General features: G+C 59.8%; 51 protein-coding genes (1 of these 51 running past the window's edge). 20 read left to right on the plus strand and 31 right to left on the minus strand.

The window, feature by feature from the left end:
- On the plus strand, positions 1-232 hold a 232-nt coding region (locus H9646_RS18345; protein WP_225213962.1), incomplete at its 5' end, for a hypothetical protein.
- 43 nt (positions 233-275) lie between these two features.
- Here the strand turns inward: H9646_RS18345 and gshB are convergent.
- The 6 genes from gshB to H9646_RS02700 form a co-directional block, all read right to left on the minus strand.
- Positions 276-1226: a glutathione synthase gene (gene gshB, locus H9646_RS02675; RefSeq protein WP_191721805.1), complete on the minus strand. Its 951-nt coding sequence runs from the start codon at positions 1224-1226 to the stop codon at positions 276-278.
- Between the two features lie 47 nt (positions 1227-1273).
- Positions 1274-2455, minus strand: a complete 1182-nt coding sequence (locus H9646_RS02680) for a benzoate/H(+) symporter BenE family transporter (protein ID WP_191721806.1) — start codon at positions 2453-2455, stop codon at positions 1274-1276.
- A gap of 222 nt (positions 2456-2677) precedes the next feature.
- Positions 2678-3979, minus strand: a complete 1302-nt coding sequence (gshA, locus tag H9646_RS02685) for a glutamate--cysteine ligase (protein ID WP_191721807.1) — start codon at positions 3977-3979, stop codon at positions 2678-2680.
- Between the two features lie 95 nt (positions 3980-4074).
- Positions 4075-5541, minus strand: a complete 1467-nt coding sequence (locus tag H9646_RS02690; protein WP_191721808.1) for a TrkH family potassium uptake protein — start codon at positions 5539-5541, stop codon at positions 4075-4077.
- Between the two features lie 15 nt (positions 5542-5556).
- Positions 5557-7014, minus strand: a complete 1458-nt coding sequence (gene trkA, locus H9646_RS02695) for a Trk system potassium transporter TrkA (protein ID WP_191721809.1) — start codon at positions 7012-7014, stop codon at positions 5557-5559.
- A 69-nt stretch (positions 7015-7083) separates the two neighbouring features.
- Complete coding sequence (locus H9646_RS02700) at positions 7084-8364, minus strand: glutamate-5-semialdehyde dehydrogenase (RefSeq protein WP_191721810.1); 1281 nt, start codon at positions 8362-8364, stop codon at positions 7084-7086.
- Positions 8365-8461: 97 nt separating this feature from the next.
- Here H9646_RS02700 and H9646_RS02705 point away from each other — a divergent pair, with 97 nt between their 5' ends.
- On the plus strand, positions 8462-8749 hold the full coding sequence (locus H9646_RS02705) for a hypothetical protein (protein ID WP_191721811.1): 288 nt from the start codon (positions 8462-8464) through the stop codon (positions 8747-8749).
- A gap of 104 nt (positions 8750-8853) precedes the next feature.
- Here the strand turns inward: H9646_RS02705 and mnmA are convergent, their stop codons facing one another.
- Both mnmA and H9646_RS02715 read right to left on the minus strand, forming a co-directional pair.
- Entirely contained in the window at positions 8854-9975 is a 1122-nt protein-coding gene (gene mnmA, locus H9646_RS02710) for a tRNA 2-thiouridine(34) synthase MnmA (RefSeq protein ID WP_191721812.1), read from the minus strand.
- 59 nt (positions 9976-10034) lie between these two features.
- Entirely contained in the window at positions 10035-11273 is a 1239-nt protein-coding gene (locus H9646_RS02715; RefSeq protein WP_191722273.1) for a mechanosensitive ion channel family protein, read from the minus strand.
- 249 nt (positions 11274-11522) lie between these two features.
- Between H9646_RS02715 and leuS the strand changes: the two genes are divergently transcribed.
- From leuS to holA, 3 genes are read left to right on the plus strand one after another with little or no spacing between them, the layout of a single operon-like run.
- A complete protein-coding gene (leuS, locus tag H9646_RS02720) occupies positions 11523-14228 on the plus strand; it encodes a leucine--tRNA ligase (RefSeq protein ID WP_191721813.1) in 2706 nt (901 codons plus the stop codon).
- Positions 14229-14250: 22 nt separating this feature from the next.
- Complete coding sequence (locus H9646_RS02725) at positions 14251-14763, plus strand: LPS-assembly lipoprotein LptE (RefSeq protein ID WP_191721814.1); 513 nt, start codon at positions 14251-14253, stop codon at positions 14761-14763.
- A 7-nt stretch (positions 14764-14770) separates the two neighbouring features.
- On the plus strand, positions 14771-15835 hold the full coding sequence (holA, locus tag H9646_RS02730) for a DNA polymerase III subunit delta (RefSeq protein ID WP_191721815.1): 1065 nt from the start codon (positions 14771-14773) through the stop codon (positions 15833-15835).
- A gap of 154 nt (positions 15836-15989) precedes the next feature.
- Here holA and H9646_RS02735 read toward each other — a convergent pair whose 3' ends face one another.
- The gene (locus tag H9646_RS02735) at positions 15990-16910 is read right to left on the minus strand and encodes a phosphoribosylaminoimidazolesuccinocarboxamide synthase (protein WP_191721816.1); all 921 of its coding nucleotides are present in this window, start codon (positions 16908-16910) and stop codon (positions 15990-15992) included.
- 69 nt (positions 16911-16979) lie between these two features.
- On the opposite strand from H9646_RS02735, the gene H9646_RS02740 reads away from it, so the two are divergent.
- The 4 genes from H9646_RS02740 to hprK all read left to right on the plus strand — a co-directional run bounded on the left by H9646_RS02740 (position 16980) and on the right by hprK (position 19257).
- Positions 16980-17297 carry a hypothetical protein gene (locus H9646_RS02740; RefSeq protein WP_191721817.1) on the plus strand — a complete coding sequence of 106 codons (318 nt, stop codon included), beginning with the start codon at positions 16980-16982 and terminating at the stop codon, positions 17295-17297.
- Complete coding sequence (hpf, locus tag H9646_RS02745; RefSeq protein ID WP_191721818.1) at positions 17294-17641, plus strand: ribosome hibernation-promoting factor, HPF/YfiA family; 348 nt, start codon at positions 17294-17296, stop codon at positions 17639-17641. Before H9646_RS02740 ends, hpf begins: the two co-directional genes overlap by 4 nt.
- A 129-nt stretch (positions 17642-17770) precedes the next feature.
- On the plus strand, positions 17771-18238 hold the full coding sequence (gene ptsN / locus H9646_RS02750) for a PTS IIA-like nitrogen regulatory protein PtsN (protein ID WP_191721819.1): 468 nt from the start codon (positions 17771-17773) through the stop codon (positions 18236-18238).
- Positions 18239-18288: 50 nt separating this feature from the next.
- Entirely contained in the window at positions 18289-19257 is a 969-nt protein-coding gene (gene hprK / locus H9646_RS02755; RefSeq protein ID WP_191721820.1) for an HPr(Ser) kinase/phosphatase, read from the plus strand.
- 63 nt (positions 19258-19320) lie between these two features.
- Here hprK and fur read toward each other — a convergent pair whose 3' ends face one another.
- Positions 19321-19752 (minus strand): ferric iron uptake transcriptional regulator, encoded by a 432-nt coding sequence (fur, locus tag H9646_RS02760; protein ID WP_191721821.1) that lies wholly within the window; start codon positions 19750-19752, stop codon positions 19321-19323.
- Positions 19753-19904: 152 nt separating this feature from the next.
- Between fur and H9646_RS02765 the strand changes: the two genes are divergently transcribed.
- Entirely contained in the window at positions 19905-20450 is a 546-nt protein-coding gene (locus tag H9646_RS02765; protein WP_191721822.1) for an outer membrane protein assembly factor BamE, read from the plus strand.
- Between the two features lie 89 nt (positions 20451-20539).
- The gene (dapB, locus tag H9646_RS02770; RefSeq protein ID WP_191721823.1) at positions 20540-21367 is read left to right on the plus strand and encodes a 4-hydroxy-tetrahydrodipicolinate reductase; all 828 of its coding nucleotides are present in this window, start codon (positions 20540-20542) and stop codon (positions 21365-21367) included.
- A 76-nt stretch (positions 21368-21443) separates the two neighbouring features.
- On the opposite strand, the gene H9646_RS02775 is transcribed toward dapB, so the two are convergent.
- From H9646_RS02775 to H9646_RS02785, 3 genes are all read right to left on the minus strand, one after another.
- Positions 21444-22790: a diguanylate cyclase gene (locus H9646_RS02775; RefSeq protein ID WP_191721824.1), complete on the minus strand. Its 1347-nt coding sequence runs from the start codon at positions 22788-22790 to the stop codon at positions 21444-21446.
- Between the two features lie 179 nt (positions 22791-22969).
- A complete protein-coding gene (gene ssb, locus H9646_RS02780) occupies positions 22970-23551 on the minus strand; it encodes a single-stranded DNA-binding protein (RefSeq protein ID WP_191721825.1) in 582 nt (193 codons plus the stop codon).
- Positions 23552-23818: 267 nt separating this feature from the next.
- Entirely contained in the window at positions 23819-25000 is a 1182-nt protein-coding gene (locus H9646_RS02785; protein WP_191722274.1) for an MFS transporter, read from the minus strand.
- A gap of 234 nt (positions 25001-25234) precedes the next feature.
- Here H9646_RS02785 and uvrA point away from each other — a divergent pair, with 234 nt between their 5' ends.
- Positions 25235-28234, plus strand: coding sequence for an excinuclease ABC subunit UvrA (gene uvrA, locus H9646_RS02790; RefSeq protein ID WP_191721826.1), 3000 nt, complete (start codon positions 25235-25237; stop codon positions 28232-28234).
- A 175-nt stretch (positions 28235-28409) separates the two neighbouring features.
- On the plus strand, positions 28410-29552 hold the full coding sequence (locus tag H9646_RS02795) for an NAD(P)/FAD-dependent oxidoreductase (protein ID WP_318244900.1): 1143 nt from the start codon (positions 28410-28412) through the stop codon (positions 29550-29552).
- Between the two features lie 155 nt (positions 29553-29707).
- On the opposite strand, the gene H9646_RS02800 is transcribed toward H9646_RS02795, so the two are convergent.
- Both H9646_RS02800 and fba read right to left on the minus strand, forming a co-directional pair.
- Complete coding sequence (locus H9646_RS02800; protein WP_191721828.1) at positions 29708-30688, minus strand: Bug family tripartite tricarboxylate transporter substrate binding protein; 981 nt, start codon at positions 30686-30688, stop codon at positions 29708-29710.
- 226 nt (positions 30689-30914) lie between these two features.
- A complete protein-coding gene (fba, locus tag H9646_RS02805; protein WP_191721829.1) occupies positions 30915-31979 on the minus strand; it encodes a class II fructose-bisphosphate aldolase in 1065 nt (354 codons plus the stop codon).
- 257 nt (positions 31980-32236) lie between these two features.
- Here fba and H9646_RS02810 point away from each other — a divergent pair, with 257 nt between their 5' ends.
- From H9646_RS02810 to H9646_RS02825, 4 genes are all read left to right on the plus strand, one after another.
- Complete coding sequence (locus H9646_RS02810) at positions 32237-33214, plus strand: Bug family tripartite tricarboxylate transporter substrate binding protein (protein ID WP_191721830.1); 978 nt, start codon at positions 32237-32239, stop codon at positions 33212-33214.
- Positions 33215-33225: 11 nt separating this feature from the next.
- Entirely contained in the window at positions 33226-33675 is a 450-nt protein-coding gene (locus tag H9646_RS02815; RefSeq protein WP_191722275.1) for a tripartite tricarboxylate transporter TctB family protein, read from the plus strand.
- Positions 33676-33724: 49 nt separating this feature from the next.
- A complete protein-coding gene (locus H9646_RS02820) occupies positions 33725-35233 on the plus strand; it encodes a tripartite tricarboxylate transporter permease (RefSeq protein WP_191721831.1) in 1509 nt (502 codons plus the stop codon).
- Positions 35234-35309: 76 nt separating this feature from the next.
- A complete protein-coding gene (locus H9646_RS02825; RefSeq protein ID WP_191721832.1) occupies positions 35310-36932 on the plus strand; it encodes a rhodanese-like domain-containing protein in 1623 nt (540 codons plus the stop codon).
- A 77-nt stretch (positions 36933-37009) separates the two neighbouring features.
- Here the strand turns inward: H9646_RS02825 and pyk are convergent, their stop codons facing one another.
- From pyk to H9646_RS02845, 4 genes are all read right to left on the minus strand, one after another.
- Complete coding sequence (gene pyk / locus H9646_RS02830) at positions 37010-38446, minus strand: pyruvate kinase (protein ID WP_191722276.1); 1437 nt, start codon at positions 38444-38446, stop codon at positions 37010-37012.
- 37 nt (positions 38447-38483) lie between these two features.
- Complete coding sequence (locus H9646_RS02835; protein ID WP_191722277.1) at positions 38484-39866, minus strand: aminopeptidase P N-terminal domain-containing protein; 1383 nt, start codon at positions 39864-39866, stop codon at positions 38484-38486.
- 217 nt (positions 39867-40083) lie between these two features.
- Positions 40084-40830 (minus strand): sulfite exporter TauE/SafE family protein, encoded by a 747-nt coding sequence (locus H9646_RS02840; RefSeq protein WP_191721833.1) that lies wholly within the window; start codon positions 40828-40830, stop codon positions 40084-40086.
- A 142-nt stretch (positions 40831-40972) separates the two neighbouring features.
- The gene (locus H9646_RS02845; RefSeq protein WP_191721834.1) at positions 40973-41725 is read right to left on the minus strand and encodes a nucleotidyltransferase family protein; all 753 of its coding nucleotides are present in this window, start codon (positions 41723-41725) and stop codon (positions 40973-40975) included.
- 174 nt (positions 41726-41899) lie between these two features.
- Between H9646_RS02845 and tkt the strand changes: the two genes are divergently transcribed.
- Positions 41900-43945 (plus strand): transketolase, encoded by a 2046-nt coding sequence (gene tkt / locus H9646_RS02850; RefSeq protein ID WP_191721835.1) that lies wholly within the window; start codon positions 41900-41902, stop codon positions 43943-43945.
- Positions 43946-44047: 102 nt separating this feature from the next.
- Positions 44048-45046 (plus strand): type I glyceraldehyde-3-phosphate dehydrogenase, encoded by a 999-nt coding sequence (gene gap / locus H9646_RS02855; RefSeq protein ID WP_191721836.1) that lies wholly within the window; start codon positions 44048-44050, stop codon positions 45044-45046.
- Between the two features lie 99 nt (positions 45047-45145).
- On the opposite strand, the gene H9646_RS18550 is transcribed toward gap, so the two are convergent.
- The 4 genes from H9646_RS18550 to H9646_RS02870 all read right to left on the minus strand — a co-directional run bounded on the left by H9646_RS18550 (position 45146) and on the right by H9646_RS02870 (position 47666).
- On the minus strand, positions 45146-45271 hold the full coding sequence (locus H9646_RS18550; protein ID WP_263598940.1) for a hypothetical protein: 126 nt from the start codon (positions 45269-45271) through the stop codon (positions 45146-45148).
- 72 nt (positions 45272-45343) lie between these two features.
- Complete coding sequence (locus H9646_RS02860) at positions 45344-46309, minus strand: tripartite tricarboxylate transporter substrate-binding protein (protein ID WP_191721837.1); 966 nt, start codon at positions 46307-46309, stop codon at positions 45344-45346.
- Between the two features lie 467 nt (positions 46310-46776).
- Positions 46777-47034 (minus strand): hypothetical protein, encoded by a 258-nt coding sequence (locus H9646_RS02865; RefSeq protein WP_191721838.1) that lies wholly within the window; start codon positions 47032-47034, stop codon positions 46777-46779.
- Positions 47035-47294: 260 nt separating this feature from the next.
- Positions 47295-47666 (minus strand): HPF/RaiA family ribosome-associated protein, encoded by a 372-nt coding sequence (locus H9646_RS02870; RefSeq protein ID WP_191721839.1) that lies wholly within the window; start codon positions 47664-47666, stop codon positions 47295-47297.
- A 391-nt stretch (positions 47667-48057) separates the two neighbouring features.
- Between H9646_RS02870 and H9646_RS02875 the strand changes: the two genes are divergently transcribed.
- Positions 48058-48936: a gamma-glutamyl-gamma-aminobutyrate hydrolase family protein gene (locus tag H9646_RS02875; protein WP_191721840.1), complete on the plus strand. Its 879-nt coding sequence runs from the start codon at positions 48058-48060 to the stop codon at positions 48934-48936.
- Between the two features lie 106 nt (positions 48937-49042).
- Here the strand turns inward: H9646_RS02875 and H9646_RS02880 are convergent, their stop codons facing one another.
- The 8 genes from H9646_RS02880 to H9646_RS02915 all read right to left on the minus strand — a co-directional run.
- On the minus strand, positions 49043-50284 hold the full coding sequence (locus tag H9646_RS02880; RefSeq protein WP_191721841.1) for a PepSY-associated TM helix domain-containing protein: 1242 nt from the start codon (positions 50282-50284) through the stop codon (positions 49043-49045).
- Between the two features lie 8 nt (positions 50285-50292).
- On the minus strand, positions 50293-52491 hold the full coding sequence (locus tag H9646_RS02885; RefSeq protein ID WP_191721842.1) for a TonB-dependent receptor: 2199 nt from the start codon (positions 52489-52491) through the stop codon (positions 50293-50295).
- Between the two features lie 484 nt (positions 52492-52975).
- Positions 52976-53461 carry an FKBP-type peptidyl-prolyl cis-trans isomerase gene (locus H9646_RS02890; RefSeq protein WP_191722278.1) on the minus strand — a complete coding sequence of 162 codons (486 nt, stop codon included), beginning with the start codon at positions 53459-53461 and terminating at the stop codon, positions 52976-52978.
- Positions 53462-53560: 99 nt separating this feature from the next.
- The gene (locus H9646_RS02895) at positions 53561-54601 is read right to left on the minus strand and encodes a pirin family protein (protein WP_191721843.1); all 1041 of its coding nucleotides are present in this window, start codon (positions 54599-54601) and stop codon (positions 53561-53563) included.
- Positions 54602-54756: 155 nt separating this feature from the next.
- On the minus strand, positions 54757-55464 hold the full coding sequence (locus H9646_RS02900; protein ID WP_191721844.1) for a glutathione S-transferase N-terminal domain-containing protein: 708 nt from the start codon (positions 55462-55464) through the stop codon (positions 54757-54759).
- 97 nt (positions 55465-55561) lie between these two features.
- Positions 55562-56125: a DUF1439 domain-containing protein gene (locus tag H9646_RS02905; RefSeq protein WP_191721845.1), complete on the minus strand. Its 564-nt coding sequence runs from the start codon at positions 56123-56125 to the stop codon at positions 55562-55564.
- A 184-nt stretch (positions 56126-56309) separates the two neighbouring features.
- Positions 56310-57071 (minus strand): tyrosine-protein phosphatase, encoded by a 762-nt coding sequence (locus tag H9646_RS02910; protein ID WP_191721846.1) that lies wholly within the window; start codon positions 57069-57071, stop codon positions 56310-56312.
- A 128-nt stretch (positions 57072-57199) separates the two neighbouring features.
- A protein-coding gene (locus H9646_RS02915; protein WP_191721847.1) for a DNA topoisomerase III crosses the window boundary here: on the minus strand, positions 57200-57671 show its final stretch. It continues 2450 nt past the right edge of the window; the window shows 472 of its 2922 coding nt (coding positions 2451-2922); its start codon lies off the right edge, out of view; the stop codon is at positions 57200-57202.

Consider the following 57671-nt stretch of genomic DNA (forward strand, 5'->3'; position numbering starts at 1 on the left):
TCGCCTTCAAACGCCCACGCTTATCGGCTGTATCTTTTTAAAGAAACATCCCAAAAATCTCTTCTTGGAACTTAACCTCGCTGCGATCAGCGAAGCCTTGTATTGTAGCACCGTTTTCACAGCGCCTGCAAAAGAATTTTTAAAACTTCTTTTGCTTCACCGTAACGTCGTCGTTAGCAGCGAAGACCGCAATTCTAACCTGACTTTTGACGCCCGTCAGGGAATTCCCTAGAAATTCCTGCACCCGCCTTCCGGCGGGTGCTTTGAAGGCGTAATCAGGCAGCCAGAACAGCCTGCTCCAAGGCATCGACGAACAGCGCCGGGACATCACAACCCGTCTGCTGCTGGATCTCCTGGAAACACGTAGGGCTGGTGACGTTGATTTCCGTGACCTTGTCACCAATCACATCCAGACCTACCAGCAACAAACCACGCTGGGCCAAGATGGGACCCAGTTTTTCAGCGATGGCTTTGTCACTGTCGCTCAAGGGTTGCGCCACACCTTTACCACCCGCTGCCAAGTTACCGCGCACTTCACTGCCTTGAGGGATGCGGGCCAGGCAATACGGCACGGGCTTGCCGCCGATGATGAGGATGCGCTTGTCACCCTGCGCAATCGCAGGCAGGAACTTTTGCACCATGACGCTGGTGGCGCCTTGCTGGTTGAGTGTCTCGATGATGGAGCCCAGGTTCATGCCATCAGCGCCTACCCGAAAGATGCCCATCCCGCCCATGCCATCCAGAGGCTTCAGGATGATGTCCTGGTGCTGGGCGTGGAAGGCGCGAATGTCTTGAGGGTTGCGAGTGATGAGCGTAGGGCCCAGCACCTCGGGAAATTCCATGACCGCCATTTTCTCAGGGTGGTCACGCAGCGCAGCGGGCTTATTGAAGACCTTGGCACCTTCTCGCTCAGCCTGTCCAAGCATATGGGTGGTGTAGAAGAACTCGCTGTCAAAGGGGGGATCTTTGCGCATCAGCACGCCGTCAAAGCTGGCCAAGGGCTGCTGCTCTACAGACACTTCTTCGTACCAGTCTTGAAGGCTGCCCGTCAACCGTAGCTGGCGCACCTGCGCCATGACCTTGCCACCAACTTGCCAGCTGATGTCTTTAGGCTCTGTTGCAAAGACGGTGTGGCCCCGCTTTTGCGCCTCGCGCATCATGGCAAAGGTGCTGTCCTTTTTGGTGTTGAAGGTATCCAGCGGATCGGCAACGAAAAGAAATTGCATGGTTTGCAGGGTATCAACCCGTTCAGTGAAAAACAGAAAACGCAGCGTTACTTTGTACGCCAAGGGTTGTACTGTTGCACAAACAAGGCCAAACCACCTGCAACCACACCCCAGAATGCAGAGCCAACCCCGGCAATCACGATGCCGCTGAGCGTGACCAAAAAGGTGATGAGTGCGGGCTCGCGGCTGCTTTCTTGCTGCAACGCAACGACCAAGCCGCCACCGATGCTGCCCAGCAAAGCCAACCCCGCAATCGCCATGACCAGCTCTTTGGGGAAAGCGGCCAGCAAACCCGCCACGACGGCACCAAAGATGCCTATCACTACATAGAACAGCCCGCACCACACTGCGGCGGTATAACGCTTGGCTTTGTCGTTATGCGCCTCTGGCCCCATGCACATGGCGGCGGTAATGGCCGCCAAGTTGATGCCAAAGGCGCCAAAAGGCGCGAGCAGCAAGGTGGCAATTCCCGTCATGCCCACCAATTTAGAGATGGGCAGGTCATAGCCGGCAGAGCGAATGACCGCGACACCCGGCAAGTTCTGCGATGCCATGGTCACCACAAACAAAGGCAATGCCAAGCTGACGCAGGCCTGCCAAGAAAATACGGGTGCCGTCCACACAGGCATGGCCAATGACCACTGCACTTGCTCCCACTGCATCAGCCCACGGCTTGCGGCATAAGCAACACCTGCGAGCAACGTAGTCATGACGGCGTAGCGTGGCAGCACGCGACGCGAGAGCAAATACACCACCAGCATGAGCAGCACCAAAGGCAACGCGGTTTGCGCAGATTCAAACACCTGCAAGCCAAACCGGGCCAGCACACCGGCCAGCAAGGCGGCGGCAATGGATGCTGGAATGCGATCCATGAGCTTTTCAAACCAGCCGCTCAGACCAAACAGCGCAATCAGGGCCGCACTGACCATGAAGGCACCGACGGCCTCGGCCATCGAGAAGCCGCCCGTCACGCCTGCTGCCGCCAAAACGGCAGCCCCAGGTGTAGACCAAGCCACCATGACTGGTTTGCGCAAAATGAGTGACGGCACCGCACAGCACAAGCCGATACCCCAACCCAGCGCCCACATCCATGAACTGATTTGTGCAGGAGTAGCCCCAAAGGCCTGCGCCGCCTGAAAGATCAGAGCCACCGAACTGGTAACCCCCACCAGCACCGCCACAAAGCCAGCGCTCAGCGCGGACAGGCTGAAGTCTTTAAAAAATTGCATAGCTGCACATTGTGCGCAGACCGGCGGCTGTGCGCCATACCTGCAGGCACGCTACAGCGCACAGGTCATAAAAAAAGCGCGGGGCTTGCACCACGCGCTTTAGAAAATAAGAGCTACCAATGCTTTCTATATATAGATTTCAAATAGTTTTATATTTAAGACCTAAGCCACATGCGCGTTAATAGCTATTGTTTTTTCAGAACCCCGCAATACACCCCAGCGTCAGTCGTACACCTCGGCATCCGGGTTGGTCGCTTCCAGCTCATAGCTGGCAGACAGCATGGCCAGACGTGCAATCACGCCATACATGTAAAAACGGTTGGGAGCGCTGGCTCCGGGGTGCATGCCGGGCTGGGGCATGTGGGTGCTGTGCGCAAACGCCAAAGGCACATAGCTGGAGCCGGGCGCGTTCAGGTTCTCATCGACACCACGCTCAGGGTGCATGCGATAAAAGCCACCCACCACATAGCGATCCAGCGTGTAGACCACGGGCTCGGCCACGGCATCGTGCATGCGCTCAGAGGTTTGAACCCCCTCCTGGATGATGACGTCCTGCACCATCTGGCCGTCTTTGATGATGCCCATCTTGTTGCGCGCCTTCTTGGTCAGCTCATCGAGCTCCTTGGCGTCGCGCACTGTCATCACACCCATACCGTAGGTGCCGTTGTCCGCTTTGACGATGGCAAACGGCTTTTCCTTGATACCGTATTCCTTGTACTTGCGGCGCACCTTCGTCAGCAGCGCATCCACTTGCGCGGCCAGATTGTCCATGCCGGTGTTCGCACCTTCGGTGAAGTCCAGGCCTTCGGCTTTGGCAAACAGGGGGTTGATCAACCAATGGTCAATACCCAGCAGCTTGCCAAAACGCTTGGCCACCTCTTCGTAGCTCTGGAAATGACGGCTCTTGCGGCGCACGCTCCAGCCTGCATGCAACGGGGGCAGCAGGTACTGCTCGTACAGCTCTTCCAGAATGCCCGGCGCACCGGCCGACAGGTCGTTGTTGAGCAAAATGGTACAAGGATCAAAATGCTTGAGCCCAATGCGGCGCTTGGTGCGAATCACCGGCTCCAGCAGCACGGTTTCACCATTGGGCAGCTTGAGCTCTGTGGGCTTTTTGATGTCCGGACTGATCGAACCCAAGCGCGCATTCAACCCAGCCATCTTGAAGATGCGCTGCAGCTGTGCCAAGTTGCTCAGGTACGAAGGGTTGCGGTTGTAGTTCTCCGGAATGATCAGGAGGTTGCGCGCCTCGGGGCAGATCTTTTCGATCGCCGCCATGGTGGCCTGCACTGCCAAAGGCAGCATCTGGTCGGTCAGATTGTTCCAGTTGCCGGGGAACAGGTTGGTATCCACAGGTGCCAGCTTGAACCCCGAGTTACGGATATCCACCGAGCTGTAGAAGGGCGGCGTGTGCTCCATCCACTCCAAACGAAACCAGCGCTCAATCGCGGGCATGGAATCGATGATGCGCTGTTCTAGCTCGTTAATCGGGCCGGTCAAAGCAGTAATGAGATGTGGAACCATTTATGTCCTCAAACGACGGTGGTTGTGTAATTGTAGGGAGTCACAACAAAATTAAGTACTAACCCTTATTCCCCGAATCATACGCATGTGCTCACTCACCTTCTCCAGAATGCTGGAGTTAGCAGTGCCAGAAAGCTCAAAATCTCCAGTCTTCCTAACAACATACCTAAGGTGCAAACCCAAATTTGCAAGTCTGTCAGCGCCGCATAAGAGGATGTTGGCCCCACAGCCCCCAGCCCCGGCCCCACACAGTTCACACTCGCCACAACAGCTGAAAATGCGGTGAGAGGATCCAGATCCGTCAGCATGAGCACCATGCTGAGCAGCACAATCGTGCCGCCATAGACGAGCATAAAGGCCATAACCGCAAAAATCATGCGGTTATCCACAACGCGCCCGCCCATTACAACGGGTTGTACTGCGCGCGGGTGCACAAGTCTTGTCAGTTCACGCCGCGCCTGACTGAACAAAATCAGCATGCGCATCATCTTGATGCCGCCGCCCGTCGAGCCTGCGCTGGTCGCCATGCCCGACAAGATCAGCATGAACACCGGCGCAAACACTGGCCAGGTCAAATAATCTGCTGTCACAAAGCCGGTGGTCGTCGCCACTGACACGGTGTTGAACATCCCGTAGCGCAATGCATCCAGCGGGCTATAAATCCCTTTGACCCACAGCAGCAGCGCAACAAACAGTCCACCTGCCAGCAGCACCCCAACGGTGGCTCGCATTTCAGGGTCACGCCAGAACCCCCGCCAGTTGCCTTTGCGCATGGCCACAAAATACAGCGCAAAGTTGCAACTGGCCGCCACCATGAAGACAAAGGTAATGACTTCCAGCAGCGGTGATTTGAAATACGCCAAGCTGGCATCATGCGGCGACAAGCCACCCAGGCTCACCGTGGTGAACATATGCATCACAGCGTCCAGCGGTGTCATGCCTCCCAACCAAAATGCCACAAAGCAGCTGACTGAGAACACGGCATACACACCCCACAGCCCCTTGGCTGTGCCGGTGATACGTGGTGTGAGTTTGGTGTCTTTGACCGGCCCTGCAGCCTCTGCACGAAACAGCTGACTGCCCCCCACTCCCAGCAGCGGCAAGATAGCCACCGCCAAGATCAAAATACCCATGCCACCAATCCATTGAAGGAAAGTGCGCCAGATATTGAGTGAAACCGGCAGCGCATCCAGATTGGACAGCACCGATGAGCCCGCTGTAGTCAGCCCCGATACCGCTTCGAAATAAGCGTAGGTAAAAGACAGATCCAGTCCGAGCTGATTGTAAATCAGCATCATGGGCAAAGCGGCGCTCAAAGGCAGGCACACCCAGACCAAAGTTACCAAGATCACGCCATGCCGCGGCTGCAGCTCTTGCTTGTGGTGGCGCATGCAAAACCACATCAATAGCCCCAGCACCGCCGTGACTGCCATGGCACTGGGCCACGCTTGCCACATGCCATCTTCTAAAAACCACGAAGCCGCCATCGGCACATTCATGCTGAGGGCAAAAAACACCAGCAGCACGCCCAAGACGCGCAGAACTGGAAAGAGGTCTCGCATGGCGGGCTCCAGCGCTTAAAAGAAAGTGGCGCTCACGCGAAACAGGCGCTCCACCTCCTGCACCAAACGCTTGTTGGGCAGGAAGAACACCACATGGTCATTGCTTTCAATCACCGAATGGCTGCGCGGAATGATGACTTCGGGCTCCACCCCATCGGCCTGTGCACGAATGTCCTCTGTATCCGGAAGACCGCGAATGATCAGCCCAATGTGCACCTCCGGCGGCAACTTCAAATCACCCACCTTGCGTCCCACCACCTTGGAGTTTTTGCGATCTCCACGCGCCACAATTTCCAGCGCTTCGGCCACACCCCGTCGCAGGCTGTGCACGGCCTGCACATCACCTTTGCGCACGTGGGCTAAAAACTCACCCAGCATGGCCTGCGCAGGTGACAGCGCAATATCAATCTGCGTGCCGTGCATCAAATCGGCATAGCTGCGCCGGTTAATCAGTGCCAGCACGCGGCTGGCCCCCATGCGCTTGGCCAGCAGGCTGGCCATGATGTTGTTTTCGTCGTCTTCCGTCAGGGCCAGAAAGAGATCGGTCTCTTCAACGTTTTCTTCAAAGAACAAATCCTCATCCGTGTGGCTGCCCTGCAGTACCAGCACCTCGCTGGGCAACGCCGCCGCCAGCTGCTCGCAGCGCCGGGGGTCATCTTCAATGATCTTGATGATGAACTGGTCAGACTCGGCCGCCAGCTCCTGCGCCAATTGCAGGCTGACTTGTCCGCCACCCGCTATCAAAATGCGGCGGACAGCCCGCGCAGGCTGGTCGCTGGGGCGGTGAAAAGCATTCAACACTTCTTGCAAATGCTCGCGGGCTGCCAACACAAAGACTTCATCGCCAGGCTCAATGCGCGTAGCACCATCGCAGCGTACAAAACGGTCAGGCTCATCGGCAAAACGGCGGTAGATGGCCACAACGCGCAGCCCCAGATCTGGGTTGTGCATGCGCAAATCCCCAATGCGCATGCCTACTGCAGGTGCCCGTGCACGGGCACGCACCGAAGACAGGCACGCTCGCCCACCGGCAAACTCACGCACCTGCAGGGAGTCGGGGTACTCAATCAGTTTGCGGATGTAGCGGGTCAGAGAAGCCTCAGGGCAAATGATGGCGTCTACGGCAAAGCCATCGGTCCCCATCAAGGGCTGGTTCACATCAAAGCCGGATGAACGCACGCGTGCCACTCGCGTCGGAATACCAAAGACCATGTGCGCGATCTTGCAGCACACAAGGTTGGTTTCATCCTGGGCCGCGCAGGCAATCAGCAAGTCGGTATCTGCCGCACCGGCCTCCGCCAGCACCTGTTGATCAATGCCGTTGCCCACCACACCGCGCAGGTCAAAACGGTCTTGCAGCTCGGCCAGCCGCCCTGCATCGGTATCAATCACTGTGATGTCATTGCGCTCGGAGACCAGACTCTCTGCCACGCTGTAACCCACACGCCCCGCCCCCAAGATGATGATCTTCATGCCATTTTTCCGTCTTGCGCCGATGGCCAAAGAAAAAGGCAGCCGAAGCAGCCTTTTGGTTTGGAGCCTTTAACTGCGAACGTCGCCTTCGCCCAGTACCACGTATTTAAGGGATGTCAGCCCCTCAATGCCCACCGGACCGCGCGCATGGAATTTGTCAGTGCTGATGCCGATCTCTGCACCCAGGCCGTACTCAAAGCCATCGGCAAAGCGTGTGCTGGCGTTGACCATGACGCTGGCCGAATCCACCTCGCGCAAAAATCGCTGGGCATGCACATGGTCGCGAGTCAGGATGGCCTCGGTGTGACCGCTGGAGTACCGGTTGATGTGGGCAATGGCGGCATCCACACCAGCCACCACCTTCACGCTGATGATGGGTGCCAGGTATTCCTCACTCCAGTCCGCTTCGGTCGCGGCCACCAGCTTCAGGCCCTGCACCGCCTGCAAGATTGCCAGCGACTCGGGGCAGCCTCGCATCTCAACCCCTTTGGCAGCAAAGATGGCGCCAATTCTGGGCAGGAAAGTCTGCGCCACCGCACGTGCCACCAGCAAGCTTTCAGTGGCATTGCAGGGGCTGTACTTGTTAGTTTTGGCGTTGTCGGTCACCTTCACCGCCAGATCGATGTCACAAGGGTCGTCCACATAGGTGTGGCAATTGCCATCCAGATGCTTGATGACCGGCACCTTGGCTTCGCGGCTGATGCGTTCAATCAGACTCTTGCCACCCCGGGGAATGATCACATCTACATAGGCGGGCATGGCAATCAGCTGGCCGACCGCTTCGCGATCGGTGGTGGCGACCAGTTGCACGCCGTGCGCGGGCAAACCGGCCTCCTGCATGGCCTGCGCCACCAGTTTGGCCAAGGCCTTGTTCGACTCAATCGCCTCGGAGCCACCGCGCAATATGCAGGCGTTGCCGCTCTTGATACTCAGGCTGGCCGCTTCAATGGTCACATTGGGGCGGCTTTCAAAAATCATGCCGAACACACCGATAGGTACACGCATCTGGCCCACGCGGATACCGCTGGGCTGCTGCTTCATGCCCGTGATTTCGCCAATCACATCGGGCATCAGCGCCAGCTGCTCGCAGCCCTGGGCGCAGGTTTCCAGCACCTTGGGTGTCAGCCGCAAGCGATCCACCATGGGTGCAGCCAAACCGTTGGCCATGGCGCGTTCCAGGTCTTTGGCGTTATCGATCTGCAAAGCTTCTACGCTCTCGCGCAGCAAGCGGGCCAAGGCCAGCAGGGCTTTGCTTTTGGTAGCAGCATTGGCGCGCGCCATTTGGGCTGCAGCCACTTTTGCTTGCAAACCCAAGGTTTGCATGTATTCGGCAATGTTCAGCGCATTCATGCCACCATTCTCGCTGAGAAGTGCGTGGTGTTGCTGGAACAAGGCTGCGTCACTGGTTCTACACTGCAGCTACACCACCATTGCGCAGGAAACACCCATGACCGCCGAGACCCACGCCCTCGTTCAGCTGCAAGCATTGCAAGATGCCTTGCTGCGCTTTGAAGATGGCAGCATCAGTGCCTCTGCCCTCAACGAGCAAGCGCGCGCCTCACAGGCACTGCTTGCAGCGCTGCCCGAGCGCTATGCACCCGTGCTGCTGCAACTGCTGGACCGGCTGGAGTCCAGCGCCTTGTTTACCGAAGAAAGCTGCTCTTTCAGTCAAGCTGATTTACACGAGCATTTGCGCGGCTGGCTGGACAAAGCACGGGCGCAGTTGGGCATGTAAACCATCGCTGCCAGCGCTTGCTGCGTATGCGCCTGCAGTCGATTTGATCAAGACTTGATCAAAAAAAGGCAGCCTCAGCTGCCTTGAATGTACGAAGGGTTCGATCAATCCTTGGGGTCAACCGCAGCGATGATGCCGCCGCCCAGGCACACCTCGCCGTCATACAGCACGGCCGACTGGCCAGGCGTGACGGCCCACTGTGCTTCGGGGAAATCCAGACGAAAGTGGCTGCTGGTTGCCGCGCTCGTGATGACAGCGGGTGAGTCCGGCTGGCGGTAACGGGTTTTAGAGCCGTAAGTGCCCGCAGCCGGCGGATGCCCGGCCACCCAGCTGGCGCTGTCTGCGTCCAGCCGGTGCGACAGCAGCATAGGGTGGTCGTGCCCTTGCACCACGCGCAGTACGTTCTTTTCCATCTCTTTGGCCGCCACAAACCACGGTGCGTGGTCACCCTCGCCGCGGGCAGCCCCCTTTTCCTTGACACCGCCAATGCCCAGACCCGAACGCTGACCCAAGGTGTAAAAGCTCAGCCCCACGTGTTTTCCCAGGCGGCGGTTACGGTCATCCAGCATCCAGCCCGGCTCTTTGCTGATGTAACGATTCAAGAACTCACGGAAAGGGCGCTCGCCAATGAAGCAGATGCCGGTGGAGTCTTTCTTCTTGGCATTGGGCAGGCCGATTTCTTCGGCAATCCGGCGCACTTCGATCTTGCACAGCTCGCCCACGGGGAACATGGCCTTGGACAACTGCGCCTGACTGAGGCGATGCAAAAAGTAGCTCTGGTCCTTGCTGTTGTCCACGCCCTTGAGCAACTCGAACAGGCCGGTGTCCGCATTCTGGCGCACACGGGCGTAATGACCGGTGGCTATTTTGTCGGCACCCAAGCGCATGGCATGGTCCAAAAATGCCTTGAACTTGATCTCGGCATTGCACAGCACATCAGGGTTCGGGGTGCGCCCGGCTTGGTATTCGCGCAAAAACTCGGCAAATACGCGGTCTTTGTAGTCAGCGGCGAAGTTGACATGCTCAATCTCAATGCCCAGCACATCGGCCACGCTGGCCGCATCCAAGAAGTCTTGCCGGCTGGAGCAAAACTCGCTGTCATCGTCATCTTCCCAGTTCTTCATGAAGATGCCGACCACGTCGTGCCCTTGCTGCTTGAGCAAATGGGCCGTCACTGCTGAATCTACGCCGCCGGACAGGCCAACGACTACACGGTGCTTAGTCATAGCTTGAAATTATCTCTGGGCACCCGCTTGTGCGTGCGGGTGCGGGTTTAGAGCCACTCTCAGGGGTGCTCGGGTTCGTCATGGCTCAGCGCATGCACGATCTGGCGGTTGCTGTAGTCCGATGAGCGCTGGTACAGCGACAGGCCAAACAGCGGCAGCACCCCGATCAGGTGGTCAAAGATCTCGCCCTGAATGCCTTCGTACTCCACCCACACCGTGGTGCTGGTGTAACAAAACAGCTGCAAGGGAATGCCTGTGGGCGATGGCTCCAGCGTGCGTGCCAGCAAAAACATGCCCGGACCCTTGGCAATGCGCGGATGCGCCAGCAAATACGCATAGGCATAGGCTTTGAAGGCAGCCAGATTGGTCACCATCTCTGGTGCAATCGCCTGCAAAGGCATGGCGTGCTCTGCCGATTCCGGCTGAGCAAGCAACCCATCGCGTTCATTCCAGTAGCTTTTGAGCAAGTCAATGCCCGTCAACGCCCTGCGCTCTTCGGCGGTCAGCAAATGCACGGTGGCGGCATCAATATGCAGCGCACGCAAAATGCGGCGGCCCCCGGCATCAAACATGCCGCGCCAGTTCTTAAAACTCTCGCTCATCAACTTCCACGTGGGAATGGTGGTGATGGTCTTGTCCCAGTTCTGCACCTTGACGGTGTTCAGCGCAATGTCCACCACAAAGCCGTCTGCCCCCACCTGGGGCATTTCAATCCAGTCGCCCACGCGCATCATGTCGTTGGAAGACAGTTGCACCCCGGCCACAAATGACATGATGGTGTCCTTGAAGACCAGCATCAAGACGGCCGACATGGCACCCAGTCCCGAGAGCAGCAGCAGCGGCGAGCGATTCAAAACACTGGCCACAATCAGCAGCCCACCCAGCCCATAGGCCAGCAGCTTGCCCAATTGCACATAACTTTTGATAGAGCGCGACTGGGTGGCCTTGGGGCCATCATGGCGGTCATGGGCCTCGTTGATCTCGCTGAGCAAGGCCGTGAAGGCGCGCACGATGTGATAGATGGTGAAAGCCGCAGCCGCATTGCCGATAGCTGTTGTTGCCGTAGCAGGCAATTGCTGCACCCAGCCGATACCCAGCTGCACCACCACCGAAGGCACAATCTTGGCAATGCGCACCAGCACATGGTCGTGCAGCAAAATTTGCGCCCAGCCCAGCGGCATGGTGTTGCGCCACATGCGCACAAAATGAAACAGCACGCCTTGCGCAATAAAACGCGAGACGATCGCCAGCAGGGCCAGCAGCATCAAACCGCTGGTCGCTTGGGCCCAAGGCTCCATATCGGCATACAGCGCAAAAATAGACGAAGACACACTCACCGAAGCTCACCTCTTCACCGCAACGCCTTGGCACTGCGGAGTTACAAAACATAAAAACAGGCACGAAAAGCGGCCATGAAAAAACGGCCATTCGGCCGCAGAGGCGCAGAGGGCTGCGGGGGTGTCAGCCCATGACAGCGGTAAGCTGCGCCCAAGCGCCTAAAATCTACGCGAAGCAGTATTGTGACTGCAGCACCACCAACCAGTTCCATGCAAGACAAATACAACCACATTGAGGTCGAGCGCGCCGCACACGACCACTGGACCGCCACCGATGCCTATCGCGTCGTAGAAGACAGCAACAAGAAGAAGTTCTACGCCTGCTCCATGCTGCCCTACCCCAGCGGCAAGCTGCACATGGGCCACGTGCGCAACTACACCATCAATGACATGCTCACGCGCCAGCTGCGCATGAAGGGCTACAACGTCTTGATGCCCATGGGCTGGGATGCGTTTGGTCTGCCTGCAGAAAACGCAGCGCTCAAGAACAAAGTGCCACCAGCCAAGTGGACGTACGACAACATCGCGTACATGAAGAACCAGATGCAGGCGATGGGTCTGGCCATCGACTGGAGCCGCGAAATCACCACCTGCGACCCCGAGTACTACAAGTGGAACCAGTGGCTGTTCCTGAAAATGCTGGAAAAAGGCATTGCCTACCGCAAGACCCAGGTGGTCAACTGGGACCCGGTGGACCAGACCGTACTGGCCAACGAGCAGGTGATTGACGGGCGCGGCTGGCGCACTGGCGCGCCGGTTGAAAAGCGCGAGATTCCGGGCTACTACCTGGCCATCACCAACTACGCCCAGGAGCTGCTGGAGCACGTACAAGTGGGCAACGACAAGGCCACCCTGACTGGCTGGCCCGACAAGGTGCGCCTGATGCAGGAGAACTGGATTGGCAAAAGCGCCGGCGTGCGCTTTGCGTTCACCCACGACATCAAGGACGCTGCTGGCAAGCTGATTGACGACGGCAAGATGTACGTCTTCACCACGCGTGCCGACACCATCATGGGCGTCACGTTCTGCGCCGTGGCCGCTGAGCACCCCTTGGCACAGCACGCTGCAGCCAGCGCCCCAAAGCTGGCCGCCTTCATTGAAGAGTGCAAAAAGGGCGGAACGACTGAGGCAGAGCTGGCCGTCAAGGAAAAAGAGGGCATGCCCACGGGCCTGTTCGTAACTCACCCCATCACTGGCAAGCAGGTGCAAGTCTGGGTGGGCAACTATGTGCTGATGAGCTATGGCGACGGTGCCGTCATGGGCGTGCCTGCCCACGACGAACGCGACTTTGCCTTTGCCAAGAAGTACAGTCTGCCCATCGAGCAAGTGGTAACGGTAGAGGGCCAGACCTTCAACACCGACGCCTGGCAAGAGTGGTATGGCGACAAGCAAAAGTGTGTCTGTATCAACTCTGGTGCGCTCAACGGCCTCAACCAGGTGCAAGCTGTGGACAAGGTGGCCGAACTGCTGGCCACCAAAAATCTGGGCGAAAAGAAGACCACCTGGCGTCTGCGCGACTGGGGTGTGAGCCGCCAGCGCTACTGGGGAACACCCATCCCGATCATCCATTGCGAAGATTGTGGCGCCCAGCCTGTGCCTGAAAAAGACCTGCCCGTGGTGCTGCCGCAAGACCTTGTGCCCGATGGCTCAGGCAACCCGCTGGTCAAGTCAGAGTCCTTCCACGCTGGCGTGGTCTGCCCCTGCTGCGGCAAGAGCGCCCGCCGCGAAACCGACACGATGGACACCTTCGTGGACAGCTCGTGGTACTTCATGCGCTATTGCGACGCACAGAACAGCGAGAAAATGGTGGCCGAGGGTGCCGACTACTGGATGCCCATGGACCAGTACATCGGCGGCATTGAACACGCCATCTTGCACCTGCTGTACGCACGCTTCTGGACCAAGGTGATGCGCGATCTGGGTCTGGTGAAGGTCGATGAGCCCTTCACCCAGTTGCTGACGCAAGGCATGGTGCTCAACCACATCTACAGCCGCCGCACCGCAAAGGGCGCCAAGGAATACTTCTGGCCCAAGGACGTGGAACACGTGCTGGACGAAGGCGGCAAGATCACTGGTGCCAAGCTCAAGGTGGCAGTGGACAGCGCCGACGGCATGCTGCCCGTGGGCACAGCCATTGACTACGAGGGCGTGGGCACCATGTCCAAGTCCAAGAACAACGGTATCGATCCGCAAGAGCTGATTGAAAAGTACGGCGCTGACACCGCACGTCTGTACACCATGTTCACCGCGCCGCCCGAGCTGACGCTGGAGTGGAACGACGCTGGCGTAGAGGGCAGCTACCGCTTCCTGCGCCGTGTGTACAACTTTGGCCACAAGCTGCTGGGCGTGAACTACACCCCCGCCATCATGCTGGCGCTGGGCCTGGACAGCCTGGATGATGTGCAGTTTGACAAGGATGCCAAGGCCCTGCGACTGGAGATTCACACCGTGCTCAAGCAGGTGGACTATGACTACCAGCGCATGCAGTACAACACCGTAGTGTCGGGTGCGATGAAGATGATCAACGCGCTGGAAGGCTTCAAGGCGACGCACACCGCCGACGGCCAGATCGCCATGATCGAAAGCTTCGGCATCTTGCTGCGCGTACTCTACCCCGCCACCCCTCACCTGACCCACATGCTGTGGAAGGCGCTGGGCTACGCCAACAAGCAAGGCGACATTCTGGATGCATCCTGGCCCGAGGTAGACCCCAAGGCGCTGGTGCAAGATGAGCTGGAGCTGGTGCTGCAGGTCAACGGCAAGCTGCGTGGCTCCATCCGCGTGCCTGCCTCGGCCGACAAGGCGCAGATCGAAGCCGTGGCTTTGTCCAACGAAGACGCGCTGAAGTTCACCAACGGCGCAGCACCCAAGAAGGTGATCGTGGTGCCTGGCCGCCTGGTCAACATCGTCGTCTAACGCAACCCCAAGGATGCACGCCATGCGCAAACGTACGCTGCTTTCTCTGATGGCCCTGGCCCCTGTGGTCAGCGCCTGCGGCTTTCGCCTGCGTGGCGCGCCGTCCTTCCCGTTCTCGACTCTGTTCGTCCGAGCGCCCGAGGGCTCTCCCTTTACGCGCGAAGTACTGCGCAACCTGGCCACCGCGGGCGGCAACCTCACAGTGATCTTGCCACCCGCCAAAGCCGATACCGCAGAGGTCACCTTGTTTTTGCTGGGCGAGCGCCGTCAGCGCGTAATTTTGGCCAAAACCGCCTCAGGCCAGGTGCGTGAAGTGGAGCTGCGCCTGTTTGCCCGCTTCAAGCTAGTTGACAGAGAAGGCCGCGTCTGGATTGAAGACACAGAAATGCAGCAAAAGCGCGAGATGAGCTTCAACGAATCTCTGGCCCTGGCCAAGGACGAAGAAGAAGCCGCGCTCTACCGCAACATGTACTCCGATCTGGCACAACAGCTGCTGCGCCGTCTGGCAGCCGCTCACGCGCCTGCGGCTGATTAACTTTCGCATGCAACTGGCTCTGAACCAACTGGCCGCACACCTGCAAAAAGGTTTGCGGCCTTTGTACACCCTGCACGGCGATGAGCCACTGCAAGCGCAGGAGGCGGCGGATGCGATCCGCGCCGCTGCACGTGCTGCTGGCCACACCGAGCGCAGCGTGCATACCGTGCAAGGCGCGCATTTTGACTGGAGCAGCGTGCTCGCCGCTGGTGGCTCGCTCAGCCTGTTTGCCGACAAGCAGCTGGTCGAAATTCGCATTCCTTCCGGCAAACCCGGCAAAGACGGCAGCTCCGCCATACAGCAGCTGGCCAGTTCGGCTGCACACGATGAAAACACGCTGACCATCATCACTCTGCCCCGCATGGATGCGGCCACCAAAAAAGGTGCATGGTTTGGCGCACTGGATGCCAATGGCGTCACCATCCAGATCGATGCCATTGAACGCGCCGCCCTGCCAGGGTGGATTGCACAGCGCCTGGCACAGCAAAACCAGCGTGTGGCGTCGGGCGAAGAAGGCCAGCGCACGCTGCAGTTCTTTGCCGACCGCGTCGAAGGCAACTTGCTGGCGGCGCATCAGGAGATTCAAAAACTCGGCTTGCTGCAACCCGCAGGCGAGCTGAGCTACGAAGTTGTGGAGCAAGCCGTGCTCAACGTCGCCCGCTACGACGTCTTCAAGCTGTCCGAAGCCGTGCTGTCGGGCAATCTGCCACGTGTGGTGCGCATGCTCGACGGGCTGCAAGCCGAAGGCACGGCCGAAGTGCTGGTGCACTGGACGCTGTCTGAAGACATCCGCAACCTCAAACGCGTGAAAGATGCACTGGCCAGTGGGCAGCCGCTGCCCATGGTGCTGCGCAGCTTGCGCATCTGGGGGCCCAAAGAAAAACTGTTTGAGCGCATCGTGCCCCGCCTGACGCCCAATGCCGCCGTACGTCTGCTGCATTCCGCGCATGTGGTCGATGGCATCGTCAAAGGTTTACCGGCTGACGGCTGGCCCCGAGACGGCTGGCAAGCACTGCGCAAACTGGCCACCGACGTCGTCACAGCCTTGCAAGCCACGCCTTCACGCAGATAAAAAGAGAGCATTCGTCGCTTAAACAATAAGCTTTTCAAATACTTTTTATATCGAAAACAAGGCTGGGAAAGCGCTAACAGCTCTTCTTTTAAAAAGCTTTCACAAAAAAAGCAGCCTCAAGGCTGCTTTTTTACGTACCTGCAAGGGCGACCCCTCAGGCAGTCAGTCGTTGCAGCGCTTCGCGGTACTTGGCGGCGGTCTTATCGATCACTTCCTGCGGCAGGCGGGGTGAAGGCGCTGTCTTGTCCCACAGCTTGCCATTGACCTTGGCCTGCTCGAGCCAGTCGCGCACAAACTGCTTGTCGTAGCTGGGCGGGTTCACACCTGCCTTGAGCGCATCTTCGTAGCCTTCCACGGGCCAGTAGCGCGAGCTGTCGGGTGTCAGCACCTCGTCCATCAGCACCAGCTCGCCGTCATCGGTCAGACCAAACTCAAATTTGGTATCCGCAATGATCATGCCCTTGGTCAGCGCAATCTCTGCCGCTTCTTTGTAAATACGGATTGCGGTGTCGCGAATTTTGGCGGCCAGCTCCTCGCCCACCATTTCTACCGTGCGTTCGTAGGTGATGTTTTCGTCGTGATCGCCCATCTCTGCCTTGGCAGCAGGGGTATAGATGGGTTCAGGCAACTTGGCCGAGTTCACCAGGCCCGCTGGCAGCTTCACGCCACATACGGCCTGGTTTTCCTGGTATTCCTTCCAGCCGCTGCCGGCCAGATAGCCGCGCACCACCGCTTCAATCATGATGGGCTTGAGGCGCTTGACCAGCATGGAGCGGCCCTGCACCTGCTTGACTTCCTCAGGCGTCACTACGGACTCGGGCGCTTCACCGGTCAGGTGGTTCGGGCAGATGTGCCCCAGCTTGTCAAACCAGAACAGCGCCATCTGCGTCAGCAGCACCCCCTTGCCCGGAATGGGCTCGCCCATGATTACATCGAAAGCCGACAGACGGTCAGACGCCACCATCAAAATTCGATCATCGCCCACGGCGTAGTTGTCACGTACCTTGCCGCGAGCCAGCAGCGGCAGCGAGGTGATGTTGGAAGTGTGCAAAGCAGAAGTCGTGGACTGTGTCATGAGAGGGCAGACAAAAGGAGGTCGGAACGTGGCAGGGCCATCAGCGACAGGCTAACAGGCGGTGCTCCGATGCAGGATTTTAGAGCCGGACTGGCGCGCAAAAAGCTGACAATCGCGACTGCTTCGATGTCAATGCCGATCATGAATGGCAGCAAACGCACAGTGCAGCCCTCAGCAAAAACAGCTTATTTTGCGCTGAATTTGCGCTTCCGTCTGCAGGGCGCCCATTCCCCAGCAAAGCGTGCCGAAATGCCGTTGCACAGGCCCGGCAAGAGGCGCATAGTGGTGGCAAGCGACGAATGCGCATTCAACCGCCCCTTTCCGCACAGCACACTGGTGTGCGGTCACAGCTTTGCGAACCTGAAAGCACAGGAGGTTGATTCATGAACCTAACCATCAGCGGCCACCATCTCGAAGTAAGCCCTGCACTGCGCGCCTACGTTGTCTCCAAACTGGAGCGCGTATTGCGCCACTTTGACCAGGTCATCCACATCAAGGTACTGCTGTCCAAGCACAACGAATCGCAGAAAGAGCGTCGCCAGCGTGCTGAATGCAGCATTCTCATCAAAGGCAATGCGCTGCATGCCGGCAGCAAGCACCTGAACCTTTACGCCGCCATTGACGAACTGGTAGACAAGCTTGACCGCCAGGTAATGGGACATAAAACCCGAGTCCAAGGCTGGCGCAGCGCCCCGGTTAAGCGGGAATTGAGTACCATCGAGCTCCATTGAGGTGCAAAGCCTTTTGCTTGTGCGAAGATTTAGGTAAAGTCCTCAATGAGAGGCCGCCGGTTGGCGGCCTTTTTGCTCCCACGCACCTGCCAGACATTTTCGGCTCGGGCGATGCATAATAGTTTTCAAATGAACCGTCTTGCCTCCATTTTGTCGCCCGCTCAAGTGCTTGTGAGCGTTGATGCCACCAGCAAAAAACGCGCTTTCGAAGAAGCTGGGCTCTTGTTTGAAGGGCTGCATGGTCTCTCGCGTGCATTGATCACTGACAGCCTGTTCGCCCGCGAGCGCCTGGGCTCCACGGGTTTGGGACATGGTGTAGCCATTCCCCATGGTCGCATCAAGGGTTTAAAGGCCCCGATGGCCGCCGTATTTCAACTGGCGCGCCCGATTGGCTTTGATGCACCTGACGAGCAATCGGTGCAGTTGCTTATCTTTCTGCTGGTGCCTGAAGCTGCCACCCAGCAACACCTGGAAATCCTGTCCGAAATTGCCGAACTGCTGAGCGACAGCAATCTGCGTGAATCGCTCAAAAACGCCACCTACGCTGAAGCCCTCTACCAGTTGATCGCCGACTGGAAATCCACCGCAGCCTCCTAACCACCCGCCTTGCCGGTGCATCAGGCTGGCAAGGCCTTTAAGCCTCGCCCATGCGCCACAAAGCCATCAACGCCAACCGGCTTTTCGAAGCTTTCCGTGAAACCTTGCGCTGGGAATGGCTGGCAGGCCTGGGCGCTTCAGAGCGCCGTTTCGATGAAATAGCGGTGCGCTCTGCGCGCTCTGGCGCTGACCTCGTTGGCTACCTCAACTACATCCACCCCTATCGCCTGCAAGTGCTGGGCGAACGCGAGGTGGCATACCTGCTCAACGCCACGCCCGAAGACTGTGCGCGCCGCATTGGCCGCATCGTCAATCTGGAGCCTCCCGTTTTAGTGCTGGCAGATGGCCAGCAAGCGCCTCCAGCGCTGCTCACCATGTGCGAGCAGGCACAGATTCCCATGTTCTCCACGGCAGAAGCATCTGCGTTTGTGATTGATGTACTGCGTGCATATCTGTCCAAGCACTTTGCCGACCGCACCACCATGCACGGGGTGTTCATGGACATCTTGGGCATGGGAGTCATGATCACCGGCGAATCAGGCTTGGGTAAAAGTGAACTGGGGCTTGAGCTGATCACGCGTGGCAACGGACTGGTGGCCGACGATGCGGTGGACCTGTACCGGATCAACCAGACCACCATTGAAGGCAAGTGCCCTGAGTTGCTGCAAAACTTGCTGGAAGTGCGCGGCATCGGCTTGCTCGACATCCGCGCCATCTTTGGGGAAACGGCCGTGCGTCGCAAAATGCGGCTCAAGCTCATCGTTCATCTGGTACGCAAAGAAACCATGGAGCGGGAATATGAGCGTCTGCCGCAAGAGCCACTGACCCAGGATGTGCTGGGCATTTTGGTGCGCAAGGTGGTCATTCCTGTGACTGCAGGCCGCAACATTGCCGTACTGGTCGAGGCCGCTGTGCGCAACAGCATCTTGCAACTGCGTGGCATCGACACTTATCAGGAGTTTGTGGAGCGCCACCGCAAAGCCATGGAACGCGACATGGGCAAAGGCGCAGGCCATTGAGCCCCAAAATACAAAAAGGCATTCCGTGGGAATGCCTTTTTTCAGTGCGTTTTACCGCGCAAGTCAGCGCTTGTTGGTGGCCTTGCTGGAACAGGCGGCGCACTGTCCATACAGGGACATGGAGTGGTCCTGAATGCTCCAGCCCATCTGATCGGCAATCATTTGCTGACGCTTTTCAATTTCAGGGTCGTAAAACTCTTCCACCTTGCCGCAGGAAGTGCACACAAAGTGGTCATGGTGCTGACCTTCATTCAACTCGTAAACGGCCTTGCCGCTTTCAAAGTTGCTGCGCAGCAAGATGCCGGCTTGTTCAAACTGCGTCAGTACACGGTATACCGTTGCCAGGCCAATGTCTGAGCGCTCATCCAGCAGCACACGGAAGACATCTTCTGCGGTCATGTGGCGTTGCTTTCCAATTTGGAAAATCTCCAAAATTTTCAGACGCGGCAGTGTCGCTTTCAGGCCCGTGCTTTTAAGGTCTTCAATGTTCTTCATGGCGTAATTGGAGAGTGGCTGTTTGGCGCTAGCTTACGACAGCTAGCCTCAGACATCAAAACGGCCAGTTCATAGCAGGGCCAAACTTGCGTAAGCCCAAACAAAAACCTGCCGCTACAATGGTGCAGATCATATCCTTTGACCGATTACCCATGCATGTACAAGCTCGTTGTCGCCTCCGTGTGGCGTTGACTCTGTCTCTAGCCTCACTCTTGGCTGCATGCAGCAGCGTTGGTGAAACCACACGCAATGCCATGAGCGCCATCACACCTTACAAGGTGGAAGTGGTGCAGGGCAATTTTGTTTCTCGTGAACAGGTGCAAGCTTTGCAACCGGGCATGAGCCGCCAGCAAGTGCGCGAGATCTTGGGCACACCGCTGTTAACCAGCGTGTTCCACAACGATCGCTGGGAATATGTGTTCACCATCAAGCGCCAAGGCGTGCAGGAACAAAACCGCAAGCTGGCCGTGTTCTTCGACGGTGAGCGGTTTGTCCGCGCAGAGGGCGATGAAATGCCATCCGAGTCCGAATTCGTTGCCGCGTTGGGCAAACCCATCGGCAAGCTGAAGATTCCGAACCTGCAAGCCACGGAAGAACAGCTGGCTAAGTTTCCTGCTGCCAAGAACAAAGCTGCAGATACTGTGACCGAAGAAACCGCACAGCCTCAGCGCAGCTACCCGCCACTGGAAAGCCGCTAACGCAGCCGCCTCTCTGCGCTGCTGTGCACAAGCCGCTCCGCCATCAGCGCTGAGCGGCTTTGTACGTTTGACACACTGACTGGATTGTTATGACCTCGACTTCTTCCCCCACCACCCCTTTGCGTGTCGCCGTAGCCGGTGCCTCAGGCCGCATGGGCCGCATGCTGGTGGAGGCTATTCAAAACAGTGGCGACTGCGTACTGACTGCTGCGCTGGACTTGCCCGGCAGCCCGGCACTGGGCATGGATGCTGCCGCCTTTCTGGGCCAGACCAGCGGCGCTGTGATTGAAAGTGACCTGAAGAGCGCCTTGTCCAAAGCGGACTTTCTGATCGATTTCACCCGCCCGCAAGGTACGCTGGCTCATCTGGCTGTGTGTGCACAGCTGGGCGTGAAAGCGGTGATCGGCACCACCGGGTTCAGCGAAGAGGAAAAAGCGCAGATCGCCGCCTTTGCACAGCAGACAGCCATCATGCTGGCCCCCAACATGAGCGTGGGCGTCAACGTGACATTGAAGCTGCTGGAGATGGCTGCCAAGGCGCTGGATACGGACTACGACATCGAAATCATCGAAGCCCACCACAAGCACAAGGTCGATGCGCCTTCTGGCACCGCGCTCAAGATGGGTGAGGTGATTGCACAAGCCCAGGGCACACAGCTGCAAGACCGTGCGGTGTATGAGCGATTTGGCCATACGGGCGAGCGCAAGGAAAACACCATTGGCTTTGCCACGGTGCGGGGCGGAGACATCGTGGGCGACCACACGGTGCTGTTTGCCGGCACGGGAGAGCGCATCGAGATCACCCACAAGTCCAGCAGCCGCTCGACCTATGCGCAGGGCAGCTTGCGCGCCGTGCGCTTCCTGGCCAGCCAGAACACGGGCCAGTTCGACATGTTTGACGTGCTGAATCTGCGTTAAGCACGCGCCCCCTTCACCAACGACAAAGCCTGCAGCATTACTGTTGCAGGCTTTGTTTTTGGCCGCTTTGACCGTTTTAGGCGCTGACCACGCGATTGCGGCCTTCGTTCTTGGCCCGGTAGAGTGCCTCGTCACTTTCACGAAGTATCCGCTGGTAGTCCGGATGGCCATCAAAAGAGGCCACCCCTGCACTGATCGTGATGTTCCTGCGTTCGTTCTGCGGCAGATGGAACACCTCCCGCTCAATATGGGCGCGCAGTTTTTCTGCCACGCTGGCCGCACCGGTGGCAGGCGTGTCCACCAGCAGCATCAAGAACTCTTCCCCCCCCAGACGGAAGAGGTAATCTCCACCCCGAATGTTGTTGCTGAGCGTTAGCGCCACTTGCTGCAGCACCATGTCGCCGCCTTCGTGGCCATGCTGGTCATTGATGCGCTTGAAATGGTCGATATCAATGCTGACGATACTGAACGTCGAGGCATGTTTGCGCGCGTAGGCCACCTCTTTGGACAGCACCACAGGCAAGAATTTGCGGTTGAGCAACTGGGTCAAGACATCACGCCCTGCATCCAGTTCGCTGTTTTGGGTAAACAGAGACTCCAAGTTCATCGCAATGTGGCGCGATTGCTCACGCAACTGCAGCAGCGGCAAGCCCACATCTGCGCCCTTGGCCTGCATCAGGGCCGGCAGCAAGTGACTGTCGATTTGTTCAATCGCATCCAGGATGCTCTGCGTTGCCGGAGCACCGTTGAAAATGTCCACACCTTTGTGGCGGAACCACAGGCCAAAGTCAGAGGTCGACAAGCTGCTCAGCGGCTGGTTACCTGCCCCCATGGCATGCAGATACAGGCATTGGTTTTCCCAGTCCAGCAGTTCTGCACGGCGCTGCTCGCGCACGGTCGCCAAGTTTTGTGTGACAGAAAATAAACGGTAGGCCTCTGTGGTGCGCGCGTTGCGATCGCGTGAGATGGCATAACCTTGCGACATGGCCTCCATGGCGTGGTCAATCAGGGTGGCCGCCATTTGCATCGCCTCGGCATAGTCAGTTGCGGCCTCTTGCCTCAACACGGCCCGCAAACCCTCTTTCAGACTGCGTGCACCACGCAGCACCAGATGCACCGGGACATCGATGCGTGCATGGACTTCACCAATCTTGACCTGGTGCGCAACCAAGGCACCCAAGTCATCGTCAACCTGTGCACTCAGAACTTGGACAATCCACCGGCGCATGGAACCCATCAAGCGGGACTGCACCTGCTCATGGGACAGCAGCCCTGAGGCTGCTTCATCTTCCAGCATGGCGCTGTAAAAATGCTCTGCCAAAACTTGATTGTGGGTTTGTGCAATCTGCGCCAATACAGCGCTGGATTCAGTATCAAAGCCCAGCAGCAAGCGGCGCCATTCGTTGGCGTAGAAAGAAAACATGGCAACAGCACGCAGAACGCTAACGTAAATAGAGCAGACAGTCTGGCGCAGAAGCCGCCATGCCGATGTCGCCACACGTTAATCCCCGCGCCCGCGCAGGACTAAAACCTGCGCCCCATGCAAAAAGCCCATACGGACAGCCGTATGGGCTTGAGAGTCAGCGCAGTCAAAGTGCGAAATTAAAACGGAATGTCGTCATCCATATCGTCAAAGCCTGAAGCCGCACGCTGTGGAGGCGGTACCATCGGAGCGGGTGCTGCCGCTGGTGAAGCCATGCGCTGCTGTGGAGCGGCTTGGCGGGGTGCTGGGGCTGCAGCCGGACGACGGGGCGCTGGAGCAGCGGCTTCATAACCGCCGTTGTCACCGTAGCCGCTGTCTTCTGCGTAGCCACCGCCCTGGCCCTGATTGCCACCACCCATGCCTTGTCGGCTACCCAGCATCTGCATGCTGTCAGCGCGAATTTCGGTGGCGTAACGCTCCTGGCCGGTGGCCTGGTCGGTCCACTTGCGGGTGCGCAGGCTGCCTTCTACATAGACCTGGCTGCCCTTGCGCAGGTATTGACCCACGATTTCAGCCAAGCGGCCATTAAACACAATGCGGTGCCACTCGGTAGATTCTTTGTTCTCGCCGGTGTTCTTGTCGCGCCAGCGGTCGGTCGTGGCGATGGTGACGTTGGCCACCTGATCGCCGCTTGGGAAGGTGCGCATTTCGGGGTCGCGACCCAGATTGCCGACGATGATGACTTTGTTGACAGATGCCATGGTGTAAAAAATCCTGTGCAGGTAGTTCGGGCGTGAAGGGGGAGGGTCCCGAACCAGATCAGTAATTGCAGCCCCTCCGGCAGGCTGCAGGAACGCAGCTTAACTGATGTTTTTAACGCCTGCACATCCACCCAAATTCCCGCTGCGCAGCGTGGTGGATGAGCGACGATTTTTCAAAAACAAGAGCTTCAAGTGCATATACAACAAAGGTTTCAAAGTATTTTCACTTTGAAACCTTTTGTAGGCATGCGTTAAGCGCTCCTATTTTCAGGATCGTACGGGCCGCCCCACAGGTCGCAGCGGCCAGGTGATCGCCAGCCACAGCACCATCAGCACCGCGGTGCTGGTGAACAAGGCTGGCATGCCGCCCCACTTGGCCAGCGCGCCGCCCAGGAAACCACCAGCAAACAAGCCCAGCGACTGCAGCGTGTTGTACGCTCCCAGTGCGGCCCCGCGCAGGTGTGCTGGCGCCATGCGAGAGACCAGACTGGGCTGGCTGGCCTCGAGCACGTTAAAGCCGACAAAAAACAAGAACATCAGCACACCCATCAGCGCCAGCGAGGGTTGCGCGCTGGTCTGAGCCACGACGCCCAGACCGATCTGCACGATCAGCACCAAGCTGATGGCCCCCAGCAAGGCTGCGCGCAGCTTGCCTTTGCGCTCCATGGAAAACAGCCCGCCCATGGCCACAAACGACAGCACCACTGCAGGCAGATACACCTTCCAGTGCGCGTCTTTCAGCAGCCCGGCAGCCACCAGCAAGGCGGGTACGGCCACCCACATGGCCATTTGCACGGTGTGCAAAATAAACACACCGGCATTCAAACGCAGCAAGTCTTTGTGCTGCAGCAGCTCTGTGGGCTTGCCACGTCGCTCGCTGTGGTGCTCAACCGGCTCGGGCGGCACCACCCAGATCACCACGGCAACGCCGCACAGCGCCAGGGCAAAGGTCAGGCCAAAGATGCCCGACAGACCGCCCCACGCGGCCAGCAACGGGCTGAGCACCAGCGCCAGCGCGAACATCAAACCAATGGAGCCGCCGACCATGGCCATGGCCTTGGTGCGTACGCTGTCCCGTGTCAGATCTGACATCAGCGCCGTCACAGCGGCCGACACCGCACCCGCACCTTGCAGGGCGCGGCCCACCATCAAGCCGGTGAGTGAATCAGCCAGTGCCGCCACCAGACTGCCAATGGCAAACACCACCAGGCCGCCGACAATGATGCGTTTGCGGCCAAAGCGATCCGAGGCCATGCCCAGCGGCAGCTGAAACACCGCCTGCGTCAGGCCATACAGCCCCATGGCCAGACCCACAATGACGGGGTCGTCACCTCCGGGGTAATGCGCCGCTTCCAAGGCAAACACCGGCAACACCAAGAACAGCCCCAGCATGCGCAACGCAAAAATCAGCGCCAGGCTGGCGCTGGAGCGGCGTTCTTGCGGGGTCATCTTGCTGCTGACAGCAGTATCGGCGGCGATGGTGAGGGGGTCGTTATGGGACTTGGACACGCGGTAAAACTAAAGTGGGAGACGCGAAAACCGCGCATTGCAACCCGTCAGGCCGGACACGCGCTGGCTGCGCCAAACCCTTATTGTCTGCGATTGGGGGCATGGCCGCCACACATGGGGCGTGCCAAATCTCTATGATGGGCGATTTCCCTTCGCACATACCACCGCCCTCCCGTGACTGCAGCTTCTTCTTCCCCACTACCAGCAGATGCGCCAGACACCACAGGGCGCTATCTGGGTCATGCCATTGGTCACACCCGCATCAGCATTCGCGGTGCGCGTACGCACAATCTCAAGAACATTGACCTGGACATTCCGCGCAACCAGTTGGTGGTGATCACCGGGCTGTCGGGTTCAGGCAAGTCCAGCCTCGCGTTTGACACCTTGTATGCCGAAGGCCAGCGCCGCTACGTGGAAAGCCTGTCGGCCTATGCGCGGCAGTTTCTGGGGCAACTGGACAAGCCCGACGTGGACTTGATTGAGGGCCTGTCACCTGCTATTGCCATCGAGCAAAAGGCAGCCAGCCACAACCCACGCTCGACCGTGGGCACCATCACCGAAATCAACGACTACCTGCGCCTGCTGTTTGCCCGCGCTGGCACGCCGTATTGCCCCGAGCACGAGCTGCCCCTGCAGGCACAAACCGTGAGCCAGATGGTGGATGCCATTTTGGCCATGCCCGAAGGCACCAAGCTCATGCTCATTGCCCCTGTAGCGCGCAGCCGCAAGGGAGACTTCACCGATTTATTCACGCAGATGCAGGCCCAGGGCTACATCCGCTTTCGCATCAACGGTGCTGTGGTGGATGCGGGCAGCCTGCCTGCGCTGGACAAGAACAGCAAACACGATGTTGATGTGGTGGTCGATCGCATCAAGGTGCGCGCCGACTTGCAGCAGCGCCTGGCCGAAAGCATTGAAGCGGCGCTGCGCATTGGCGGCGACGCCTCCAGTGGCCGCGTGCTGGCAGTGGACATGGACTCCGGTGAAGAACACGTTTTCAGCAGCCGCTTTGCCTGCCCGCTGTGCACTTACTCGCTGGAAGAGCTGGAGCCACGCCTGTTCTCGTTCAACTCGCCCATGGGTGCCTGCCCTACCTGCGATGGCCTGGGCGTGAGCGAAGACTTTGACCCGGACAAGGTCGTCCCCTTTCCTAGCGTGAGCGTGGCCAACGGCGCCATCCATGGCTGGGACAGCCGTAACAGCACCTACTTCACGCTGCTGCAAAGCATTGCAAAGCACTACAGGCAAGACGTTGCAGCCTCGTTCGAGAGCTGGCCCGCCGAGGTGCAAAAAGTGGTGCTCTGGGGCTCAGGCACCGAGAAAATTGCCTTCACCTATGAGGGCGATGGCAAGCCCACTGTGGTGGAGCATGTGTTTGAAGGCGTAATCCCCAATATGGCGCGCCGCCTGCGCGAGACCGATTCACAAATCGTGCGCGATGATCTGGCACGCCTGCGCAGCATCCGCTCCTGCCCCGACTGCAAGGGCACGCGCTTGCGCCGCGAAGCGCGCTTTGTGCGTGTAGGCGATGGCGATCAGGCCCAAGCCATCTATCAACTCAATGCGCTGACTCTGTCAGAGGCACACCACTGGTTCACCACGCTCAAGCTGCAAGGCAACAAGGCCGACATCGCAGAAAAGGTGGTCAACGAGATCGCCTCGCGCCTGCGCTTCTTGCTGGATGTAGGCCTCAATTATCTGAGTCTGGACCGCAGCGCCGACACGCTCTCGGGCGGTGAATCACAGCGCATTCGGCTGGCACGCCAGATTGGCAGCGGCCTGACAGGCGTGATGTATGTGCTCGACGAGCCCAGCATTGGCCTGCACCAGCGCGACAACGACCGCCTGATTGCCACGCTGGAGCACCTGCGCAACATTGGCAACAGCGTGATCGTGGTGGAACACGATGAAGACATGATGCGTGCAGCCGACTGCATCATCGACATGGGTCCCGGTGCAGGCGTACACGGCGGGCGCGTGATGGCGCAAGGCACGTTCGAGCAAGTCAAGGCCAACCCGCAGTCCCCCACCGGCCAGTACCTCAGCGGCACCAAAAGCATTGCCGTGCCCAAGCGCCGCACACCCTGGCAGCCCGTGAAGGTGGACGAGGTGCAAGGCAAGCCGTCCACCGGCTTTCCTGCAGCGCCCAGCACCAGCGCACCCAACCACCACGCGCTGCAAGCTTTGCGCGTAGTGGGTGCCAGCGGCCACAACCTGCAAACGGTGACTGCCGAATTCCCTGTCGGGCTGTTTACCTGCGTGACCGGCGTGTCTGGCTCAGGCAAAAGTACCCTGGTCAACGACACGCTGTACGCCGAAGTGGCGCGCCAGCTTTACCGCGCCAGCGCCGAGCCAGCCCCCCACCAGGCGCTGGAAGGGCTGGAGCATTTTGACAAGGTCATCAACGTCGACCAGGCCCCCATTGGTCGCACGCCACGCAGCAACCCGGCCACCTACACCGGCTTGTTTGCCCCGATTCGCGAGCTGTTTACCGAAACCAATACCGCCAAAGAGCGCGGCTACGGCCCCGGTCGTTTCTCGTTCAACGTGGCTGGTGGCCGCTGCGAAACCTGTCAGGGCGACGGCATGATCAAGGTAGAAATGCACTTTCTGCCGGATGTGTATGTGCCCTGCGATACCTGCCACGGCAAGCGCTACAACCGCGAAACGCTGGAAGTGCAGTGGAAGGGCAAGAACATTGCCGACGTGCTGGGCATGACGGTAGAAGAAGCGCACGCCTTTTTCAAGGACGTGCCCAGCATTGCGCGCAAGCTGCAAACGCTGCTGGATGTAGGGCTGGGGTATATCCGTCTGGGCCAAAGCGCCACCACGCTGTCCGGCGGTGAAGCCCAGCGCGTCAAGCTGGCACAGGAACTGTCCAAACGCGATACCGGCCGCACGCTCTACATTCTGGATGAACCCACCACCGGGCTGCACTTTGCCGATGTGCAACTGCTGCTCAAGGTGCTGCACCAGCTGCGCGATGCGGGCAACACCATCGTGGTGATTGAGCACAACCTGGACGTGATCAAAACCGCAGACTGGATCATCGACATGGGCCCCGAAGGCGGCTCTGGCGGTGGTCAGGTAGTGGCCGTTGGCACACCCGAACAGATTGTCAAATCTGCCCAGAGCCATACCGGGCACTACCTCAAGAGCTATCTCAAAACTTAAGTTCTCCACGGCGCACTGGTGCACAAAGCGCCCGGAACTTCAGCCGCCTGCATCTGAACGTGCGCGCTGCCTGCCTGCAGGCCTTGCTGGCCCTGCATGAATTCTTTCAGGCCTCCAAGCCATGCCTGCACAGCGGGTGTAAGGTGGCAACATGCATCAAAGTGAAGGAAAAGCAGTGAACGACCAAACATGGGATGTGATTGTGGTGGGTGCAGGCATGGCGGGTGCCACCACGGGCTGGCACCTGGCGCAGGCCGGCCAGCGCGTACTGGTGCTGGAGCGCGAAGCACAGCCCGGCTACCACACCACCGGCCGCTCCGCCGCGCTGTTTGAAGAGCATTACGGCCCTGCGCAGGTGCAGGCCCTCACCCGTGCCAGCCGTGCGTTTTACGAACACCCGCCGACCGGCTTTGCCGACACCGCCCTGCTGCGCCCCCGGGGGGTGATGTATGTGGCCACCGCCGCTCAAAAACCACTCATTGATGCCGCCTATGCCGAGGCAGCCAAACACTCCACCCGCGCACAGCGGCTCAATGGGGATGCGCTGCGTGCGCTGGTGCCCGTGCTCAACGCCAGCATCGTGGACGGATTTGTAGACGATGGTGCACGTGATATTGATGTGCACGCCCTGCACCAGGCTTTTTTGCGCGGCATGCGCCAGCAAGGCGGGCAGCTGTGGTGCAACGCCGAGGTGCAGGCTCTGGCGCACGACAGTGCCACGCACACCTGGACTATCACGCTGGCCGATGGCCGCAGCCTGCAGGGCCACACCCTGGTCAACGCTGCGGGTGCCTGGGCCGACGACATTGGCGAGCTGGCAAGAGCCCGCGCCATTGGTCTGGTGCCTGCACGGCGCAGCGCGTTCACCTTCCCCGCGCCCGAAGGCATGGACGCCTCACACTGGCCCGCGGTCATCAGCGCCGATGAAAGTTTTTACTTCAAGCCCGATGCGGGCCAGCTGCTGGGCTCTCCCGCCAACGCCGATGCCACCTACCCCCATGATGTGCAACCCGAAGAAGAAGACATCGCCACCGGCATCTGGAGCATCGAACAGGCCACCACGCTGCAGATTCGCCGCCCCACGCACACCTGGGCAGGCCTGCGCTCGTTTGTGGCTGACGGCGAAATGGTGATTGGCTGGGATGACCAGATTCGCGGCCTGTTCTGGGTGGCCGCCCAGGGCGGCTATGGCATCCAGAGTGCCGCAGCCTACGGGCTGCTGGCGCGCAACCTGCTGCTGAACGAGCCCGTGGATGAGCAGCTCTTGGCCCAGGGCGTTGAAAGCGACCTGCTCAAACCCGTACGACTGCAACAATAAGAGCTGTCAACGCCTATCAGTGCTTGTTCTTAGATATAAAAAGCATCAAAAATAAGCACCCGCAAGCGCTGGTAGCTCCTTTTTTATTCAATTCATGAAAAAAGCCCGCAATGACTGGGTCATGCGGGCTTTTTGACAGTGGCTGTCAGAGCTGATTACAGCTCGATCTTCGCCACGTCAATGATCTTCTTGTACTTCACGATTTCACCGTTGATGTACTTGCCAGCATCGATCTTGCTGTCCATCACGGCAGCGCCAGCATCTTCCATTTTCTTGCGGAACTCAGGCGAAGCCATGGTCTTGTCCAGTGCAGTCTTGAGCTTGGCTGCAATAGGTGCGGGCAAGTTGGCAGGGGCCAGCATGGCGAACCACGAGTTGATGTCCACGTTCTTGAACTCAGGCTGCTCAGCCAGCGCTGGAATCTCAGGCGTTGCACCGTAGCGCTTGGCTTCGGTCGTGGCGATGGCAGTGACCTTGCCAGCCTTGATCAAAGGCAGACCCGAAGACAGCACAAAGATGCCGTATTCGATGTTGTTGCCCATCACATCGTTGGTCAGTGCAGGCACGCCACGGTAAGGCACGTGCTGCATGTCAATCTTGCCCTGGTCCTTCATCATTTCGCCGGCCAGGTGCAAGGCAGTACCCACACCCGAGGAGCCGTAGCTGAATTTGGCAGGGTTGGCCTTCACGGCAGCCACGAATTCCTTGGTGTTTTTCACGCCAGCCTTGGCGGAAGCGACCAGCACCATGGGCTGCGAAGCCACCAGACCGATGGGAGTGAAGTCCGTGATCTTGTACTTCACCGACTTGTTGATCTGGTTGGCAATGGCAATTTCATTGTTCGCACCCACCAGCAAGGTATAGCCATCGGGCTTGGCATTTGCCACCTTTTGCGCACCAATCGCGCCACCAGCACCGCCCAGGTTTTCCACCACGACCGATTGGCCCAGGTGCTTTTCGATCTCGTTGGCCACCAGACGGCCCACCAGGTCGGTCGAGCCACCTGCGGGATAGCCGACAACAATGGTCACAGGCTTGTTGGGGTACGAAGCGGCATCATCTGCAAAGGCAGGACCGGCCGCCAGCATGGCGGCACCGCAAGCAATCAGCGTGCGGCGAAGAATGTGAGTGCTCATAAAAATTCCTTGTTGCTCGAATTGTGAACAACTTTTCACTAATTTTGCATGAATTTATGCGTTACGGACATGCCTAATCGGCAATAGTGGCTTTCCCTTGATTGTTGCAAAAGTTAACAATTTCGCGTAAAGCGCCACCACCAACTGCGCAGCATAAAAAAGCCCGTATGGCAAAACCATGCGGGCTTTCACGCAAGAACAAGGCCAGTTTGCCTTGCTGCGGTGATTACTTCACCAATTGCGCCAGTTCACCGGCTGCGTACTTCTTGGCCATCTGCTCCAGGGTGTAGCCCTTGATCTTGCTGCCCTGGCCTTCGCAGCCAAATTGCAGGTAACGCGCCTTGCACACTTGCTTGGCAGCTTCACGGGCGGGCTTGAGCCACTCGCGGGCGTCAAACTTGTCGGGGTTCTCAGCCAGGAACTTGCGCACCGCGCCGGTCATGGCCAAGCGGATGTCGGTATCAATGTTCACCTTGCGCACGCCGTACTTGATGGCTTCCTGGATTTCCTCGACGGGTACGCCGTAGGTCTCCTTCATCTTGCCGCCGTACTGGTTGATCATGGCCAGCAGTTCTTGGGGCACCGATGAGGAACCGTGCATCACCAGGTGGGTGTTGGGGATGCGGGCGTGAATTTCCTTGACGCGCTGGATCGACAGAATGTCGCCCGTAGGGGGGCGGCTGAACTTGTACGCACCGTGGCTGGTACCAATGGCAATGGCCAAAGCGTCCAGTTGCGTGGCTTTGACGAACACAGCAGCTTCTTCGGGGTCAGTCAGCATCTGGCTGTGGTCCAGCTTGCCTTCTGCACCAATGCCGTCTTCTTCACCGGCTTCGCCGGTTTCCAGGTTGCCCAGGCAGCCCAGCTCGCCTTCAACGGTCGCGCCAATGCGGTGGGCCATGGCCACCACCTGCTGGGTCACGTCCACGTTGTATTCAAAGGATGAGGGGGTCTTGCCGTCGCCCAGCAAAGAGCCGTCCATCATCACCGAGCCAAAGCCCAGGTTCAGCGCGCCCTGGCAAATATCGGGGGTGGTGCCGTGGTCCTGATGCATGACCAGCGGAATGTGGGGGAACATCTCTGCAGCAGCCTGAATCAGGTGCTTGATGAAAGGCTCACCAGCGTATTTGCGGGCGCCAGCGCTGGCCTGCAGGATCACGGGCGCGCCCACTTCGTCAGCCGCCGTCATCACGGCCTGAACTTGTTCCAGGTTGTTGACGTTAAAGGCGGGGATGCCATAGCCGTTTTCGGCGGCATGGTCGAGCATTTCGCGCATCGAGATGAGAGGCATGATCGTGTTCCGGTAAAAGTTGGTCTGGGGGTGACAGTCAGGCTGGTGCTGCTGCTGTAACCGATTGGTAACCTTCGATTTTACCCGCCTAAAGCAAGCCCGCACACTGCGCTTGCCAGCCCAGCCTTGCGCAACCCATCCAATCCATATGAAACACAGCATGCATATGCGCAAACCGCATTTGCATGCGCGTTTTGATTCGTAGCCACACGCCGCCCGCATTTTTAGACTGCCCTTTCTTTTACGCAGGGGTTGGTATGAAACGACGGCAATGGTTGGCAGGTGCAGCACTCACAGCAGTGGGTGGTCTTTGGGGTGGTGCTGTGCAGGCATCCGTGTTTCCTAACAAAACCGTGCGCATCGTGGTACCGGTGGCGGCCGGCGGCAGCGCCGACAAGCTGGGCCGCACGCTTTCGCAAAAGCTGACCGAGCGCTGGGGGCAGTCGGTGGTGGTGGAGAACGTGCCCGGCGCAGGCGGCAGCATTGGCGCAGCGCAAGTCACCAAATCACGCCCCGATGGGTACACCCTGCTGCTGGCGGGTGACGGTCTGGCACTCAATGCCCTGCAAGGCCGGCGCGTGCCGTATGACGTGGAAAAAGATTTTTCAGGCGTCGTCAAAGCCGTGGTCAATCCGCAAATTTTGGTGGTGCGCCCGGACCTGGGGGTCAGCAACCTGCAGCAATATGCCGCCTTGCTCAAAAGCAAGCCCGGCCAGATCACCCTGGGCCTGCCCGGCAGCAAGGGCAGCTTGCAGCACCTGGCGCACGAAATGCTGAGCCAGCGCATTGGCGCCAGCCCCAACTACATTGCCTACCCCGGTGGTGGCCCCGCTGCGCTGGACGTGCTGGGCGGTCACATTGACGGCACGCTCATCACACTGGCCGCCGTGACCGAATATGTGCGCGCTGGCAAGCTGGTGCCGATTGCTGTCACCACCGCCCAGCGCTCCAAAGCACTGCCCAACGTACCCACGGTGGCCGAATCCGGCTTTCCCGGTTACGCGGTAGAGAGCTGGCAAGGCATCGTGGCACCTTCTGCCACCCCCAAGGCCGTGGTGGAGCAACTCAACCGCGACATCGTGGCCGTGCTGCAGCAGCCAGAGATTTCTGCACAGCTCGAAGCGCTGGGTTTCACGCTGGCCGGTGGCTCTGCCCAGCAACTGGATGACACCCTGCGCGAGAACCTGACGGGTTACGCCAAGGTGATCGCAGAAACCGGCATTCAACTGCGTTGATCGCCATGGCTGTGACGATTCGCAATCAGCGTGACTTCGCCGTTGGCGCAGCCTACATCGCCACGGGCGCCGCGTTCGCCGTGGTCTCCTGGGGCTACGAGCTGGGCAGCGCCTCGGCCATGGGGCCGGGCTACTTTCCATTCTGGCTGGGCATCGTGCTGGCGCTGCTCGGCCTGGTGCTCTGTGCAGGGGCCACATCGGCCAAGACCCCGCGTTTGCCGCTGCAGCGCTGGGACTGGCGCACGCTGGCCTGGATGACCGGATCGGTCGCCGCTTTTGGCCTGGCGCTCAAACCCCTGGGCCTGGTGCTGTCGGTTTTTGGACTGGTGGTCGCATCCAGCCTTGCCAGCCGTGAATTCACCTGGCGCGGCACGCTGCTCAACGCAGCCGTGCTGGTGCTGCTCAACACCGTGCTCTTTGTGCTCCTGCTGGATCTGCCACTGCCGCTGTGGCCCGCCTAAGTCTTCTTCGTTTTTTCCCCTGTTTTTTTGCCTCTGCGTCTGCCTTGCCATGGAATTGCTGAACAACCTCCAACTTGGATTTTCCACCGCCTTGTCGTGGCACAACCTGCTGTACGCATTCGGTGGCTGCTTGGTCGGCACGCTGATCGGCATCCTGCCCGGGCTTGGGCCTGTGGCCACCATCGCCATGCTGCTGCCGGTCACGTACAACCTGCCCCCTGTGTCGGCCTTGATCATGCTGGCGGGCATTTATTACGGTGCACAGTACGGCGGCTCGACCACGGCCATTTTGCTCAAGCTGCCCGGCGAGTCATCGTCGGCGGTGACAGTGATCGATGGGCACGCCATGGCTCGACAGGGGCGTGCAGGGCCGGCGCTCACGGCAGCCGCCATTGGTTCGTTCATCGCCGGCTCTTTTGGCGTGCTGCTGACTGCCGCGCTGGCCGCGCCACTGTCTGAAATTGCTTTCCGTTTTGGACCTGCTGAGTATTTTTCTTTGATGCTGCTGGGCCTGGTGGGCTCGGTTGCACTCTCGCCTGACTCCATCGACAAGTCACTGGGGCTGATGATTCTGGGTTTGCTGCTCAGCCTGGCGGGCGTGGATGTCAACTCCGGGGCCCTGCGTTTCACAGGCGAGATTCCCGAGATGATGGATGGCATTGAGTTCACCGCGCTGGCCATGGGCGTGTTCGGGGTTGCCGAGATTGCCTACAACCTGGAGCAGCAGGCCACCGACAGCACCGCTGGCACCGTGGCCCCAGTCTCGGGCCTGCGACCGACGGCACAGGATGTGCGCCGCATGGTGCCCTCCATTTTGCGGGGCACAGCCATTGGGTCGGTGCTTGGCATTTTGCCGGGTGCAGGCGTCACCATTGCAGCGTTTGCGGGCTACACCATTGAAAAGAAACTGTCACGCAACGCCCATGAAATGGGCCACGGTGCCATTGAAGGGGTCGCCGCGCCAGAGTCTGCCAACAACGCTGCGGCGCAGACCAATTTCATTCCGCTGCTGACGCTGGGTGTGCCGGGCATCGCCGTCATGGCGCTGATGGTGGGCGCCATGATGATCCACAACATCCAGCCCGGCCCTGAAGTGGCCACGCGCCATCCCGATGTGTTCTGGGGCCTGATTGCCTCCATGTGGATTGGCAACCTGATGCTGGTGGTGCTGAACCTGCCCTTGATAGGCCTGTGGATCAAGCTGCTGAGCATTCCCTACCGCTTTCTGTACCCCGCCATTTTGGTGTTCTGTGCCGTGGGGGCGTACTCGGTGCGTGGTTCAACCTTTGATGTACTGATTCTGGCTGCCTTTGGTGTCCTGGGCTATGCATTGGCCAAGCTGGCGGTCTCCCCTGTGCCCCTGCTGCTGGGCTTTGTGCTGGGCCCGATGCTGGAAGCCAGCTTTCGCCGCACCTTGGCCGTCTCGCGCGGGGACTACAGCGTTTTCTTCACGCGGTCGCTGTCGCTGGCCCTGCTGCTGGCCGCCACTGCACTGGTGATCTCGGCATTGATTCCCGCCATCCGCCGCCGCCATGCAGCCCTGGCAACCAGCGCCTGAAGCCACTTTCTTTCACAACGCAACCCCCCATTTCTTGTCGCCAGACCATGGTCTGGCACCACCGGAGTGCATTGACATGACCCAACACCTGACTTCCCTGACCCCTGCACAGCTCAAAACGGCGATTGCTGATGGGCACGAAATTGCACTGATCGACGTGCGCGAAGAAGGCCTGTTCGGCCTTGGTCATTTGCTGCTGTCCAGCTCTGCGCCCTTGAGCCGCCTGGAGCTGCTGATAGAGCGCCTGGTGCCACGCCGTGGAGCACGTCTGGTGCTGATCGACGCACAGGGAGAAACCGCCCCCATTGCGGCCCAGCGCCTGCAGCATGCGGGCTTCCACAACCTGCACGTGCTGGCTGGCGGCACCACCGCGTGGGTGGCCGCGGGTTACCCGCTGTTTGATGGTGTCTACGTTCCCAGCAAGGCCTTTGGCGAGGTGATTGAACACACCTTGAAAACGCCCGTGATTGATGTCGATGCGCTGGAGCAATTGCGCCGCGATGGTGTGGACCATGTGGTGGTGGACAGCCGCCCCTGGGAGGAATACCGGCTGCGCACCATTCCCGGCGCCATCAACTGCCCGGGCGCCGAGCTGGCGCAGCGCATTCAGGCGATTGCACCCGATCCCGAAACACTGGTGGTGGTCAACTGCGGCGGACGTACACGCAGCATCTTGGGCGCGCAAACACTGATCCATGCAGCCATTCCCAACCCTGTGCTGTCGCTCAAGGATGGGGCGCAAGGCTGGGTGCTCTCCGGGCGCAAGCTGGAGGTGGGCGCAGACCGCGTTGCACCCTACCTGCCAGCGCAAGCACCGGCACTGGCGCAAGCGCGCAAAGTGGCTCAGCAGGCAGGCGTGCAGATTGTGGATTGGCAGACGGTGCAAGGCTTTGTGCAGCAAGACAGCGCTCGCTCGGTTTTTCTGTTCGACGTGCGTGGCCCGCAGGAATACCAGGCCAGCCATTTAGCGGGCTGGCGCCATGCACCCGGCGGGCAACTGGTGCAATCCACCGACCATTACGTCGGTACGCTGCGCGCCCGCGTGGTGCTGCACGACCCACAACTGCTGCGCGCGCTCACCACCGCCGCGTGGGTGCAGCAGCTGGGCCTGCACGAAGTGTTTGTGCTGGAGCAGGCACCCGCCACGGCAGCCTTGCAGGCTGGCCCCGAGATTCAGCCTGTGCTGCCAGTGACCTTTGGCGATGCCGTCTGGATCCAGCCCAGCGATCTGGCCGCTTTGCAGGCCAGCGCCCAGAGCGATGCCGTGGCGGTGTTCGATATCGACAGCAGTCTGGACTATCGCCATGCCCACATTCCCGGCAGCTGGCATGCAGGGCGCCCCGCCTTGGGTGCTTTGTGGGCGACAGAGCCGGATCGCTTCAAACACACCACTCTGGTGATCACCTCTGCCGATGGCACTTTGGCGGGCTTGGCAGCCGCTGAATGGCGCCGTGCAACAGGTCGTGATGTGCGCGCCCTGCTGGGTGGCACGCAGGCCTGGCAGCAGCAGGGCCTGCCTACCGAAGCCGGTCTGGCACGTGCCGCACCGCAGCAGTTCGACCGCTGGTATGGCCCATGGGCTTACGAAGGCGAAGCCCAGCTGCAGGCCTTTCGCGACTATCTGTCCTGGGAAGTGGATCTGGCAGAGCGCATTCACCTCGACGGTGATTTGCCCATCCAGTTGCAGGCAGTTGCATAGCCCGCGCCGTGTCACCGTGCACGTAAAAAGGCAGCCCAAGGGCTGCCTTTTTATTATCCTCAACCGCGGCGATGCGGTCAGTCGACGCGGCAGATTTTCAGCATGTTGGAGCCACCGGGCTGGCCCATGGGCTCGCCGCAGGTAATGGCATACACGTCACCCGGCTGCACAATGCCGCGCATGCGCAAGTGGCTTTCTGCCTGCTGCAAGGCGGTGTCACGCTCCGCACTGGTGTCCATGAGCAGAGGGCGCACATTGCGGTACAGGGCCATCTTGCGCTGGGTGCTGACCTTGGGGGTCAGCGCATAAATGGGCGTATGAATCCGGTGGCGGCTCATCCACAATGCGGTGGAGCCGCTGTCCGTCATTGCCACAATGGCTTTGGCACCCAGCTTGTTGGCGGTAAACAGCGCGCCCAGCGCAATGGCCTGATCGATGCGTGTGAATTCACGTTCACCAAACTGAGCGTCCTGGCGGCGGTCTTCCGCGGCCTCGGCGGCAGCGCAAATTTTGGCCATTTCGCGTACGGTCTCCAGCGGGTATTTGCCCGCTGCAGTTTCTGCGCTCAGCATCACCGCGTCGGTGCCATCCAGCACAGCGTTGGCCACGTCACTCACCTCGGCGCGCGTGGGCACGGGGTTGGTGATCATGCTCTCCATCATCTGCGTGGCGGTGATGACCACCTTGTCCATCTCGCGCGCCATGCGGATCATTTTCTTTTGCAGCGCAGGCACGGCAGCGTTGCCCACCTCCACCGCCAGATCGCCACGCGCCACCATGATGCCGTCAGAGACGCGCAAAATTTCTTCCAGCAGCGGAATGGCTTCAGCACGCTCAATCTTGGCAATCAGACCCGGGCGGCGGCTGGTGCCCGCACAGGCTACCGTGCACAGCTGGCGCGCCATTTCCATGTCGGTGGCGTTTTTGGGAAAGCTCACCGCCACATAGTCGGCCCCCAGCGCAATGGCCGTCTTGATGTCTTCCATGTCCTTGGCCGTCAGGGCCGGGGCGGTCAGTCCGCCGCCTTGCTTGTTAATGCCCTTGTTGTTGGACAGCTCGCCGCCAATGGTCACCGTGGTGTGTACGGCCTGCCCCAGCACGCGATCGATCGTGAGTACGATCAGGCCATCATTGAGCAGCAGCACATCACCGGCTTTCACATCGCGTGGCAGCTCCTTGTAGTCCAGACCGACGCCATTGATGTCACCGGGCTCACTGCGGCTGGCGTCCAGCACGAAGCTGGCGCCCTCCTGCAGCATGACCTTGCCCTGGGCAAACTTGCCAACGCGAATCTTGGGGCCTTGCAGGTCGGCCATGATGGCCACTTCGCGGCCCGCCAGCACTGCGGCTTCGCGCACGGTCTTGGCGCGGTCAATATGGTCTTGTGCGGTGCCATGGCTGAAGTTCAGGCGCACGACGTTGACGCCCGTGGCAATCATTTTCGTGAGCAGCTCGATATCACTCGATGCAGGGCCCAGGGTTGCCACAATTTTGGTGGCACGGCGGATATACAGGTCTTGCAAACGCATCAAAAGGTCTCCATTCGTTTTTTTAGTCGCGCATCAGCGCTTCAATCTCATCGGCCTCAACGGGTACGCCACGGGTGATCAGCTCGCAACCGTTGTCCGTCACCACGGCATCGTCTTCGATGCGAATGCCAATATGGTGAAACTGCTCGGGCACCCCGGGCGCTGGGCGCACGTAGATACCGGGTTCAATCGTGGTCACCATGCCCGGGCGCAATATTCGGCTAGGGCGGGTGGTGGTGACCTGGCCACTCAGGGCGTCTATCTGTTGCTGACTTTGCGCAATCTCGGTGGGCTCCACATAGCTGCCACAGTCGTGCACATCCATGCCCAGCCAGTGGCCAGTACGGTGCATGTAAAACTGAAAGTAGGCGCGCTGGGCGATCACATCCTGCGCGTTGCCATAGACGTTTTTGTCCAGCAGACCCACATCCAGCATGCCCTGTGCCAGCACGGCCACGGTGGCATCGTGCGGGTCCATGAAACGCTGGCCGGGCTTGGTCACCGCAATGGCGGCTTTCTGGCTTTCCAGCACCAGCTCGTACAACGCACGTTGCGCGCTGGTAAAACGGCCATTGGCAGGGAAAGTGCGGGTGATGTCGCTGGCGTAGCCATCCAGCTCACAACCTGCATCAATGAGCACCAGATCGCCCTGGCGCACGGGCGCTTTGTCAGCGCGGTAGTGCAGCACACAGGCATTGGGGCCAGCGGCCACGATGGAGTCATAGGCCACACCATTGGCCCCGCCCTGGCGGAATTCGTGCAGCAGCTCCGCGTCCAGATGGTATTCGCGGCAATCTTGTCCAGCGCGCAACATGCGCGCTGAGCGCTGCATGGCGCGAATGTGGGCCCGGGCGCTGATCTGGCTTGCGCGGCGCATGATGTCCAGCTCGTGCGCATCTTTAATCAGCCGCATCTCATCGATCAGCGTGCACACATCGCCTTGCGCAGCCGGGCACAGTGCGCCCGCGCGTGTGCGGGCTCGCACCTGATTGAGCCAGGCCTCTACGCGGGCCGCCAGCCCTTCGTGTGTGGCGAATGGCCACCAGACTGTTGTCTGGTTTTCCAGCAAACGGGGCAGGCGCGTGTCCATGTCTTCAATGGAGGCGGCATCACTGACACCCAGTGTGGTGACCGCCGCCTCTGGGCCCAGACGGTAGCCATCCCAGATTTCGCGCTCCAGATCCTTAGGCTGGCAAAACAAGGTGCTGCTGCCGTCCGCTTTCAGAACCAGACAGGCGTTGGGCTCGGTGAAACCGGTGAGGTAATAAAAGTAGCTGTCGTGCCGGTACAGGTAGCTGTTGTCGCGGTTACGGCCCCGCTCGGGTGCCGTGGGAATGATGGCAATCCCGCCATCGCCCAATTGGGCAGCCAGACGAGCGCGGCGTTGTGCGTAAACAGAGGTCATCGGCATATCGTACTGCCGCTGCCGCCTGCTGCGCGCCAGATGGCCCTCTTGGCAGCACCTGTTGGCGCTGGGCGGCGCTGAACGCACGCGTTTCAAGCGCCGGTCACACGCCATTCAGGCGCCCCAGCGCATCGAAAACTGGTGACTCAGAGAAAGCACCAAATACCCAGGAACGACCAAGCGCAGCCATGACGCCCCCAGGGTAATGCTCCAAGGGCTATGCCAGCAGCATGCTGACGCCTGCAGCCAGCAGCAGGCTGCAAACCATCCACTGCAGCACGCGCGTAGACAGTGGCGGCGGGTATTTGGCCAGCAGCCAGGTCACGCCTGCCACCACCGGCACGGCCACAGCGGCGGTCATCAGCGACGCAAGGCTCAGCCCGCCCGTGGGAATCACAATGCCCAGCCGCAGCACAGTGTTGGCCAGAAACATGATCAGCAGACACTGGCGCACCAGTTGCGGCGACAGTGGCTGGCGGTACAGGTGATAGACCATGGGCGGCCCGGACGTGGAAAACAAGCCGCCCAGCACCCCCGAAAGCCCGCCGGCCACCCACATCGCCCCCGGCCCCGAGAGCGTTGTGCGCTGCTGCTTTTGCAGCAACAACACAATGGCGCAGGCAATGATGGTGACCCCCAGCAGCATGCGCAGCACGTTCACCAGATCACCGCTGAGCCAGTGCAGCAGCGCCAGCCCGCCCAGCACCCCGATCAGGCTGCTGACCAAGATGGGCTTGAGCATGTCCCAGCGCGGCTGAAAAGGGTGGCTGCGCAGGTAGACCACACCATTGACCAGCGACAGCAGACCGGCCACGTTGGCCGCATCGGCAATCGGCATCAGATGCAAGGCGCCGGCCATGCCGACAAAGATCAGTCCAAAGGCAAAACCCGTCAAATTCTGGCAGGCCGATGCCAGCACCACCACGCCTATCAACCACCCGTAGGTGCCCCAGTCCACTTGCATGTGCATTCCATGGGAGGTGCGCGCCTCCCGCTGCCCGTTACCGGGCGATTCATAAAAAAGAGCGGCACGCGCTACACCTGCGGGCTATTGCAACATCTTTCCACTTGAAATACACATCAAACCAGCGACATGCGCTCACTTTTTATGCAGAAGAAGGCACGGCGTTCAGCTGCGCCAGCCGCTGCGGCGTACCTACATCGGTCCAGCGCCCGGTGTAGAGCGTGGCGCCACAGCGCCCCGCATCCATGGCCTGGCGCAGCAGCGGGGCCAGTGGTACGGCTTTTCCGTGCGGATTGCCTGACGCAATGTCGCACCACGGCGCAGCAAACAGCTCGGCCTTGAGCAGCGCAATGGTGCTGTACGTGAAACGCGGGCGCAGATCGCGCGCCATATCGGCAGGCGGCAGGTTCACGGCCCGGCCCGTGCCGCTGCCCGGTGCGCTTTCGGCCAGCCCAAAGTCGCCCCCGGGGTTGTGCGCCGGGTTGGGCACCAGCCACACATGTGCCAGGTCATCGCAAGCAGCAAAGGCTTGTGCAGCAGCGCTGTCAAACACGAAGTCAGGCACAAACACATCGCCTGCAGCCAGCCAAAAGGCATCGCCCAGCAAAGGCAGTGCACGCGCAATACCGCCCGCCGTTTCCAGTGCGTGACCAAAATCGTCCTGCTCGTGCGAGTACTGCAGCTGCATGCCGTGCTGCGGCCATGTGGCGTTCAGGTGCGCCGGTATTTGCGCGCCCAGCCAGGCGGTGTTGACCACCACATGGCGCACGCCGTCGCGCTGCAAAGCGGCCATGTGCCAGTCCAGCAAGGCACGGCCCTGCACGGGCAGCAAGGGTTTCGGGGTGGCATCCGTCAGAGGGCGCATGCGTTCGCCGCGGCCTGCGGCCAGCAACATGGCGGGGAGAGAAAAAGGGCTTATCACGTATCAGTTCCTAACGCGTGTCTGCACGCGCTGCAACCCACACTGTAGGCGATGCAGGGGGCTATGTAATCGCATGGAAACCGGCGTCAGTACACATCGGTAAAATCCTGCCATCTTTTGAACCAATCCCTCCGGAATCCCCTTCCCATGGCAAACACCCCAATGATGGCCAACGCAATCCGCGCACTGGCCATGGACGCAGTGCAACAAGCAAACTCCGGCCACCCCGGTGCCCCCATGGGCATGGCCGACATGGCTGTGGCGCTGTGGAGCCGCCACCTGCAGCACAACCCCGTGAACCCCCACTGGGCCAACCGCGACCGTTTCATTCTGTCCAACGGCCACGGCTCCATGCTGATCTACGCTCTGCTGCACCTGAGCGGCTATGACCTGCCCATGGCTGAGCTGAAGAACTTCCGCCAGTTGCACAGCAAGACTGCCGGCCACCCCGAAGTGGGCGTGACCCCCGGTGTAGAAACCACCACCGGCCCGCTGGGCCAGGGCATTACCAATGCCGTGGGTTTTGCACTGGCTGAAAAGCTGCTGGCCGCTGAGTTCAATCAGCCCAAGCACGCCATCGTGGACCACCACACCTATGTATTCATGGGTGACGGCTGCCTGATGGAAGGCATCTCGCACGAAGCCGCTGCACTGGCTGGTGCCTGGAAGCTCAACAAGCTGATCGCCCTGTGGGACGACAACGGCATCTCGATTGACGGCCAGGTCACTCCCTGGTTCGGTGACGACACCCCCGCACGCTTTGAAGCCTACGGCTGGAACGTGATCCGCGCCGTAGACGGCCACAACGTCGACGCTGTGGACGCAGCCATCGCTGCCGCCAAGAAGAGCGCCACCAAGCCCACACTGATCTGCTGCAAGACACACATCGGCAAGGGCTCGCCCAACCGCGCCAACACGGCCAAGGCCCACGGCGAGCCACTGGGCCACGACGAAATTGCCCTGGCACGTCTGGAGCTGAACTGGACCGCGGCACCGTTCGACATTCCTGCTGACGTGTACGCAGACTGGGATTGCAAGGCCAACGGCAAGAAGCTGGAAGCTGCCTGGAACAAGAAGTTTGCGGCCTACACCAAGGCTTTCCCCGAGCTGGCTGCCGAGTTCACGCGCCGAATGAACGGCGATTTGCCCGCCAACTTCCTGGAAACTGCAGCCAAGATTGCCTCTGACGCGCACGACCAGGCCGCCACCGTGGCCAGCCGCAAGGCCAGCCAGCTGGCGCTGGAAGGTTTGACTGCAGCGCTGCCCGAACTGCTGGGTGGCTCGGCCGACCTGACAGGCTCTAACCTGACCAACACCAAGTCCACCCCCGCTTTCCGCGTGGACGACAAGGGTGCCGTGGTCAAGACCGAAGACGGCAAGATTGGCCGCCACATCAACTACGGTGTGCGTGAGTTCGGTATGGCCGCCATCATGAACGGCGTAGCGCTGCATGGTGGCTACATTCCCTACGGCGGCACGTTCATGACGTTCTCGGACTACAGCCGCAATGCGATCCGCATGGCTGCACTGATGAAGCAGCGCGTCATCCATGTGTTCACCCACGACTCCATCGGTCTGGGCGAAGACGGCCCTACCCACCAGTCGATTGAGCACGCCGCCAGCCTGCGCATCATCCCCGGTCTGGACGTCTGGCGCCCTGCCGACACCACCGAAACCGCGATGGCGTGGACTGTGGCACTGAGCCAAAAGAACAAGCCCACGGCCCTGCTGCTGAGCCGCCAGAATCTGGCGTACTCGCCCAAGACCGAAGAGGCCCTGGACAACATCGCTTGCGGCGCTTACGTGCTGAGCGAGCCCAAGGACGTCGGTCTGAAGGGCAAGAAGGCCCAGGCCGTGATCATTGCCACCGGCTCTGAAGTGCAGCTGGCTCTGGCTGCGCAAAAGCAGCTGGCCGAGCAAAAGATTGCCGTGCGCGTGGTCTCCATGCCCAGCACCACCACCTTTGACCGCCAGGACATGGCCTACAAGACTTCGGTCCTGCCCGCAGGCGTGCCCCGCATTGCCGTTGAGATGGGCGTCACAGACTTCTGGTGGAAGTACGGCTGCGCTGCCGTCGTGGGCATCGACACCTACGGCGAATCTGCTCCCGCTCCCGTGTTGTTCAAGCACTTCGGTTTCACCACTGAAAACGTGGCGGCCACAGTGATCGAAGCGATCCAGCGCAACAAGTAAGCACATCACACCCGCCCCGGCCTTGGCTCTGGCGGGTGTTTTACGTACAGTCACCCCATTTCATTTTTCTCTTATCTCCACTTTCCATAGCAAGAGGCAACTATGACTATCAAGGTTGGTATCAACGGCTTTGGCCGCATTGGCCGTAACGTGCTGCGTTCCGCACTGCAAAACTTCTCCGACATCGAAATCGTCGGTATCAACGACCTGCTGGAACCTGACTACCTGGCATACATGCTCAAGTACGACAGCGTGCATGGCCGCTTTGATGGTGAAGTTTCGGTCGAAGGCAACACCTTGGTTGTCAACGGCAAGAAGATCCGCCTGACCCAGGAGCGCGACCCCGCCAACCTGAAGTGGAACGAAGTGAACGCCGAGGTGGTGATCGAGTCCACCGGCCTGTTCCTGACCGACGAAACCGCACGCAAGCACATCGCTGCGGGTGCCAAGAAGGTCATCTTGTCGGCCCCTTCCAAGGACGACACCCCCATGTTCGTGTTTGGCGTGAACTGCAAGACGTACGCGGGTCAGGACATCATCTCCAACGCGTCGTGCACCACCAACTGCCTGGCACCTGTGGCCAAGGTACTGAACGACAAGTGGGGCATCAAGCGCGGCCTGATGACCACCGTGCACGCAGCCACTGCCACACAAAAGACCGTGGACGGCCCATCCAACAAAGACTGGCGCGGTGGCCGCGGCATTCTGGAAAACATCATCCCTTCCAGCACTGGCGCAGCCAAGGCTGTGGGCGTGGTGATTCCTGAGCTGAACAAGAAGCTGACCGGCATGTCCTTCCGCGTGCCTACGTCCGATGTGTCCGTGGTCGACCTGACCGTCGAGCTCAACGCTGAAGCTTCCTACGAAGAAATCTGCGCCGAAATGAAGGCGCAGTCGCAAGGCGCCTTGAAGGGCGTGCTGGGTTACACCGAAGACAAGGTGGTGGCCACCGACTTCCGTGGTGAGACCTGCACCTCCGTGTTCGACGCCGAAGCCGGTATCGCACTGGACAAGACCTTTGTGAAGGTTGTGGCCTGGTACGACAACGAATGGGGCTACTCCAACAAGTGCCTGGAAATGGTGCGCGTGGTGAGCAAGTAATCTTATCGATTACACGCAGCATCAGATGCCAGCGCCTGCCAGATAGGCGCTGACAGCCATCAAAAAAGCCCATCATCTTTACAGGTGACGGGCTTTTTTTCATGCTGCAAGATTGAGCTGACCCCGCCCCAGAATGCGGCCGTTCACCCCCAGCCACCCACAGCGGCCAGAGCTGATCCTTGCATCGGTGGCCACATCCAGTTGCTTGTCACCCCAGCCGGGCATAACCCAGCACACCTGGTGCGCACAAAAGGGCAAAAGGGCAAAAGGGCTAAAGGGCAAAAGCCGACTCAACGCTCAGTCAATGCGCCCGCCTGCTGCCTGGACGATCTGGCCTGCAGCCACCCAGTCATCACGCAACAGTTGCTGGAACTGGGCTGCTGGCAGGGTGCCCGCTTCCACCCCCACACGCGCCAGGCGCTCTTGCACCGCCGGTTCGGCCAGCACCTTGCGCACGGCGGCATTGATGCGCTCCACCTCGTCCGGCGGTGTGCCCGCAGGTGCCAGCAAACCCAGCCAGGAATCAAACGCATAGCCGGGGATACCGGCTTCAGCCACGGTCGGCACATCGGGCAGGAAGCGCGAGCGCTGCTGGCCCGAATAGGCCAGCAGCTTTACACGCGGGTCGTTCTGAAAGGCCAGCATGCCGATGGTGGCACCCGTGACCAGCTCCACGCGTGCAGCCAGCAGCTCGTTGACGGCGTCCCCGGTGGATTTCATTGGAATGTGCTGCAGTTGCACCCCCGCACGGGCGGCCAGCAAAGCTGCGGCCAGGTGTGAGGCACTGCCGTTGCCCGCAGAGGCGTAATTGAGCGCACCCGGCTTGGCCTTGGCACGCTGCAGCAAGGCTTGCAGCGAGGTAATGCCCGAGGCCGCAGGCACGCCCACCACATAACCTGTGCGCCCCAGGAAAGACACACCGACAAAATCTTTCTGTGCGTCGTACGGCAGCTTGGCGTACAGGTGGCTGGCCAGATTGTGGCTGGCTGCGGCCAGCACCAAGGTGTTGCCATCGGGAGCCGCTTTGGCCACCTGCGAAGTACCCAGACTGCCCCCCGCACCTGCGCGGTTCTCTACGACCACCGTGGCTCCCAGCGCCTGGCCCAGTTCATTACTGAAGGTGCGTGCCACCGTGTCCTGCGTTGCACCTGCGCCAAACGGCACCACGATGCGGATCAGTCGCTCCGCTTGGGCGGATGTGGAGAAGGCCAGCGCAGCAGCAGCGGCCAGCAAAGAACGGGAAAGCACGGAAGAAGAGGGCATCACAAACGTCTTGCAGAAAGGGAAATGACCACGCTCTGCCTTGTCACCTCACGGCCTATGGCCCCAGGCAGCGCAGAGCGCGCAGTCCACGGATTCTGGGAGAACACCCCGCCCCCACCAACCAATCATTTGCTATGTGTAAAGCACCAAAACAGCTGTGGGTGCAGCACCAGCGCAACTGCCATTAGTTGCACCGCAATCACGACAAGGCGCGGCCAGCCACACGGGGCATGCGCCGACGGGCTTCGTCGTTGGAGTGCCTATGGCGCGTAACCGGGCAACGGAGCAGAGGCTTTCAACGCACAACACCTCACTCAAGCCCCCCCTTGTTCATTCAACAGAAAAGCGCATGCCACTTCACTTTTTGAACCCTTTTTACGCAGCAGTCAGCCGGTTGCGGCACCTGCGATGCGGGCATAAAAAAAGCCGGCAAACTGCCGACTTTTAGCACTACATGACCACAAGGGCTACTGCAGGATGGCAATGCTGCCTTCATCCACGTAGAACAAAAATTCTTCTCGCGCCAGTGTGACCGTCACGGGTTGGCCTTCACTGACCCATGACACCACCATGCTGGCAATCGCAACATCTACCTGCACTTCCTGACCAACCGGAACGTCCTCCAACTGGCCATCGCCTACGCGGTGCTGCACCTTTCCCTGAATGCGGGCCTTGAAGTGCTCAGGCATTTCGGTATTGGTGGGCATTTCGCTTTTAGCAGTCATGTGTCCTCCTTATCGTTGCGCAAGGCGTAAGCGCCATGCGTTCTGCGAATGTAACCAAGGCCTGACCACCCGTCTGTCAGTTAGGCGGCAGGCTTGCAGCAAAAGCGTTTCCAGATGTTTATTTTCTGACGCCCAGCCAACATATGCTGACTACAGCCACAACCGGCCAGAACTGGCGCCGATGTATCGCAGGCCGCCAACAAAAAAGCCATGGTCGAAAGACCATGGCTTTTTAACAGGAAGGCAGGGAGTGCGCGTGCTTAGCCTTCGGTGCCCGTCAGCGGGGCATCCACCCCACGCACACTTTCACGTCCGTGCTTGTCACGCAGTTTGTCCAGATCCGCCTCCACTGCGCGGCGCAGTTTTTCCAGCGCGGCATTGAAGGCATCGTTGACTTTTTCGGCTTCGGCATTCACCGCAATGGGCGGGCGGCCGTTGGCCCGGGTTTCCAGCACACATTTCTTGCCGGGGCCACCAGTAGCTTTCAGTGCATCGACGCCGGTCAGAAATACCTCAACCCGCACCACATATTCTTTGAGACGTGCCAACTTGGAGTGGATCTCTTCATGGGCCCAGGCTTCCAGCGAATCGCCGCCTTGGATGGTTGCGTCGGTATGGACTTGTACTTGCATGCTCTCTCCTTGTCACCAAAAGCCGTGCCGTTAAAGCACGGCGGGGGGTTTGCTGAGTCCAGCGGAAATCAGGTTGCGGTTTATATCCTAGCAGTGCTGCGCCAGCGATTGCTCCTTGGTCACAGTGTGGGGCCAAAAATGCAGCTTGCAAGTCAGCCCGGTGCGACTACTTGACACCCGTCAACGGATATGCACCCGCCTCCACCGTAATCAGATGACTGCGCATTGGCTGTTTTATATTGTTTTATTACCTTTAAAAAGATAGCAGCAGAGCCCCTGCACTGCATGCATTGCCTGCCTGCATTCGACGGGTGCGGTGACTCTCCTACATGACAAAGCCGTTCCGGGCAGGTAAAACAGTGGCAGCGCCACCACCCCTGAACAGCACCCTATGTCCCTGCCTGCATCGCGCCGCCTCAAGATCGGCCTGTCCGCCTGTTTCTCGCACGCGGACCCCAGCCGCCCGCTGTTCACAGGCAAGACCCTGCAATACGTCGAGCAATCGATCGCCCACTGGATCATGTCCGCCGGGGCCATGGTGGTCATGGTGCCCTGCCCGACCGGTGAAACAGCCAAGGGCGACGTGACCCTGTCGCACTACGCAGACTGGCTGGACGGCGTGGTCATGCACGGCGGTGCTGATGTGTGGCCCGGCAGCTATGGCGAAGAGCCGCTGCGCCCTGAGTGGCTGGGCGACCGGGTGCGTGATCTGTATGACCTGGCCGTGGTCGAGGCGTTCAGCCAAGCTGGCAAGCCTATTTTTGGCGTGTGCCGGGGGCTGCAGCTCATCAATGTGGCCTTTGGGGGCACGCTGTACCAGGACATCGCCACGCAGGTGCCCGGCGCACAGCTGCACCGCAATGCCAGCACCTACGACAGGCACCAGCACGATGTGCACATCGTCCAAGGTTCACGCCTGGCCGAGCTGTACCCCAACACCTATATGGCGCGTGTCAACAGCATCCACCATCAGGCCATCAAAGACGTGGCACCCGGTTTTGATGTGGAAGCCTGGAGCGTGCCCGACCACATTCCCGAGGCCATTTACCGCCACCGTGGCCACACCGGCAAAAGCTATATTGCGGCCACCCAGTGGCATCCAGAGTTCAGCAACCCAGATTCGCCCACTCTGGATGACAGCGTGCTGCTGCAAGATTTCCTGAGCGCTTGTGAACGCGCCAAAACGCGCCCCGGCGTCAGCCACAGCCCTTTCCAGATCCGCGACCGCGCCACACGCATGCTGCGTCGTGCCTTGCTGCGGCGCAAATAAAAAAGGAGCTGCCATCGCTTGCACAGACTAGCTTTCAGATACATAAGTATTTGAAAACTAGTCAGCATAAGCGCTGATAGCTCCTTTTAATGCAATAACCTGCCCGTTACTTGCGCCGCCGTGCGCGGCGTTTGCGCTCCCAGATGACGATGCCGGTCACCGACAGCATCACCACCATCAGCCCCATCACGGACATCATGATGCGCCCCGGCATGCCCAGAATGCGTCCGGAATGCAAAGGCAGCTGCAGCTGCACAAACACATCGGCCGCCGTGCCATGCCAGGGACGGTGCGAGCCCAGCACCTCGCCCGTTTCAGCACTGACATAAATGTTGGACAAGCCCATGCCCAAGGCCCCCAGCTCATCGCTGGGGTCAAAGAACGAAACGTTGTAGAACGGAAAATCTCCGCCATACCAGATACCACCGGGAGACTGCTCAAAGTTCAGCCGCTCACCTTCGCGCTGTGCAATCTCAATGGCCTGCGCAAACGAAATCTTGGGCGTGATGAAGCTGCCGTACGGTGCAGGCTTGAGCGTTTCGTAAGGCCCCGGCGTGGTGGTGGAGATGGTGCTCATCACCGGGTAGAACACTTCGCGGTACAGGTTCAAAGAGAACGATGTGAACGACACCACGATGATGATGCCCCACACCCACAGGCCACCCGCGCGGTGCAGATCGAAGTTGAGCTTGTAGCTCCCTGCCCGCCAGCGCACCACCCATGCTGGCTGCCAGCGCCGCCACCATGAAGCACGTGGCGCACGGCCAGTGCCTGCATCTGCAGTACGCAAGCGCTGCGCTGCGCGCACCGGCAGCGTCAGGTACAGCGCCACAAAGCTGTCAATCAGCCACATCAGCGCCACGCCGCCCATGAGCCAGAAGCCCCAGCGGTCACTGCCCCAGAAGGCCGGCATGTGCAGACTTTCATGCAGGTGACGCAGCCAGGGCATGAGGTTGCGTTTGCTCAGCGCCAGGCTCTTGGAGTCGCGCTGGCCAGTGATCTGTGCAGTCACCGGGTCTACAAACACGTTGTTGTAGTCCAGCACAAACGCCTGCCCTGTTGCGGGATCGACTTTGGGGCGCACCAGAAAAGAGGCCGCATGCCCCTCTTCCAGCCCCAGCGTCATGTAAGACACTTCGGCCCGTGCGTCGCTATCTTGCACCGCTGCGGCCAAAGCCAGCGGAGACTGCAAGGCACCACGACCCGGGGTGTGCATCAGATCGGCGTTCAGCCATTCATCAATCTCATGGTCCCAGGAAATCACTGCACCAGTGGCCCCGGCAACGATCAAAAACAGGGCCACTGTCAGCCCCATCCAGCGGTGGACCACCGTCCATAACTCACGCATCAGACACCTCAAAAATCAACGCTGGCACTGAGTGCAAAGGTACGCGGAGCCGACTGCACCAGATAGTTGGAGCCGGGGTAGCCGCCCACCGAGGCCCAGTAGCGCTTGTCCAGCACGTTGTCCACACGCGCGCGCAAGGTCAGCAAGCGGTCATTGCCCATGTCCATCAGGTAGCGCACGCCAAGGTCGGTGCGCGTCCAGGCCGCCACTTTCAGCGTATTGGCGGTATTGGCAAACTGGCTGGCCGTGTGAATGACACGTGCATTCAGTGACAGACCGCTCATGCCGGGCACATCCCAGTCCGCGCCCAGCGTCATCTGGTGCTTAGGCACGCCGATGACCGTGTTGCCCTGGTCCACACCACCTTGTGTGGCCTTGAGCTTGGCCTGTGTGAAAGACACCCCGCCCAGCACGCGCAGGCCCTTGATGGGCTCACCAAAGACGTTCACTTCCATGCCGCGATAGCGCTGTTTGCCAAATTCGCCGTACACCAGCTGAGAGCCTTGCTGCTGCAAATGGCTGAGCGGACGGTCCATGGTGTACAGCGCCAGTGTGGCCCCCAGATTCTGGTTCTCCCACTTCAAGCCCACTTCCTTTTGCTTGGTGCGATAGGGTGAAAACACCTCTCCGCCGTTGGCCACGATCTGGTTGCTGCTATCTACCTGCGGGGCCGTATCGCCCTTGACCAGGCCTTCGATGTAATTGCCATACAGCGACAGTTGCTCGGACGCCTTGAACACCAGACCCACCACCGGTGTCGTGGCTGATTTTTTGTAGCTGCCGGTGGGCGCTCCCGTGGCATTGCTGTAGCTGTTTTGCTCAATGGTCTGGTGGCGCAGGCCCAGCGTCAGGCGCACACGCTCGTCGTAAAACGACAGCGTATCGGCCAGCGCAACGCTTTGCGTGCGGTCTTCCTGCGCGCGCAAGGGGCTGGACAGGTTGCCGCCGCCCCAGTCTGTGGCCGGGCGTGCCGAGCCCCAGGGATTGTAAATGTTGGTTGGCACCGTGGGGCCCGCCCAGAGCATGGCCCAGGCATTGCGCTCCTCGTGCCTGAACCACGAAGCCGATGCCACCATCTGGTGCTGCACACCTGCCGTGGCAAAACGTGCGCGCAGGCCCAGCTCACTGGTGCTCACATCGTCTTCGCGCTGGTTGTCAAAACGCCCCGTCGTCGCATCGCCAGACAGGTTCACCATCGTCGGGTTGGCCAGCGAGTTGCCTTCCTTGCCCCGGCGCATGCCTGCAGCCGCCCAGGCGGTGATCTGGTCATTCACATCCCACTCTGCGCGCGCCGTGGCAAATACATCCTTGGCGTTGGAGTAGGTCCAGGGCTGGGCATAGTTGGTCTTGCTATCTGGTACGGCGGGAATAAAGTCAGCGCCCGGTGTCACGCTGGGGCGTGGTGCCTTGAGCTTGTCATTTTGGTAACCCACATCTGCCGACAGGCGCACATTGCGGCTGCGCCAGTCCAGCCCCAGCCCCAAAGCTGTCAAGCCACGGCTTTCTCCGTCAACGGCCGTGTCTCCATCACGGCGCACCGCGTTCAGGCGCACTCCCGTGTTCTGGTCTGGGCCAAAGCGGCGCGAAATGTCCACCGCTGCGGTGGCCTGCCCACCCGATTGAACCCCAGCCGTCACGCGACTCAAAGGCAGATTGCGGGCACGCTTGGGCACCAGACTGATGGCACCACCCAGGTTGCTCCCGCCCGGCGCAGCGCCGTTGAGGAACGCGCTGGCACCATGCAGCACATCCACCCGTTCAAAAAATTCTGACGCCACATACTGGCGTGGCAGCAAGCCGTACAAGCCGTTGTACGACACATCGTCGGAGTACATGGGCAGCCCGCGCAGCATGTAGATTTCCTGGAAGTTGCCATAGCCACGAGCACTGCGCACCGCCGGGTCATTGAGCAATACGTCGGCCACGCTTTGCGCCTGCTGGTCCTGAATCAGCTGGTTGGTGTAACTGGTCAGCTGAAAGGGCGTATCCATCACATCCTGCTGGCCCAGAAGGCCTACACGGCCACCCCGGGCTACCTGGCCGCCCGCAAAAGGCTTGGACAGCCCCTGTGCCGATGCGTCAGCGCTGGCTTCTACGGTCACGGTGCCCAGCTCCGGGGTTTCGGTCTGTGCCCAGACGCTGCCACCGCAGGCCCAGAACGACAAAGCGACCACGATGGGTCGCAAAGTAAATGCAGGATGATTCATGAGATGCAAATGCTTTTGAGAATTGTTTTCATGCATTTTATTAAAAGCACCTCAAATGCCCCACCACCAGCCACCAGTCGGAGTGTGGTTACTTACTCAAAAATATAGCGCTATCGCTTGTAGCAACGGGCTCGTTGTTGCCGCAGACGCTGCTAACCATGGCACGGCTGGCGCTCGCAATCAGCGTCAGCATGTCTCTGCCCAGCAACAAAGGGGCAGCGAATAAAAGCATGGCTCTCAGTACAGTGTCCTCTCAAAACCCACAAAAACCATAGCAGCTATCGCGCAATACATAACAACTTCAGATGCATATCTATTTAATTTCTTTATTCAACAGGAGAAAGGCGCTCATTTTTTAGAAGCGTCTGACGCAAAAAAGCCACCCGCAGGTGGCTTTGTGATGGTGCTCGCACGGCGCTACCGTGCGGGACCACGCTGTGCACAAAAGCTTGCGTACACCGTGGTGGCCGTCAATGCACGGAGCTCAATGGTGGTGGCCGTGGCCGCCGTGCACATGGCGGTGTGCCACTTCTTCTTCTGAAGCTGCGCGCACCTCTGTCACCTTGCCGCTAAAGCGCAGCGCCTTGCCAGCCAGCGGGTGGTTGCCGTCCAGTTGCACCACGGGGCCTTTGATCTTTACCACGTTGTAAATCTGGGGCAGGCCCTGCTCATTGGTGCCGCGCAGCTGGCCACCTACCTTCACGCCTGCCGGGAACTCTCCCTTGGGAATGGTGCGCTGCAAGCTGGGGTCATGGGGGCCAAAGGCGTCTTCCACGCTCAGGTCTACCGTCAGCGTGTCGCCCGCAGCCTTGCCTTCCAAAGCGGCTTCAACCTTGGCAAAAATATTCTCGTAACCACCGTGCAGGTAGGCCACATCGCCCTTGTCCAGCAACTCACCGGCAATGCCGCCGTTGAGGATTTCATGGATCTTGTAGTTCAGCGTAACTGCGGTGTCTTTGGTGATGTTCATGTGCATAGCCACAAAAAATGGCGGCTTGGCCGCCATGGTTGGAATGCGCTGCATTGTCCACCATCCCCTGCAAGCCTTGCACGGGATGGTCTCAGCGCCTTACGCAGTGGTCGGCACTTCGTCCTGCGTCTGTCCCGGGTGGCGGGCAAAACGCCGGGGCTGTGCGCCGTGCACAGGGGCATTGCTGTCCCAAGGCCAGCCGCCAAACTGGGTACGGCGAAAGTCCATCATGGCCTGCATGATTTCCTCTTGTGTGTTCATCACAAAAGGGCCGTACTGCGCCACAGGCTCGCCAATCGGTGTGCCTTGCAGCAAGACCAGCTCAGCCACATCGGTGCCTGTGTTCACCAGCTCCAGAGCGCGGCCTGCCTCCACCTGCAGCGCAGCATGCTCGCTCAGGTTTTCGCCTTCCACGCGCAAACGGCTGCCCACAAACCAGTACAGCATGCGGCGGGTTTGCGCGCCCTGGGCTGCAGGCAGACTCCAGCGTGCACCGGGCTCCAGGCTGATGGTCCAGATCGCCACATCCGCCGCCGCTTGCGACGCCCAAGACTCTGGCGGTGGCGACAAGGGCGCATCGGCCCCTTGCAGCGCCCCGGCCACCACAGTCACCGTGGTCTTTTTTCCGGCGTCATCCGTGTGCTGCAAGCGCGGAATGCGTTCGTTCCACAGCATGGTGAAATGCGGTTTGACCATCTTGTGGCTGGCGGGCAAGTTCAACCAGATCTGAAACAGCTCCAGCGGATTGGGCGCATCGGTGTTGAGCAGCGGAAACATCTCCGAGTGCATGATGCCCGCACCTGCGGTCACCCACTGCACATCACCACCGCCAAAGCGCGCAGCAGCCCCCAGCGAATCGGCGTGGTCAATCAAGCCACTGCGCACCAGCGTGACGGTTTCAAAGCCCCGGTGCGGGTGGCCGGGAAAGCCGGGCACGTGCTCACCGTGGTACATGGAAAAACCATCCTTGTTGCTGAAATCACTGCCCATGGGCCTGTCTTGCAGCTCCACCGCCTGCACGCCCATGCTGCCGTCACCGGCAGGGTAGGCATCGTTGTGGTGGGCACAGAACAAAAAGGGGTCAATGCACGGCCAGCGTGCGCCCAGCGGCAAGGTTTGGATGATGGGGGATGCAGACATGCGTCGCTCCTGCTTGGTGCCGCCATGCCCACCCCCTGTGGGCAGGCAACGTGCAGCGTTGCAATGCCTCAAAGATAAGGGCTTGGCAATAACTTACCAAGCCCCTGAGGCTGCAACGGATCGTTCCAGCGCTGGAACGCTGTGCACGTGTCGTGCTAGTTGGGCGCTGGCGGCATATTCAACCCGCGCTGTACCGCCGGCCGGTTCAGCCATGCAGCCAAGGTGCGCTGCACGTTTTTGTACTCGTGCAGGCCCAGCAGCTCGCCCGCATCGTAGTTCACGTGCAGGCAGCGTATCCACGGCAGCACCGCAATATCGGCAATCGTGTAGTCAGACCCCATGATCCATGCGCGGCCTTGCAGGCGCTGGTCCAGCACCCCCAATAAACGCTTGGCCTCATTCACATAACGCTGCAGCGGGCGCTTGTCCTCAAAGTCCTTGCCGGCATAGCGGTGAAAGAAACCCACCTGTCCAAACATGGGGCCTGCGCCGCCCATCTGCCACATCAGCCACTGCAGTGTTTCATAGCGCTGCATGGCATCCATGGGCAGCAGCTGGCCCGATTTTTCAGCCAGATAAATCAGGATGGCACCCGACTCAAACAAGGCCAGTGGCTGACCGCCAGGGCCATGCGGATCCAGAATGGCAGGTATCTTATTGTTGGGGTTGAGCGCCAGAAACTCAGGTGAAAACTGGTCATTGGCCTGAATATCCACCCGGTGGGCTTCGTACGGAATGCCCACCTCTTCCAGCATGACCGACACCTTGATGCCATTGGGCGTGGGCAAGGAATACAACTGCAGCCAGTCGGGAAACTGGGCTGGCCACTTGCGGGCAATGGGATGTCCGTTGAATTGCTGCATCGTTGTTCACTCCTGCTTTGGCCTCAGCGCCAGGGCTAAGGTATTCCATTGTGTTGACACCCCATGTTAGCGGCCTTGCCGCAGCAGCACTAGGGTGTCATCGGGCTGCGGGTTTGCTTTCAATGGCCACATCCAGGCCCTGCGCTGTTACTGTAATGGCGCCGGGCTGCAGCCCCAGACTGTCAGCCAGTTCCAGCTCTTGCGGCTTCACCGTATACAGCGCAAAACCTTGCAAGGCTTGCTGCGCTACACGCAGGCCATAGGTTTGCACCATCTCGGCCATGGCAGGGTTGGCGTCTTGCAGCTCCAGGGCCATCACTTCTACGCGCTGGGTGCGCACGCTGCGGTCTTTGGGCTCGTAATACAAGCCAAAGCGCACCTGCATCTTGCCTTGGTAGCTGGTGCGCAGCGTGGGTCCTGCCAGTTGCACGACCAAGTCGGCCTGCAGCTGGTTGCTGGCCGGCAGCAGTTGCAACTGGGGCTGCTGCATGTCGAACTGCAGCAACCCTGCAATCGGAAACTGCTTGGGGAACTGCCCCTTCAAGCCTTGCTCCAGCTGCGCCTGGGTGACGCTGATCTTGGTGGGAACCGCCTGTGAACAGGCGCTGACCCACATGGTGCTGGCTGCACAGGCAGCTAAAAATAGACGGCGGCGGAACATGGTTGGTACTTTGGATGTTGCAGGGGCAGACCCTTTGAGCCCACCGTGGCATGTGCTAGAAAATGTGACAAACGCTTGCCTCACAAGCGCTGATTGCTCTCAATTTTGTCAGTTTAGCGTAAAGTTTCCCGAGCATCCATCCTCTGCGCAGCACGGCCAGCAAGCGCTGATCACCAGCGCCTCTTCAAGCTTGCAGATAGCGCGCCCGCAATGCATGCTGCGCTGCGTCATCGAGCTGCATCACCTCTCGCAGATAGGACTGCATGCCGCCGTGCTCACGCTGCACCATGGCATAGGCGCTTTCTAGAAAACCGGGCTGCACGCGCCACAGCACGTCCAGCACCTCCTGGGGCACGGCCAAAGCGGCACGTGCGGCCATCGCAGCAGGTCGCTGGTAAAACTGGTTGGTCAGCAGGTAGTCGTGCTCAATATCTGCCTTGGCTACGCCCAGGGCTTCCAGAATCAATGCCGCCGCCCAGCCTGTGCGATCTTTGCCAGCCGTGCAGTGAAACACCGTGGGAGCATCTTCCTCCAGCAGCAAGCGAAACAGCTGCGCAAACTGCGCAGCGTTCTCGCGCACAAAGCTGCGGTAGGTCTCTTGCATCAGCACCACGGTATCGGCCACGCTCAAGCTGCCGCCCGCATGGATCAATGCAATAGCTTTTTGCACAACGGTGGGCTCCACCGTCAGAGCATGGGTGTGCAAGCCCTGCCACGCATAGGCGTCGACGGTGCGCTCCTGCACACCGCGAAAGTCTGCACTGCGCTGTATGCCCAGCGACTTCAACGTGCTCAAACTTTCTGGCGTCAGGCCAGCCAGATGGTCTGAGCGAAACAGCACACGCCAGCGCACGCTGCGACCTGCATGTCCGACATAGCCTCCGAGGTCTCGAAAATTGGTGGTGCCGGGTAAGACGATATGGCGGGTCGGTAAATTCGTTGTCATCTGGCTTTCCTCCAAAAGATCGATCGCACAGCATGGGCCTGACCCATGACATGTCCATGAAAAACGCCGCAGGGCTCCACCATTGGAGCGCCCTGCGGCGTGGCTGTCAGTCACGCAGGTGTGCGTGCTCAGTCGTTGGTCACCAAATGCTTGCCGACCAGACCGGTGATTTCAAACATGCCCACGCGGTCTTTGCCAAATACTGGCAGCAACTTGGCGTCCGCCACGATGACGCGTTTGTCTTTAGGGTCTTGCAGGTTGTGGGCCTTGACGTAATCCCACACCTTCTTGACCACCTCAGTGCGTGCCACCGCGCCATCGCCGATCACGGCTGCCAGGGCGGCATCAGGACGGTAGTTGGCCGCAGCAGGCTTGCGTGCGGCCGTTTTCTTGGCTGCAGGGGCTTTTTTGGCTGCAGCCGTCTTTTTGGCAGCAGTGCCCGTTTTTGCGGCGCCCGCGGCTGCAGTTTTTGCAGGGGCTGCAGTCTTGCGTGCCGGGTACTTGCTGGGTTCAAACTCAAAATTCACCTTGCCCGCAGCCGCATCCCACGCCAAGAAGGCCTTGAAGTTGCGGCGCGTGCGGTTGGAGACAAATTTCTCC

Source organism: Comamonas avium, from assembly GCF_014836675.1.
Taxonomy (GTDB): Bacteria; Pseudomonadota; Gammaproteobacteria; order Burkholderiales; family Burkholderiaceae_C; genus Comamonas; species Comamonas avium.

What these genes read in the sequence shown, in the direction of transcription:
- gshB (WP_191721805.1), bottom strand. Translation starts at nt 1,226, where the DNA reads ATGCAATTTCTTTTCGTTGCCGATCCGCTGGATACCTTCAACACCAAA.
- H9646_RS02680 (WP_191721806.1), bottom strand. Translation starts at nt 2,455, where the DNA reads ATGCAATTTTTTAAAGACTTCAGCCTGTCCGCGCTGAGCGCTGGCTTT.
- gshA (WP_191721807.1), bottom strand. Translation starts at nt 3,979, where the DNA reads ATGGTTCCACATCTCATTACTGCTTTGACCGGCCCGATTAACGAGCTA.
- H9646_RS02690 (WP_191721808.1), bottom strand. Translation starts at nt 5,541, where the DNA reads ATGCGAGACCTCTTTCCAGTTCTGCGCGTCTTGGGCGTGCTGCTGGTG.
- trkA (WP_191721809.1), bottom strand. Translation starts at nt 7,014, where the DNA reads ATGAAGATCATCATCTTGGGGGCGGGGCGTGTGGGTTACAGCGTGGCA.
- H9646_RS02700 (WP_191721810.1), bottom strand. Translation starts at nt 8,364, where the DNA reads ATGAATGCGCTGAACATTGCCGAATACATGCAAACCTTGGGTTTGCAA.
- H9646_RS02705 (WP_191721811.1), top strand. Translation starts at nt 8,462, where the DNA reads ATGACCGCCGAGACCCACGCCCTCGTTCAGCTGCAAGCATTGCAAGAT.
- mnmA (WP_191721812.1), bottom strand. Translation starts at nt 9,975, where the DNA reads ATGACTAAGCACCGTGTAGTCGTTGGCCTGTCCGGCGGCGTAGATTCA.
- H9646_RS02715 (WP_191722273.1), bottom strand. Translation starts at nt 11,273, where the DNA reads ATGGAGCCTTGGGCCCAAGCGACCAGCGGTTTGATGCTGCTGGCCCTG.
- leuS (WP_191721813.1), top strand. Translation starts at nt 11,523, where the DNA reads ATGCAAGACAAATACAACCACATTGAGGTCGAGCGCGCCGCACACGAC.
- H9646_RS02725 (WP_191721814.1), top strand. Translation starts at nt 14,251, where the DNA reads ATGCGCAAACGTACGCTGCTTTCTCTGATGGCCCTGGCCCCTGTGGTC.
- holA (WP_191721815.1), top strand. Translation starts at nt 14,771, where the DNA reads ATGCAACTGGCTCTGAACCAACTGGCCGCACACCTGCAAAAAGGTTTG.
- H9646_RS02735 (WP_191721816.1), bottom strand. Translation starts at nt 16,910, where the DNA reads ATGACACAGTCCACGACTTCTGCTTTGCACACTTCCAACATCACCTCG.
- H9646_RS02740 (WP_191721817.1), top strand. Translation starts at nt 16,980, where the DNA reads ATGCAGGATTTTAGAGCCGGACTGGCGCGCAAAAAGCTGACAATCGCG.
- hpf (WP_191721818.1), top strand. Translation starts at nt 17,294, where the DNA reads ATGAACCTAACCATCAGCGGCCACCATCTCGAAGTAAGCCCTGCACTG.
- ptsN (WP_191721819.1), top strand. Translation starts at nt 17,771, where the DNA reads ATGAACCGTCTTGCCTCCATTTTGTCGCCCGCTCAAGTGCTTGTGAGC.
- hprK (WP_191721820.1), top strand. Translation starts at nt 18,289, where the DNA reads ATGCGCCACAAAGCCATCAACGCCAACCGGCTTTTCGAAGCTTTCCGT.
- fur (WP_191721821.1), bottom strand. Translation starts at nt 19,752, where the DNA reads ATGAAGAACATTGAAGACCTTAAAAGCACGGGCCTGAAAGCGACACTG.
- H9646_RS02765 (WP_191721822.1), top strand. Translation starts at nt 19,905, where the DNA reads ATGCATGTACAAGCTCGTTGTCGCCTCCGTGTGGCGTTGACTCTGTCT.
- dapB (WP_191721823.1), top strand. Translation starts at nt 20,540, where the DNA reads ATGACCTCGACTTCTTCCCCCACCACCCCTTTGCGTGTCGCCGTAGCC.
- H9646_RS02775 (WP_191721824.1), bottom strand. Translation starts at nt 22,790, where the DNA reads ATGTTTTCTTTCTACGCCAACGAATGGCGCCGCTTGCTGCTGGGCTTT.
- ssb (WP_191721825.1), bottom strand. Translation starts at nt 23,551, where the DNA reads ATGGCATCTGTCAACAAAGTCATCATCGTCGGCAATCTGGGTCGCGAC.
- H9646_RS02785 (WP_191722274.1), bottom strand. Translation starts at nt 25,000, where the DNA reads ATGACCCCGCAAGAACGCCGCTCCAGCGCCAGCCTGGCGCTGATTTTT.
- H9646_RS02800 (WP_191721828.1), bottom strand. Translation starts at nt 30,688, where the DNA reads ATGAGCACTCACATTCTTCGCCGCACGCTGATTGCTTGCGGTGCCGCC.
- fba (WP_191721829.1), bottom strand. Translation starts at nt 31,979, where the DNA reads ATGCCTCTCATCTCGATGCGCGAAATGCTCGACCATGCCGCCGAAAAC.
- H9646_RS02810 (WP_191721830.1), top strand. Translation starts at nt 32,237, where the DNA reads ATGAAACGACGGCAATGGTTGGCAGGTGCAGCACTCACAGCAGTGGGT.
- H9646_RS02820 (WP_191721831.1), top strand. Translation starts at nt 33,725, where the DNA reads ATGGAATTGCTGAACAACCTCCAACTTGGATTTTCCACCGCCTTGTCG.
- H9646_RS02825 (WP_191721832.1), top strand. Translation starts at nt 35,310, where the DNA reads ATGACCCAACACCTGACTTCCCTGACCCCTGCACAGCTCAAAACGGCG.
- H9646_RS02835 (WP_191722277.1), bottom strand. Translation starts at nt 39,866, where the DNA reads ATGACCTCTGTTTACGCACAACGCCGCGCTCGTCTGGCTGCCCAATTG.
- H9646_RS02840 (WP_191721833.1), bottom strand. Translation starts at nt 40,830, where the DNA reads ATGCAAGTGGACTGGGGCACCTACGGGTGGTTGATAGGCGTGGTGGTG.
- H9646_RS02845 (WP_191721834.1), bottom strand. Translation starts at nt 41,725, where the DNA reads ATGTTGCTGGCCGCAGGCCGCGGCGAACGCATGCGCCCTCTGACGGAT.
- tkt (WP_191721835.1), top strand. Translation starts at nt 41,900, where the DNA reads ATGGCAAACACCCCAATGATGGCCAACGCAATCCGCGCACTGGCCATG.
- gap (WP_191721836.1), top strand. Translation starts at nt 44,048, where the DNA reads ATGACTATCAAGGTTGGTATCAACGGCTTTGGCCGCATTGGCCGTAAC.
- H9646_RS18550 (WP_263598940.1), bottom strand. Translation starts at nt 45,271, where the DNA reads ATGCCCGGCTGGGGTGACAAGCAACTGGATGTGGCCACCGATGCAAGG.
- H9646_RS02860 (WP_191721837.1), bottom strand. Translation starts at nt 46,309, where the DNA reads ATGCCCTCTTCTTCCGTGCTTTCCCGTTCTTTGCTGGCCGCTGCTGCT.
- H9646_RS02865 (WP_191721838.1), bottom strand. Translation starts at nt 47,034, where the DNA reads ATGACTGCTAAAAGCGAAATGCCCACCAATACCGAAATGCCTGAGCAC.
- H9646_RS02870 (WP_191721839.1), bottom strand. Translation starts at nt 47,666, where the DNA reads ATGCAAGTACAAGTCCATACCGACGCAACCATCCAAGGCGGCGATTCG.
- H9646_RS02875 (WP_191721840.1), top strand. Translation starts at nt 48,058, where the DNA reads ATGTCCCTGCCTGCATCGCGCCGCCTCAAGATCGGCCTGTCCGCCTGT.
- H9646_RS02880 (WP_191721841.1), bottom strand. Translation starts at nt 50,284, where the DNA reads ATGCGTGAGTTATGGACGGTGGTCCACCGCTGGATGGGGCTGACAGTG.
- H9646_RS02885 (WP_191721842.1), bottom strand. Translation starts at nt 52,491, where the DNA reads ATGAATCATCCTGCATTTACTTTGCGACCCATCGTGGTCGCTTTGTCG.
- H9646_RS02890 (WP_191722278.1), bottom strand. Translation starts at nt 53,461, where the DNA reads ATGAACATCACCAAAGACACCGCAGTTACGCTGAACTACAAGATCCAT.
- H9646_RS02895 (WP_191721843.1), bottom strand. Translation starts at nt 54,601, where the DNA reads ATGTCTGCATCCCCCATCATCCAAACCTTGCCGCTGGGCGCACGCTGG.
- H9646_RS02900 (WP_191721844.1), bottom strand. Translation starts at nt 55,464, where the DNA reads ATGCAGCAATTCAACGGACATCCCATTGCCCGCAAGTGGCCAGCCCAG.
- H9646_RS02905 (WP_191721845.1), bottom strand. Translation starts at nt 56,125, where the DNA reads ATGTTCCGCCGCCGTCTATTTTTAGCTGCCTGTGCAGCCAGCACCATG.
- H9646_RS02910 (WP_191721846.1), bottom strand. Translation starts at nt 57,071, where the DNA reads ATGACAACGAATTTACCGACCCGCCATATCGTCTTACCCGGCACCACC.